The sequence below is a fragment of the Cysteiniphilum halobium genome (assembly GCF_003574425.1).
Classification (GTDB): Bacteria; Pseudomonadota; Gammaproteobacteria; order Francisellales; family Francisellaceae; genus Caedibacter; species Caedibacter halobius.
The window spans coordinates 1-56,709 of the sequence record NZ_KZ984542.1 but is presented as its reverse complement, the minus strand read 5'-3'; the positions used below and the strand labels follow the sequence as shown (position 1 = coordinate 56,709).

Here is a 56,709-nt window from a genome sequence, read left to right as displayed (position 1 = left end):
CTAATGCTGCTGCATAAACTTGCATTTTATCTGTGTATTTTACTTTGCCTCTACGTGCCTTATATTCTATCAAATACAACTGACCATCTATCTCATATAGATAATCAGGTTTGGCTGCAATTTTATACTTGTAGCTTTTGAATGATTTATCATATTTACCACCTTTATCACAATATAGCTGTTTAAACGATTTTGCATTTTGAAAAATTTTTAAACATTTTTCAGGGTGCGTCCTATCCTTACCGCCCTTATATCCTTGGCTCTTTGGATAAACAAATAAAGCGTAAAGGATAAAACCGACAATAACAACAAACCAAAACATCTATATCCCTCTCTTAACAATATACTTAACAAACCAATCGACTAAGTGCTTGCTTGCAATGCGAAATACTTTAGAACGACCAAAATATTTAATCAGCAATGGGCTTGCTTTGTAATATAAGTTAACAAAAGCACTCCCTATGCTCGTCTCTAATAGCTTAGTATCTCTATAATCTCTCAGTAAATTTGTTATTTCATGATCAGCACCATACAAATAAGTTGCTATGTAACAATTACTGTTTCTCTGCCCACTGTATCGAACATTATCAGAAGCTGCCAGCTTATGCATCTGCGTTCCTTGAGCAAGTCTATCGTTGGCTTATCTTGATCTCTCAAAACCTTGTTTAGCCAAATAAAGACTCATTGGGCAAAAGGCTACTTCTCCTATTTCTGAGGCTGATACCCATACATCTTCAGGTGAAGCGATAGATTCAGTGTATCTACATTTTGGAAAATTTGAACAACCAAGAAAAAACTCACCTTTGCGTGATTTTCTTTCTTTCAATACTCCATTACATTTTTTGCAATTCAAAACAATCAATCCTTAATTAACTATATTACCATTTCCCAATATAACTTCCCAAAATCTCAGGTCGTGAATGACCCAACTCTTGCGATACAATCTCTTTTGCCGTCAAATCTGCACTTTGCTTTTCTTCATCTATTATCACCTTTTCATCGCTAATAATTGGACTTGGCAAGCCACTTAACTCACTATAACGCCTTTGTGCATAAGCATGACGCAAACCATGCAAGTTTGACCAACCTTGCTTTTCTACCTCGCGATCGTATTTGTCGCGCTGCTGCTTATATGTCTTATGCACTGGAATCAGTGAGCCAGTTTTCGCAATCTCTTTTGCCTTGTCTAACCAATAACGCTGATCTTCTGTCTTAATCGGAATATAACGCTCAACATTGCCTTTTGTCCATGATGATTTAAGCCATAGACGCTTGCCTTTGTCTGCTTGCCTTGGTTTTATTTTAAGGCATTCCTCTCTTCGCAAACCAAAATGCCGTTGAAGCTCCATCGAGCAACGTAAATATTCATCGCTGACCACACTTAAATCAATTTCATCAATCGCTTTGTTTTCCTCTAACACATAGCTACGGTTAGCAATACCCAGTGTATCATTATCTGGCAAATCTTTCTCATTGAACAACCGATAGATAAAACGCAAATCACTCATGAAGTTTTTAATCCGTCCTGCGCTTAATTCTCTAGCTTGCCAGTGCGCCACTAATTTATAGACGTGCCTTGGCTCTATACATGCGATATTTTGGACTTTATAGCCTATCTCGTGCAAATCTATACCTATTCGCATTAAACGCGATAGGCGCTCGTATTTAGTCGCATACGATAGATTATTGCCATACTTGTTCATCACTTGATGAATGGTATGCTTTAAATGTCGATATGCCATTGTCATAATAATCCCTGCTCCATCATTTGATTGGTCTTATAGCCTAATTCTTCTCTCAATATTCGCTTTGATGTCCGTTGATCTTTGGTTTTCATTAATTGCGCTAATCTATTCGCTGCATAGAATTGCCTAAAAGGATGGGTGTGGTCAATGTCACAATCGTAAAGCTCGGCATGGTACAAACTGGCAATCAATGTCTCAGGCATTTTTTCAATCAATGATCGATGCTTGCCTAATATGTCATAACGATAAGCAATAACCTCGCGTTGCTGCTTGGTTTTAATCGGGATAAAACGGTCTTTGCCATTTGACGCTATCGCACGTGATACCACTAAATCATCGTCTTGTATTGCGGTTGGCAAAATAATACGCATTGACTCGCCTTTGGTTAAGCCAAAATATAACTGAAACGCTAAAACGGTCTTTGTAATTGGATGATGGACATAGTTTAGAACATCGTCACCTTGTGATTTTTGGATTTTCTTGTTTTTTTTGCTTTCTTTTTCTTCATAGCCTAAGCCTAATTCCTGATTAGACGGTACCTCAACATTAAAAGCATTCTTTAAAAAGTGGCGCAATATACCCACACGACTAACTATCGTATTTTTAGATAGGTTGGCTTGCTGCCAACGCTGAATTAAACACTCAACTTGATTGAGTTTTATGTGTGAAAATGATTGCGGCAATATGCCTAAAGAGGATAATTCTGAAATAATAAGATTTAAAACGCTCTTGCGCTTTACTTTGGAAACAGGCGATCCTGTCCGATAACTGTTTAAAAAAACATTGATTTCTTTGGTTAAATTTATACGTGTCATGTTCAATCAAACCTTGATCGTTAAGTGTTAATACATTGACCTCTATATAAGAGCGTCTCCATTATTCGGATAATAATGCATTAAATTGTGGTTGTGATTTTACGCTAATTTCTCAATAAGCCGTGACACTAAATTATCGACACTTTCATCTGACAACGCTTCGTTGACGAGACGCTTAAAAGATGGCTTGAAGCCTGTGGCTTCTTCAATTTTTACCTGTGCCTTATTAATGCGCTTAAATGATTCATCGGTTAAGAGATACTCTTTCTCGACTTTGGGCTTATTGTTTTTGCTGTTTTTATTCTTAACAGCAGCTTTATTTGTTTTATTGGTTTGTTTCGCTGTATTGTCTTGGTTGGCAACGTATGGCTCAGACTTAACTGGCTCAACACTCACCGCACCAACTGCTTCTGATTCTTTTGAATCTTCTACATCTACAGCAACCGCTTCATGATTCATAACTTATATCTCCTTTAGGTTAAGTAGCCATCAATGACGGCTACTAAGTTATGCTAGGCTAAACGCAAAGTCGTCTAAGATAAGGCAATATTGAGATAATCCCGCTATTGTCTTGATGCTTAATGTGGCTTTGGTTTATTTCGGTATTGTTACTGCGCTTCATCGCTTCACGATCGCTTAAAACGATCTGTGTTGTACGTAACGCCAATACTTTACCAAGATATTTTTTATCCTTATGTAGTAATTCCTTTATAACGTTGTTATCGGTTACATCGGCATTGACTAGATCGTCTGAAATTCTATTAATTGTTGCTAAAGCATGTTTAAGTTGTTGAGTGATGCTAAGTGCTTGTTGTTCGCTCATTGTTATTCTCCGTTTCTTGAAATGAAAAAAGGGAATAACAATGCCCCTGTAGGGAGTAAAGTTACTCCCTGTTGGGGTTTGGTTAATTAAGCTGCATCTTCAATAAAAAGATGCACTCTATTTTGATAAAACTCTGTCATATTACCTGCTATATCAATGGCTGCTGCATAACGGTTCTCTTTGTAAAATTCACAAAGTTTCTTGATTTCACTATTATACTCTTCAGTATTTTCACACTGTATAGTAGTTTCGTCACCCTCTGCATAAGTAACAATAGTCATCGTTTTCTTATTGACCCATACTCCAAAGTACCAAGCGTCTTGATCTGTATCAAATTGCTCATAATCTCCATTGAAACACAGCTTGTCATCATAATAATAACGATCACCGTTTTCGACAAAATTTTCTGTTTTTTTCATTGTTATATCTCCTATTAATTCAAGGGAGACAAACAACGCCCCTAGCGGGAGATAGTTAGTCTCCCTGTTTAGGGTGAGTTATTTATTTGATAAAGTAACCGCAAAGGTCATCGAAAAAATGCTGAATCCGTAAAGATGAACAAATCACCTTTAAATCAAATTCTTTATGATGGCGTTCTAAAATCTGCCAACCTTGCATTAACTCGGTATACTTTACGTAAGCTTTTCTAATGGCTTTTTTACTTTGTTTGTTTAAGTTCATAATGTTTCTCCGTTTTTAGTTTTTTAGTTGTAATAACAAAAAAAGGGAAACACTACGACCCTGCAAGGGAGTAATATTTCCCTTGCGTTGGGTTGAGTTTTTTGAGCTAAATTGAGATAAAAGTTATTTAAGACCGAAATAGACAGCAATAGCTACAGATATAAAACCAACTAAAATAGTTGATCCCAATGTACCCGCAACTACCCACGCGTCTTTCTTATGTTTTCTTAAAACATCGTCAAACTCGCGCCTTTGTTCTTTACGAAAAGCTTCAAACTTAGCATCGCTTTTGTCAAAAACTTCTCTAACAGTCTCTGCCATCATTTTATCAATCTCCTTTACTGAATATACATTGTCATGTTCTTGGTTTGAAATCTGTTGAACTAACGTCTCCGCTACGTTCCTTTCTAAACCTTGATCAATCAATGCATTTACAGTCTCAATTGTAGCATAATTCAATTTAACAGTCATTTAGATTGCTTCCTTGTGGTTGATATACAAATCACACAGGAAACAATCCACCATACAGGGATTATTCCCTGCATGGGCTGTTGTTATTTCTTCTATTTGTTTTGATTACTCATGTTGGCGACAAATCCTAAAATCCCACCGACACACGTTAATAATGCACCAATGATGAATATAAGCTTCTTGCTGTTATTCTTTTCAGATATTTCAGCAAGCTGTTGCTCAAATCCACTAGGACTATTTGCCACTACATGACCGCCTACTTCTTGTTTTTTGCCTAACAAGCTATGTGCAAACTCTTTTTTGAAGTCTGGTAGCTGATAGGCTGAAAAATCAGGCACATCAAATTCTTTATGTACTCTTGGCACAATCATTAAGTATTGCTCCAATAAGCCAACCTTAAAGCCTTTACGTCTATAATGCGCTTTCACGTGGTTATAGACTTTATTAGCATAGGTTACGTTGCCGCAGTTAATGAACTCACCTTTAAGCGAGACTTTAACGTGCGATAAATCTTTTGGGTCAATATCTGTCACTGAATCAATGACATCAACTAGATCAAAAGTATTTATCACTGCAACATTATTAGCTTTGGTACTTTTACTATTTTTCTGATTTGACTTAACACCTTGCCCAGACTGAGCTGTTTTAGATGTGTTCGCCTTACCAAGAACTGTAAATTGATTTTTATTAAACGTAGTCATTCTATTTCTCCTTTTATTGATTTTAAAAAACAAAAAAGGGAAACAAAATGCACCCCTTACGGGAAGACAAATGCTTCCCTTGTTGGGATGGTTTAATTTATTTCTAGTGATCGCAATGCTCGGCTAATCTTTATCTGATCAACCGTAGGCAAGCAATCAAAGTCTTTGATGTCAAACGTCAAAACAGGTGACACATATTTCAAGTGCATAAGCAATGATAATATCGTGCCATCGTTAGCGTTTAACTCGTTCTTTATATATGCTTTTAATGAATTGTTAAGCATCTTTTCGGACAGACTTAAAAACGTGCCTTGCTGAATCTTTTTGACCTTTAAAGCAATTGCTTGTTCAAAAAAATCAGACTGATCGGCTCTGATCTGCCACGGTGTCATTTTCTTTTCTAAGTAAGCTGTTAAAACTTCATCGTCCGTCGACTTATTTTGATGAAAGTTTAGCTCATCAAAATTGAAATTTAACTTAAAGTTTAATCGTGGAAGATAGCGGATAATATCCGAATAGCTTTCACAAATTAAATCAATAAATTTAATCAGCATACTTTGAATTAAACGTGTATCACTTAATGATAATTCTTCACTTATTTTTGAAGCCTTAATCATCACAGCATAACGAATCATGCCTAGTGTTTTTTCGTCTAATTCTTTCGTTTTCATTGTCATTGTATTCTCCTTAATTATCGAAATAAAAAAGGGAATACAACCACCCCAATAGGGAGCTATACTCCCCTTTATGGGATGGGCTATCTTTAAAAGATAGTGACTAATTCGTTTTCTTCTTTTTTGTGATCAACCAAAATCTATCGTAACTATTTAACTTGTGTTTAACACAATGGCTATGTTAAATAATCATGATTAACAGCATATTAATCTTCGACCATATTACTTCTGCATTTTCATTTTCACCTGCTGTTACTAAATCAAATACATCACTAATAAAGCTTAGAGTTTTTAACTCCGTCAAAACCTTAACGCTCCCCGAATTTTCACCTGCTGTTACTGATCGAGTTTTCCGAATATTGCTTACATCTTTCACCTGCTGTTACTAAATGCTATCCGAAACATAAATCATAAATATTCTGCTCTTCTTTCACCTGCTGTTACTAAAAGATATTTATAATTTATGCCATAGATATTTAACCATTCATTTTCACCTGCTGTTACTGAGAATAGTAAATAACTATTTACGCTATTTGGTTTCAATTTCTTAGTTACATTTCCTATCGTTTCACTTGTTGTTACTCCTACAAAAACATAACTTGCACATGCCACATTCAGAAATATGCATGCTTCTTTTAACGTCACATGGACAAAGACGCTTTGTAAGCGTTTCGCTGCTTTACAGCTCGTCAGCTTGTCTTTGTGACGACTACTATTTTCAAAAATTAAATTTTTGTTGTAAAGCACTATTTACGGCAAAATATTTTATATAATCTTTTGAAAGAATATTATTTATAGATGTAATCTTTATTTTAAAGGATTTATAGAAAGCAAGACTTCTCCAGTCACTATTGTTCTTGGGTCTCGTCAGCAGATAAAAATTCACCACCATAATTTAGCGTTTTGCATAACTTATGATCTGTCATGCTTACAGTTACCAGTTGATAACAACACTAAATGGTGGATTATTTGAGAGTGAATTTAAAGAAAAAAAAGAGAATATTAGACAGAAAATATCGCTAAGATTTTGTGATTTTCATGTATGGGTCAATCGCATTTTTGCACTCAAATTCAAACGCATAAACACGATCTTTTTTATAAAAGTATTCGTTACTTTGAAGCACACTTTCTTTGATTAAATCAGTAATATCATCATCGTTTAGACTAAATAATTCTAATCCTTTTTGCGTTATAAAAGTCAACTCTTTATATTGAAATGGGTTATATAAGAAATACTTTTCATCTGAATTGGCAGGATTTTTTGATAAATATTTTATGAATTTATCTACTATATTATCCTGATTATCGGAAATGTTTTCACTGCCAATTTCTTCAAGTCTGTTAACCTTAGGATAACTCTCTTGATAAAATTTTATCGATTTTCTATAGCCATAAGCAACATGTTCCTCATTTACTAAAAACTTCGCTTTTAATAAAATATTACTACTCATTAAGTCATCTAATGAATACTTATTTTCACAATCAATAATCCATTCATTTAATGCCTTTTTAGTGATTAAAATAACGCGTTGCTTTTCCTCATCTTCAACATAAAACCACCCATCAACTGAGTTAGGTATATGCTCCAAAAGTTTAAGGTCAACCCACTCATCGAACTTGTCTTTATCAATTAAATTATCTGATTGACTTGATTCTACTGCTCCACTTGAATCGATAATTGCACCATCATTCCCAACATTAACTGGCTTGTCTGTTAATGGGAATGCCGTGATATTTGTATCAACATTGAGTATATCTGGGAATCGATAAACACGTTGATTTAAGATGTACTCTTCTTTCCATATATCCTTAAACTCTTCGTCAAGATTAAACTGCTCAGACTCAATTTTATAAGAGATCAATGCAGCTTCTGTGATGAATACGGTTCTTGGAAATTCCCCATTGGTAAAAAACCAACTATCTTTCTCATTGAATGTTGTAAAACGTCTTGCTTTCATCGCCCAGCTTCTAAAATTTTCACGCGAGTATTTGCTTGATACCACTTGCTCTAATTTTTCAATGCTAACCTCATCTTGATTGATATAGATGGGACGGTTATATATTAAATTAGGCAAGTCAAATAAGCGATAACTATTTGCTTGAAGAGTGTTAAATAGCTCAGGAATGTTGCACACTCTAAACATGAAGTCTTTAAACTTAGGTTGCCTTTTACCAAACACATCATCGGCTAACTCGTCCTCGATTGTTCGGTACAAAACGGTTAAAAATGACACCACCATAATGGCATGATCACGTTTCCAGTTTTCTAAACTGAGGTACATCTTCCCATAATCAAAGCTCTCTTGATGAAACACATACTTAATCTTTTTTGCCGACTTATTCGCCCATTGGTCGGCATAATCTTCACCTTGATATAACGACACATACTTGTACGCTCGATCTAGTGTTTTTGCGATAACCTCTTTTAACACTGGCGAAAAATCTGGGTGCATGAACTGCCTAATCTCGATAAAGTTTTTTGTTGGAAAAGCAAAAACTTCGGGATATGGTATCGTCAACCAGCGATATATTAGTGCGATTACCACGATAACATTAAGCATTATTGCAATACTAAAATTAGTAATCCAATTATTTAAATAATGCACTTGGTAACCTGTGAATATTCTTAACATTTGATAAGCTACCCAAGGAACAAGTAGCCCAAATATATAATAGACATACGCGTCCATTGCCTTATACATATTGTGCTGTATGACAACGCGATTAAATGATAGCTTGCGACTGACGTAGCTTGGTTCAATTATTTCTTCTGACATAGTGGTCAATCCCCCTCTCTAATTGATTAAAATTGGTTTCACCTTTAAAAACCATAACTGGTTTGTCTTTGCTAATATGACGATCATAGATAAGAAGTAAGGGTGTACCTGAATCATAATGATCTAACAAACTCTGACCATATTGCATTTGATTAAATATGGCTTTATTGTCCTTTGCGTTATTAATAATTTTATTTACCAAATCTTTTGAGAAATACTGCGATAAATAGCTATCGCTACTTCTACCATCAGCTAATAACGCTAAATGATAGCCTTGAAAAGCATTCGGATAATTAAGCGCTAATTCATACGCTACGGCTGCTTTTTCGATTGAGCTTGGCTTTAGGATTGCTACAGGCAGCACCTTAAAAGTGACTTGTTTAAACTCTCTCCGCACATCAAGCATTGTTAATTCTTGGTTATGGCAATGAATGCAGTTGTAGTCTAATACCTCAACAACGCTTACTGGTGATCTTCCTTGTTGCTCAATGATTGCTGCATTGACTTGTTGGGTCAAAAAGAAGAAACCAAGTAAAGCAAAGCATGACAATTTTTTTGTGATATGAATAACCATTTGACACACCTACCTTTTAAAATGGTAGATCATCATCTTCAAAACCACCTGTAGCCGTTGCCATATTCTCTGGCGTTGGCAAATTGCCTTGATGATTACCATTTGACGGTCTTTCACCTTTTGCTCTGGCATAATCATTGTTTGGTGTCGTTGTTTGCGCCAATGATTGACTTGATGGCGTTGCAATATGATTCTGCTCGTAGCTATCCACTGGTGGATTATGACTACCTTGCAAGCTTCCGCCCATTAATTGAATCTCATTGGCAACGATCTCAGTCGTATAACGATCTACGCCTGTTTGGTCAGTCCATTTATTCGTACGAATGCGACCCTCAACATAAAGCTGACTGCCTTTTTTACAATACTGCTGAACCACCTCTGCCATTTTGTTGAAAATGACAACACGGTGCCACTCGGTAACATCGATATATTGACCAGTTTGTTTGTCTTTGTAGCCATCATTAGTTGCAATATTGACGTTTGCTACTGCATTGCCACTGGGCATGTAGCGGACTTCTGGGTCAGCGCCTAATCTGCCCATAATGATTACTTTGTTTACTGTGCCTTTTGCCATTACTCTATGACTCCTATATGTTTAAAATATTGAGGCGTGATTGCCATTTTCTCCGTTTTTTAAACTCTTTTTTCGTCAGTCACTCACTGTCCATGATGCAATCTAAATCCTTTAGCAATTAGCTTATCTTTGACTTTCTCAATATAACCATCAATCTCAGCTATCTTACGATTATAAACGGCAGCTATTTCTTCCGAACATTGCGCCACTGGCGAATGCAAATCATGCAGATAACTGTTTTTATCCATGACTAACTCGTGGTAGCGTGACTTAAAATACTTAATCTCTTTTTCCTCAGGTGTAAGCTCAATTGGCTTTTTCTTAGTTGGCATTATCTAGCTCCTTGATCTCTTTTTGAATATCTACAATCTTTGCGTTGGTGATTTTAATCTCTTTTTGATACTGCTCACGCAAAGCCGAGCTATACTGACTTACTGGACTTGCTAGGTTGTCTTGTGCTTCTTTAAGAGTATCATTCAGTAGCTTTAACTCATTTTTTAAATCAGTTAGTCTAGTTTCATCTGGGTTGAAGTCGCCCCAGTCAACATCAATTGTTTTAGCTTGCTTCATGTCAGCGATGCTATAATCTTTGATGACTGCATTAATGAACCATGCCGTTGGGTTTTTTATCTCAGTCGTGGATTTTTTGTAGTGATAATAGTGGTACTTTTCCCAGAGTTTTTCTTTGCCGTGATCATCAATAAGCTTTAAAATGTCCTTATCTACCAAGCTAAATTCATTTTTAAGAATTATTTCAAGCTCTGTTTCATGTGAAGATGTTAAGTTATCAAGAATCATTGAGCTAAAGCTATCTCCATATTCATTTGATAGCTCATCCATATAATGCTTATTATCACTTTTTGAAACCACTTCATGATAGCTTGTATCCGAATTCTTAGCCATCTTTTCAAGAAAAGTATTATTGGTTTTTATTTTGAAATTTATAGCTGTAACTGACCTGCCTGTTTTTACTGGCTCATACGTGAAAATAATATCGCTTTTACCTTTTAATTCCGCCTGCGCATGATCAATAACTCGCTTTTTAAAATCATGCCACTTAGATAATTTGTCATCGGGAATGTACAAAATCTTGCGAAGATCTGATAAATCAAATTTTCTAGATTTAATTTTTTTATACTGCATTAATAGCTCATATAATCTAATTGAGTACATAGATTTTAATTGGATAGCACAAGCCAATTTATATTCTGTAAAGTGACCACTTAACTGAAGTATAAAAGGCTTGATTGCATCATTGAGTTTCAATCTCACAAAACCATCTTCATACTCTGCATAACTCATCCAGGGGGCTTGCCTTAAAGCCTTGCCATTTTTGGTAATTAGCTTAATAACACTGCCACTTAATTCTTCTGTTATTTTTCTGATATGAGAATAATGCTTGCCATCTAAATCTAATATTCTACAAAGCTCTGTTACCTTAATCTCAACTTCTCTAAATTCAGTATCATTTGGATTAACTAGCGAAGCTAATATCAGGATAATTTTTTTATGTGGTACACCCAAGCTGTAATGCGCTTCAACAATACTATTTGACTGAACTACAATTCTATCTTCCAGTTTTTCCTTTGTTATAGTAATAGCATTTCTCCTCATGCGAATTCTACCTTAGACATTACTATAAACGACATGAAAATAGAAGTGTCGTTTTTAACTTTCTTACAGGGATAAAAAAAGTCGTTTTTACTAATAGCAAGGATAAAAAAAGTCGTTTTAGGGATAGGAAAAGTCGTTTTAAGGTTAAGAATTGTCGTTATTGGGATAAAAAAAGTCGTTTTAAGGATAAGAAAAGTCGTTTTTATCATGCTACACCCCTTTACTAATAAAGATTTTAAGTGTGTCGAAAACATTTAAAACAATATAAAAAGAATTAAAACAACTACAACCGCACGCGAGAACACAACCACATGCAAATCTCTCACCACTCGATAAGCATATGTTGTCGTTGTTGTTGTTTTTTCTTTCGCTTCGCATTTTCTTTTTCCCTTTTGCCTATTGCTTCACTAAACAACGCCTACCAAGCTTCATCACAAAAACTTTCCAACCTCTAGCTAACGCAGCCTTAACTATTTGCCCTTGATGCCAGTAGATGTATTGCGGATTACGTTGTTTCGACTCTTTTGGTTTTCTGTAACGCATCAGACACCCGCCTTAATTTTTTCAAACTTCTTTTGTTGTCTTAATCGTTCATGAACCTCATTAACTGATCGGATTAAGTCCTCAAAGTCAGCATTAGCTTCATCTTCACCCTTTGGCTCAGGACACCTGCCCTTGTAAAGCTCATTACCATTGGTATCCATGAAGAATTGACCTTTAGGCAGATTGATTAAGTCGGCAGCCGATATTAATGGCAGCTTTTCTTTACCTAGAGAGGCACGCTGTGTTGATTTATAAAACACATCATCATCAGCATAAGGGGTATCATTTGACGAGCTATCTTGTGTCACACTATCAACATGTACTTCGCGCACTGTTGTTGTTAACAGTTCAGCCGTTTGTGTATTTCTAACCCGCATAAAAATCTTACTTTGCGTGTTTCCTATCGCGATATAGGCTTTAGTTTTAGAATCAAGCCCTGCTTCTAAATCATCACTGGTTTGCAACGCCCCTGTTACTTGAAATCCCGCACCACCCGCTTTGTTGAGTAGCCTGATTAAATCATCTTGAACAATCTCGCTGACCTCATCGATATAAATCGCACACGTGTTTTTTTCGCCTAAGTTGTAGGTTTTCCCCGCACATGACTGGATTAAGTCTGCCAATATCGCTTGACCCGCAGCTTGCGAGACTTCTTTGTTGACCATCGAATTTAAACCGATGTATAAAATGCCGTTAGATTTGATCAGGTGCGACAAAACCACCTCGCCTTGGGGTTGACTACCCATAAACGAAAAAATCTCAGCAGAGCGTCCTGTAGATAGCATCTCAAGTGTAGGTTTGGCAGATTGCGCTAACTTCTGATAGTTATCTAAATTCACAAGATCAATTAGATCGAATAAGAGACTATCTAAATGATCGTTGATTTTGTCTGCTTGCATCAAATTTTGCTGCAAAGCAGTTAACGCCTTAACCACGCCCCACTGCAAATCTTTCTTTTGCACGCTTGCCTTGGTTTTGTCATTTTCAAGTTGCTTTTTAAAATCCTCATCAATAATCCGATTAGCATCATCAATGACATCTGGGTGTTTTTTGACAACGTAACGCATCAGTAAGGCTTCTGGCTTAAGTAGAAAAAAGTTGATTAAGCGATAATTGATGGTCTCTCCAAGCTCATGTAAGGTTCTGGCGCAGATATTGATAAATCGCCATGCGAATTTGACAAAGGCATCACTGCCACCGTCTGTGCTTAAACTGGCGGTAATTCTCCCTGCTACATCGATCACCTCAACAAAGCTTGCTAAGGTATTCATCTTTGCTGACACATCAGGAAAACCTAAATGCACGACTTGCAAATCACCTAAGCGGTTACATGATTCACACACCGAATAGATACTACGCAAATAGTCAAGATCACCTTTGGGATCAATAATCACTACTGACTTTCCACGTAAAATATCCTGTGCCGTTAAAATGCAAAGCATGCGCGTTTTACCAGAGCGAGTAGAGCCAAAAATAAAGCAATGCCCTGTGCGTTCACTTTCTAAAATCCCTATCGGATATTCTTCACGCTCAATGCCGTGCATTGCGGGAACTCCACCTACTGGTGGCGGTGGCTGAAAGGGATTGAACTTATCCTGTGATAGATAGCGCATAAAGCGATTACTTTGTTTGCTTGGATCGGATTTGTAGGCTTGGACTTTTTGTGTGAGCTTAGAATCCTGCAAAAGATGTGCGTTATCAGTTAAATTCAAACGATACATCAAATCAGCATGTTTCACCGTCCATCGAAAGCCTAAGCCAGTAAACAACCTATCTTTAAGTTGTACCGTGTCCTTGATGTTCATGGTAAAGCGTTTTAATTTTCTAATCTGACGCTGATAACGACTTAAATTCAAACCCTGCTTTAATCGCAACAACGCCATCAAGCTTAAACCACCGACAAAGGTCGCTTGCAACATTGGCGAAAAAAACAAATACTTGCCCCCTGTGTAACCAACTAAAGCAATAGCTGATAACACCGCAACGCTTTTAAATTCATAGACTTTTCTAAATGGATTATGAATGTTGTAGCGTTTCTTTAATCCTAAATTTGATAACATGGTTTAACCTCCTCCCAATTTTAAATTTCTTGTTTTTTTATTTTTTAAATTAAAAACAGCACGCGAACGACAAGTGCCAAGATCAACAAAAAGATAACAAACCCCCACTTTTTATTTACCATCGCTTCAATTTTTTCAGGACTCCATCCTTTTTTAAGTCCTTGACTGCGTGTAATTAACGGATACCACCACAAAGACGACACGATAACAGCTAACTGAATCACTAATAACAACCACTGTTGATGCAGCAAAATCAGCAAATCGGCATAAATGATAGGGTTTTTCATAAGCAACACCCCAATCACCATCAAAAGCACGTAGAAAAGTGCAATAAATGCTAACCACTTAACGATCTTACGCGCCGTTGATACCGACAAGCCCTTTTCTTTTTTGACGCTCTCAGTGTCATTTATAGCGTTTCTGTTACTTCTTTTACTTTCATTTTCATTTTTGATATGATTATTTTGTGATATGGACATTTAAGGACTCCTAACTATGGCTAATTATGCAAGACAACGAATGAAACAAAGCCGATACATGGATCAAGCTGATCAAGCGGTCGACAACATCTATAAAAACGTCAAAATGGCGCATGCGTTCTTTCGTGAAGATGTGGCTAGCACTGCTCAAAAAAGCAAGAAGCGCAGATTTTTCAGCAGTCTGTTTAAAGTCGTGACTTTGGGTGTTTTTCATGTTTTGGCGGTGATGCTGAGTGCTATTGCTTATGCGGTGGCTGTTGGGAATGAAAATAAATCCAAAACCAAAAATACACGCAAAAAGCATAAATATTTGGTTTCTCCTACTGGGATGACGTATAGAGAAGATCAAAGACATTATAGTAGCGAAAGTCTTAGATACATTTGATTTTATATTACTTGATAGCATCTTGCATTCCATCCTCTAATCCATTGCTACTTGTTTCGCTATCACTACCACCTTTCATTAAACCTCCAGCCTTACTAAGTCCTTTTGACGCATAGCTCAACCCCTGACCTAATTGGGAGCCATCTGCTTCTATAGTTGATCCACCCTGAGCATTAAACTGCTCGCTAGAGCCTATTAATCTGCTAACAGCCCCACCAGCCATACCTCCACTTACATACCCCAACCCGCCAAACACACCCGATAACAAAAACGGTGTGGTATAAAACACATACGGCATAAAGTTCATAAAATTTGCCTTGGCTGCGGGAAATTGCCAGTCACTATCCATTGATGCACCAACCGTCATCATGAATGTATTAAGCATGTGAATAAACGCATCGGACATCATCAACCCAAAGATAATGCCACTAAGCGTTAAAAAGCTTTGAAATGAATAACCTGTGCCGACCATAAACAATGGAAATAGTGTTAAGGCAATAAACAGCGACACCGCAATAATAATTGGCAGTATCGTTTGTGCTTTTTCTTCGTCTGCCTGTTGACCACCAAACCAATTTCTAAAGACGGATTTAACGCCCTGAACGGCACCTGTAACTTGCTGTGCTGCGCGATCTAAATCACTACTGACACCGTTGCCATATTCACCACCGATAATCTGGTGCTGATTGTAAAAGCTATCAGGATTATAAAGCGCTTCTTTGATAATGATGTCTTTAGATAAAGACGCATCTTGATAGCCGATTTTTTCCTTAACCCAGTTGCTAAAGCTCGTTAAAGGGTCAATGCCGTTACCGATATGCTTATTGCCTTTTGGTGCATAGCTTTCAACGTCATTATAGATTTGTTCTTTTAAACCATATTTTGAGTCACTCCACCACTGGGCACACGTTGGGAAGCCGTACTGTGGCTTTTGGTCAATTGAGCCACTTTTGTAATTGTCGTCAACGGTTTTGCTCGGGAATTTGTTATAAGGAAATGGCTTGATAGATTCACGCATGACAATGTTTGGATAGATATTATCAAGCAAATAATGTGAGCCTAACCAGTGCAGATCACCGTCACCATATTTTTGGGTATAAGTCGCCAGATCATCTTTAGATGGCGGGGTTTCTGTGGCTTGCGTTGCTGCGGGGTAATAGCACATTTCTCTGAATTTTCCGACTTCAACCGCAGTTTGTGGTTGTATGCGTGAAGTTACCACCGTTTCAATCGCATCATTGATATTGGTAATGCAAGGCGTTGATTTTTGAATCGCATAGCTTATCCCTGATGCAAAACTCATTATTGCATCAAGCATGATGGGAATTTTGACGTTCTGAATATCGAATGACTGAAAGGCATTATCATAGGTCGTGCCAGTGTCGCCATAATGCGATGTATTATTAACTTGCTGACCACTGGCAGTGCAAGTCTCAGGATAATCAATTTCACTGACCTTTAACTTCTGAAAAGGAATAAAGCAAAAGGTAATCGTAAACAGCATTGCAATAATACGAAAGCTTGTGTACCGAAAAGACGCATCCCATAGATTACCAAAGGAAATCGTAGACACGCGATGAAACGCCTCAATCATCAATCCCACAAAAGGAATTAAGCCTAAGAAGCTCACCATCAAGATCGTATAAATTAACTCGGCATATTTTAAGCCAATCACCAATGCGTATAGTGATAAGGCACTTTGTACCATCATGTTTCAATCTCCCGCTTATTGACCGCTTGAGCTATCAGTGTAAACTGCGCCATTTTGAACATTTGGTGTTCTTGGCGTTAATTGATTTTGGAATTGCCCGACTGTGCTGTCTCTGCTTTGAACAACATTATTTAAACTCAACATCACATTCGAGCTTAGGTTTTGTCGCGCCTGTTGCTCGAACAATAAATCTTTCATTGAGTCGTTTAAGTTATTGATTGCCTGACCACTTGCTTCCGTGGCGGGCTTGTAGTTATGAACGGCTTGTGTTTGTGACCCTGCTCTTAATACACGTTTTAACATTAGTGCTTCATCAATTAAATTTTGTATAGCGATGGCTTGCGCAATGCGATTGACATAATAGGCTTGCAACTGTGGATTGCCTTTCAAACTTCTTAACTGATCAATGATGGTAGGTGTCACCGCATAATTAGACGCTGAAATGGCTAATAATTCTTTATTGGTTGGTGTACCGGTTTCTTGAACTAATGCGGATAACTTATCTCTGACCATGCTAATACACGTTAAATCAGACGTGCCTTTCGGGCAGTTGGTTGCAATTGGCAATAAACCCATGCCCGCAACTGTTTTGGTTTGTGTGTCATTGGTGCTAATGGTGATGTCACCCAATACCAGATTTGAAAAAGTTTGTGCGTCTTTTGGTGACTTCCAATAACGCGACAAACCTGTCGTATCATCACTGCCAAAACTTGGACTGCTTAGGTCATCTAAAGGACGCGCGCTATCGGCAATAACATTGTAACCTGCTAAAGTGACATCACTTATCGCATGAATTGGTTGTTGATTGCCAACAGAGCCACCTGATTTTTGCCCTTGATGAATCCAGTACACCCCATTTTTAGCATCGGTTTGCACGACCTGATCACTGGCTGCATTAATATCTACATCTCCACCTTGCGCTGCTGCTTTTGCTTGATCCGACCAGATACCTGATTTTGAGAACTGAAACCAATCATTGTAAGGTGATTGTCCGTGAGATATTTCGCTCATCGCTTGAGTACAATCTTTGGTTTTTAAAGCAAACTTCTGCTGGGCACCAAAAATCCCATTTTGCACAAGGTTGTAAAGCTTAGGATCGCTCTTTTGCAATTCGTAAAGCGGAAGCGAGCTAATTGCTGAGGTTGCCGAATTAATCACATTTTTCTGCATACCCATCACCGAGTTTTTCATATTATTCATCGTGCCGTTGACTGAAACGGCAGGATTAAATGAATCACATGGTGAAAAACCTGTATCAATGCCAGTACCTATGCCAATCTCAGTATCTCGTTTAACAGGTGGCATCGAATAATTAGCCCCTCCATTTAATGCGTAGTATTGATTATTACCAACAGGCACATAGCTATCGGCAAAGGATTGCTGCCATAAGCATAAAAGACTAAGTACACTTATAATTTTTATTTGTTTTGTGGCATTTAAGCTTTTCATTTTTTCTCCCTCTTCCCCTTTTCTTACTTACCTTTTTTATTTTTTTCTTTTCTTTTTTTTCTTTTTTCTTTGCTACTCACCGTGTAGCCGTTGGTGGCACCATCACCATTGCAAATAAAAACTCACCTGCGGTTTGCACACAGCCCTTGTAGTGTCGCCAAACCACATAGACATAATTACCATGACCTTTGGCATCATCTGCTTTACCCAATCTGTTTGCTGTACCCTCGGACTTATCTTTTTCACCAATGCGAATCACTTTGTTATTGGGATACACTTCTTGCCATATTTCGTGTGTTTGTTTTGAGTCTGGGTCTTGTTCGATGACATTGGTCACCGCGCAATTAATCCCACAGGAATTGCTAACGGATTGATAAATATGCAAAGGTGATGAATTGGTCGTGATGTCAACAGCGCGCTGTGCCGCCATTGCCGAAGCCATATAGGTGTTATCGATTTGCACACTCATGCTCCTAGGAAACTCATAGCCCCATTTATTGGTAAAAGATGCGCCAATGTAATTACTAAAAGGGTTATAGGTTTGATACTTTAATTTTTCAGCTAATCCATAACGATTTGGCAAATCCATAAAACTGTTGTAATACGGTGTCATTGCACTGGTGGCATTGTTTAACTGATATAATCCATAACTAAAGCTTGGGATTCCATAGACATCAACCACACGATCTATCATGTTAATTCCTTGGTTCTGTGAGGGTGTGCTGCCTGTAATCTGCCCCTCGGACAACTTAGTTTTTACCGTTTGGAATGTTCCTGCCCCTGCGTTGGCTGCCTGATACATTGCCTTATCTGCAAGATTGGCAACGACCCATGGGTTTGTACCCAACGTATTAAAGCTTGAGACAACTAAGTCAGGTTTCCAGTATTCCATTTCATTGGTCGTTACCACCCAGTAGCCTTGCTGCCAGTAGCACAACCCTAAGTAACGCCATTGTGACAGACTGGGAATCTTCATCACGGCATCTAACATAATCTGCCACGTCATGATTTTAGTTTGTGGCTTAATCTCACTTGTTGCATTTTCTGCATTTTTTGCATTTCCTGAATTACAAAACCCAGTAAGTGGCGCAACCAATCCACCCATCACAGACAAGAACATAGCTGACTTGATGGCAAGCTTTGTCAAATCAATCAAACATCGCATCATAATTCTCCACTTGTGCTTTAATTGCCTTTAAGTCATTGGCAATCTTGCCTACCGCTTCTAAAGTTGTATACCCAAACTCTTCTGACAGTGACTTACGCAATGCTTTCTCATTTGGATCAGTCATAGCCAGTGCTAACGGCAGACGAGGGGGGATGTTTTTAAAGATTCCCTGCCAGTTCTCATGCATCAATACCGCTTCTGAATAGAACGGCTTGCACTTTCTGGCACGATCCAACATCGCCATCACTTCATCGGGCAATTGCTTATTTTGTTGAAACATCTCGCGCTCTTTCTTATCCATATACAGCCCGATAATCGTATCCATCATTGAGAGCATTTTTTGCATGCCACCTGTTTCGCTCATATCCGACAAATTCTGTGTTGCGGGTAAAATATTTAAATTTATTTTGCGTGAGATTTTTGACATCAAAATCAAAAAATCAGCCAGTAATTTGTACTTAAACAAAATGTGTGCTTCATCGATAATAAAAATGGTCGGTATGCCGTCATTGGCGGTTGCCTGACAAAGGCTTAAAACACGAGATAACACGGAAATTGACACAATATTCAAATTGGCTTCGTTACCGTGATTGGCTAAAAAACCTAAATCAATATGGTAATAGTCAAAATCTGAATTAATGTAGGTTGGTTTGTTAAAATAGCCTGACAATTTACCTGTAATGACTGATTCCATTGCATAGTGAAACGCCTCTAAACGCTTGCGATCTTCTTTATCTTGAACAGCTTTACTTTCACTTAAAAAGCCTTGTGATACATGCGATGGCATCACTTGCAAAACGCCTTGTGCTTTGCAGTCACGGACTGTTTTTTCAAGTACGGTCATAATTAACCCTGTATCGTGTCCAGTAATCCGCTCCTGTGTATCGCCACCTTGAATAAACATCTTGGTAATCGTGACAAGCTCGGTTACTAAATCACGTTCGTGGTCTTTGGATTTATCCGCCTTGATCTGGTCGATATTGTCTAACTGGTCATACAGCTTTTGCATGGCTTCTGCATTGATCTTTTTAATCAACTCGACATCATCTTCACCAAACGATTTACCTGATAAAGCGTCCTCAGCTTGCGCTTTTAATCTGGCTTGCTCTCTTTCTAACTGCTCAAGCATCAAGTACGCATCAGCATACGGATTAAAAGGCACCTCATGTTCTTGGTCAAATTTAAGGTACTGGACTTTTTTGCCTTGGCTTTTCATGTACAAAGTCATTAAGTCAAAACTTCCGCCCTGCTCAAACACGACAACGCGACACTTCATCGTTGCCATCATGCACAGAATCATATAATTAAGCATCACCGACTTACCCGCCCCTGAGCTGCCAAAGAGTGCCAAATGAAAGTTTGCCTGTTTGTATTTCTCCGACAAATAATCAAAAGAAAAAGATTCGCCCGACCCTGTGAAGAAATTAAAACGTGGCTCTATGCCTTTTTTGTTATCACTTAACACGCCAGTGCTTCTGCCATAAATTGGCATGAGTGCTGCAATCTCACTGGCAAAGTGAAGATTGGCAATATACATCTGCGTTTTTTGATAATGATGATCCCAGTTGCAAGGCAAAAGGCGAATAACATCATCAACAGGAAAGGTGCGAAACGCATCATCATACGTATTTACAATGCTGTGACACGCTCTTAATACTTGGGTAATCTGCGCCTTAGCGGTTTCAATCGGCATACTCAAATCGTTATAGATAATCGCTTGCGTACACCACAACAATGGATTGCCATCGTGCTTAATGGCATCATAAGCATGTGCAACTCTAGCGCGAACATTCTGTGGCTCGCTACCTTTGCCCATTGCGCGCTTTTCGATAACACTTAAATGCTTAATAATCTGATCATCATCGGCAAAGGCAATTTGCAACGTGTAAATACAGCCCTCTGGCAAACGGTCAAACAATGAACCATACTTGCCACCCATCCAGATAGAATCACCTGTCATCATGCCATAGCGTGGCTCTCCTTTGAGTTCTGATAGAAACAAACAACGATGTTTAACCCCATCTAAAATCAAGTTTTTGTCATCCGTCTCAGGCGCATTAAAAAACACCCGTGACATCAAATTAAAACGAAAGTTACGCATTTCATCGCCATACTCAATGTCTGGCGTATCAATAGCATCAATTTCTGGGCGCAATGGATTTTCTTTAACAAGTTTGTAATTGTCGCCTTGGGTTAAAAATGGCTTTGGGTTAAAAATCTTCGCTAACCATTCATACAGTCTTTCTTCGTTTAAATCGGTAACAATGCAGCCTGTATCGCGTAAGCTTGACATAAAGGCATGTGCCACACCTTGCGTAATTTCGATTGCTTCGGTGCGGTCATAATTGGCTATCGCATGTTGTGGGTACTTGCGATATAACGCAATGCGACATCTGATTTGATGACCTCTAAAAATCGCCCCTGAATGCTTATCTTTAAATAATCCACCGTCTTGGCATACCAGATCAATATGCTCATTCATCATCTCAAGATAGCTTTTCGTCAGTTGTGTCTCTAACAAATCAGGATCAATGTAATCATGAATACGCTGCTTTAATGGCTCTAAATTCATTTCTTTATAGAAATAGACTTGCATATGCCAGTAATGCTTTTCTTCTCTTGGTATACTGGCTAATGCCCCGACAATCGCTTTATACGAGTTAGCAAGCTCATTTCTTCCTTTTAGCTCTTTGGCAAAGGGCTTAACATCAATAAATTTCACTAATGTTTTACTATCATCTAATACGCCTAAGCGCAATTCATCATTAAAATCAACCAGTGCCATTTCATCTAAAAATGATGGCAATGTGGCATAGCGTTTTTCCATGTCACTAAACTTTTTTAATTTCTCAAACATGATCAATAATCCTCTTGTGGCATCGCATAGTGATTTTCGCGATATAAATAAAAACTGGTGGTATAGGCGGGAATTGGGCTTTCAGTGCCATCGATAAAAGCTAAATGTGGATAGATATAAATTGGAATGTTCGGATTTGGATATTGCTTAAAGAGATCATTAATATTGTTTTGTGCCGTGGCGGTGTACGCTGCATAATGCACACTTTGCGCTACCGCTTTGTCGCTTTGAATATTACTGCCGTTGCTACCATTATTTATTGCGTTCAAACTATCTTCGCCATTGTCACTATTCACCGACTGATAAATCGCTTGCATGGACATGCTCGATGGCGGCATATCATTGGGATTGATTTGCGTGGAACAACCGCCTAGTAATAACATTCCAAAACTGAAAGTGATTGCTAAAATGTTAGTTTTCTTAATCGTCTTAATCCAATGCATGACTGATTACTCCCGAATTGATGTTATGCGGATAAATAATGCGTTGTGTTGTGTCTTTGTTGATGACAATGTCTTTATTGATTAGTAAGGAAACCGTAGCGATCTTTTTGCCCTTGGCAGCAGGAATATAGACAATATCGTAAATATGACCAATACGGCTTTTGTACCAGTCATTGGTTTGCGAAGCACCGCCTGACACCAATCCTCCTGCTATGCTACTTGCTAAGTTCTTAGTGATTTCAATCGTGCCCGCCCCATTAACAAGTTGTGATTGGCTGGCGCTGGATACGGCATCGCCTCCCTTACTTAATGCCCCCATTAACGCAAGATTTGTAATCACAGGTGCGGGATTGTTGACGACTGTTCCATGAATGCACACATCACCATTAGCCGTAGATAAAGTTGCTAAAACATCATCGTTAAAATCAAAGCGCTTGTTACTGGTCATTGATTTACCGACATAGGTATAAGTGCCATCTGCCCAGTTGAATAACATGCCTGTGACGTATCCTCTGGCGCAGCTTAACTGAGCATTGCCCCATGTGTAACCCTCAACGATAATACCGCGCAAATCAGGTGGCAGTGTCACACCACGAGACGCTAAAATTGCTTTGCGTCCTATCACCGCTTTAAAAGAAAAAGGTTGCTCGACAAGCTGACCATTAACTGGCACCTCAGCTTGAATGCTCGTCATTAACTTTACATCGGGAACAGTTGCCCCCTCGGGGATGCGATAGTAAGGAATGCCTTTGTTTTTTGCGTTTTTTGCGTCCTTTGCGCTTTTACTGTCACTTGTGCCGTTGTTATAGCTGCCGACCGTATTTTTGGCTAATGGATTGTTACGATCACTGCTGTTGTCATTATTGGTGCGGTGACTGCTTTTTGTATTACTATCATTGCTTATACTGACTAACGCTAAATCAGGCACATTGCTTAAAACATGTGGTGATGATGTGGTTGTCGCTAGATGAGCAGTATTGTCATTATTGCTATTGTCCTCTGCATTAACTGGATAGCTGCCTGTCTGGTTATTTTGATTGGTACTGTCTTGAATCCTACCTGTCGCCTTTAATTGCGCCAGTTGTGATTGCAGTGCCTGCATCTGATCATTTAAGCTGCTGTTTTGCTGTGCGAGACTTTCAAGCTTCTGACTGTTTGCACCGCTGGTATTATTTCCATTATCTTCTTTGGCTTTTTTAAGTGACTGCTGCATCTGGAGCAGTTGTGCTTGCAATGCTGTTAATTGCTTACTTGCAATCTTGTAATTGGCAGCTAATTGCTTAATACCCACCCCTGCTTTGGCATTATAGGCATTCAAATCCCCACCTTGATAGCTACCGTTATTACTGCCACCACCTGACGTGCTGCCGATATAACTTAAAATAAGTACAACAGCTAAAGCACCACCAATCCCGATAAGTGCTTTTTTGCCCATGCTCATTTTAGGCTTGGTTTGATTTTTATTACTCATTGAACACCTCCCGCATCTGCTGCATCTCTGGCAAACGGATTAAACGTGTGAATAGCTTGATGAAATGGAAGATTAGAAACCACAATAAGCCATGTTTGATTGCTACTGCCTTTACTATTTAACGGACTTAACACGTTTGTGGGATAAAAACTTGCCGATAAGAAATAACCATGCACCAATCGTGGATCAAGCACCTGTTTAATAGGACTCATGTTGACCAATAAAACCGTCGTGACGTATAAATTACCTGATTGCCACTGCACTTTAGGTAACGACTCAATCGTAGTAATTGGGTAAAGATCAATAATCTTTTGCGACTGCATCGGTGTGCGATAAATATTACTTACCCGCTCCCTTAAACGAGGATTGCCTAACTGCTGAATGGCAAAGCGGGTTAAGCTAATAGGGCTTGGAATGATTTGTCTTGCTTGGTTGTTTGTACCATCAAAGCTGGTACTGAGTTCACTTGCTGCTGCTATTGAATTTGTATTGCTCATTAAGGGCGCATTTGCGCTGCCTGTGTTCTCTCCCGCTTTTTGTGTGTGCGTCACAATCGTATAGCACAACGGTGTCAAAGGGGTCAAAGGGGTCAAAGATGCGTTGTTACTTGATGAATCAGTTGATGTAGTTGTCTCTACCCCTTTAAACTGCAACATCACGGTCGTTTTAGTGTCCGTCAAATTTACTGGATACAGTGTCGGCTGAAAGGCTTTTTTAGCCGTAACATATAGTGAGCCGCCATTATTGACGAGATCGACTTCATCACTGGTTAAAGTCGTCTTAACATGCTCAGTATAAAGCGGGTGATTAAAATGGATAACGACTTGGTTGTTGACAGGTAGGTTTAAAGTAATCGGCATATCTGACCACTGAATTACCTGACAATTACTTGAATTGCTAAAATCATCAGCAAAAGCTATTTTTACTAAGCCACTTATCGCAACAATCAAAGTCATCAGCGTCAAAAACACCTTGCAACAAGTAGGTAAGTAATGAAATCTAGGAAAATTAAGACAATAGCGCATTGACTTCCTCCTGCGAGAGTTCTTTGACAGATACCACGCCATCAAGCTGCAATCCAAACACGTTATACTGAACATTTGGTGCCACCATCGACACTTGCAGCGTGTATTCTTTATAGGTGCTTGAGATGCTTAAATTTGAGGTGGTAATCTGCTCTTTTAAAATAAAGCTAACATCCCAAATATGCGGTCTGACTTCTGTTACATGCTGATTGATATACGTATCACTAAAAATATTATTCATGAGTGTATAAGTATGTGACGCGGTATTGTTCACCAGATCGTTAACCTGAATGTTCATATCTTCAATAACTGACTTGCGATAATTGGCTGAGAGGTAATACTGAAAATGCTTGATATTCTCAGGATAGTTTTTAGCAACAGAATCAGGAAAAGTATTAAGAGACACAAATATCTGATAGCCAAAGTTAAAGACATCACTTTTGGTGACTGTGTTAGGTGTCACTTGACCACCGACTTGCGCCAAAGCAGGGGATATATGAAACCGCTCTAAGGTTGGCGCATTTGACCAGCCGCGATATAAAAGATAAATCACAAAAACCAGTATAAAAATAACCACCCATAATATTTTAATCACGGTTTTTAAGAACTGGTCATAACGCCACACACTAAACACATCAACCTGTGTCTTGCGCGATAACCCTGCCAATATTGACCTGATAAATTCCATCATATTAATCCCACCTACTCTTTTTAATTCTTTTGCTTCTTTTACTTCTTTTGCTTTTCTTTAACTTTTTTTAGTTTTTTTGCTCTTCTTGATACTTGCATCATCATTAATCATTAGCCGTGTATCCCAGAAACCAGTACGCCTTAATTGCAACCCTGAATTAAATTTCTTAGCTAATCCTAAACGCCAAAAGTTATTCGGTTTGCCTTTCTTTTTGCTTGCAAACCAAGGAATAGCAACAAATCGCAATGCCAACACAGCAATCACAACCACAGCAATTAAGCCAAAACGAAAATAATTCCATGCAATATGTGTGCTAAAGGCTAATACCAATGTGATCAACACATGAATCCCTAATACAATCACAATACATACCAATAACAGCATGCCAATCTCTTCAATTGAGCAACCTTTAAACATTGGATAAGCGTGTGTTAATCCTGTGGAACTTGGTGTTTTCATGCGACTATCCCCTTAAAACATTAACTGATCGACGCTTGCCATTTCGTTAATATCTGACCACCAAAAGCAAATAGAATGACCGCAATCGTAATCATCAATACCCCGCCAACTAAGGAATTTTTAAACTCGCCAAAGTCTTGCGATTGTTGATATTTTTTGTAACCGCCATACATCCCCCAACAAGAACTGGCTAATAAGAAAATCGAGCCACCATATAAAACAATCGGTGCTGCATAGTTAGCCATATAGTAATTAAAGGTATACATCCAACTTTTACCTTGCTGTCCAGTATCGACCGTTGGAATAATCGAATCATCAGCAAAGCTCAATCGTGACAACAGCGCAACGAATATTGCAATCGCAGCGACAATGCTTTTTTTAATGTTTTTTACAGTTCTCATTCTTCACCTCTTTCTTATGTTGTTTGATTTTTTTGTTATTACTAATAAGCTGCCCAAAGCGTTACCATAAACACGCTAACAATGACGACAATTAAGGTGCCACGTGATGCCAACTCCCATCCATCGACCTGTTCGTCTTTAATCAAGGCGCTAATCACCCAACCCGCCCATACAATACATAAAATGGACGCAGTGCCTTTGACCAACATCTCAATGCTGCCAACATTGACCCCAGCCCCTTGCTCAAAGAACTTAATAATGCTTGCTGTATCTGGAATGCTAAACGCCATTGCTTTAACCCTCGTTGTCTTGCTTGATTGCAGTGTTTTTTGATGCTGCTTTTTGTATATGCGTGTAATCACCATGTAATGCCTTAATCTGAACAATCGGCATCACTTCTGGCTTTAAATAGGCTTGAATACCCTGTTTAATCGACTGCAAATCATCAATTAAGCCTTGATGTAAAATTCCCTGACTATCACGCCATGCGCTGAAATGGAAAACGTCTCGAACAACCCCATTTTCAATTTGCTTTTTCTGTGCTTTGTCAGCTTCACGTGCGACATAAATGGCAGCATTTATCTGGCTTATCTCATTAACCAACATCATGCGCGTTAGATTACTTTTAACTCCACTTTGCGCGAAACATAAACCGTTTGCCGACAGTATAAGTAAAAGAACCCCAACCCACCGCATGGGCATCTTTTGAATGACTGACATATTTCCTCCTGTCGTAACCTTAAAGCTTCTGTTTGAATCTCTGGGCTGCAAATCCAGAGTAGTAAAAGGCAATGAACATTAACACCAAGCACAAGAGTGCGGGTGCGACCTCAAAAGGCAGCACTAAATGCAAGGTCAAAACACCCGATAACACCAACGGCAAAAACAAAATAAATTTGTGAAACCTAAAGGCAGATTCTGAATCGTGTTCAGCTTTGCGAATATTGCGCCCCACTATCCAACCGTCAAAAAAGCCCGCAATCATCGATAAAATAATCACTGGAATAAAAAAGATGCTCTCGGCTAATTTCAGTAAAACGTAAAGTAAATTTTGCCAAGCCAAGATAAAAAACGCTTTTATATATCGCCACCATGTGCTTAAAAATGGGAAAGACGATAGCACGCTACGGCTTAAAAAATTATCTGACCAATCTGTCTTGTGTAATTGATCAACGGCTGTCTGATAGCTTTGTGTTTGCTCAACATGGTTTTTGACATCACGCCAACTGTCCATGCCCTTTAAGTATCCCCAACTCCAGATAAAATGCGCGTTGCCTAATAAAAATATGCGCTGAACAAGCACCTTTTCTTGGGCGTTAATCAAGGCTGAGTTAAAGCCATTGCTTGACCATGTGTAACAACTAACGATCATGCAAATAACCCACGCAAAAGTAATGCTCTGCGGAATGGTCGTAGATAGCTTGCGCTTAAATGATTTGCGAATCGGTGCATTGTTGTTGCTGCTTTGATTGCTCTTTGCCATCGCTAAATATCCCCTGCTACCTTATTGAAAAATGCCTTTAGCCGTCACTAAAAACGGATAATGTGTGACATTAAATGATTGCGCCAACCCTTGTGTACTTGCATTGACTAAATGAATGCCTAACTGTTCATTTAAGGTCTTTAGCTGATTTGCACTAACATTCAATGCAAACCCTGTGGCATTGAGTTTGTTTAAAACCGCTTTGTTGGCTTGATACCAATGTAAAGACACTTTATCCGCACCCATGAAATACAAAGGACGACTTATTTTTTGTGGCTTGTCTATATTCGGTTGCACACCAACGGTTAATGGGCTGTTATTACTGACAAATTGAAAGGCTTTAGTCGTTGTATGTTGGTATTTTGCTTTGAAATTATCCGCTGTTGCTGTTTCCAGTAATTGATGATTGGCTTTTTGAATCTCTTGTGTGCTATTAGTAAGCTGTGCGTTTTGCTTTTTATCAAACGCATTCATCACTGCACTTTGAAAAGCCTGACTATGCACATCGGCATCTGGATTAATCCGTAGCTTAACCTCTGCATATACGCTGGTTGTAAACAATAGCATCAAGCTCAATGCCAAGGTCTTTTGGCAGTAAAACATCTTAAAAACTCCCCAGATTAACAACTTCACTAATGCGCTGACCTTTATCGTTACGTGTCACTTTAAACGCATACGGCAATGACTTAAACTGAACAAACAACGGACTTTGGTTATTTAACGTGATCTTGCCACTGGCTACATCAGCAAAGGGGATATTTTGATCATGCGCCCATTGCTGAACCTCAGTTGCTGTCGCATTTTTGATGTAAACATTTAAGGTAAAATTTGGATTATCACCCATGCGTCTTAACAGGTACGTCATCACATAAGACATTGAATCTGATAAGGTGAAAAATAGGTTAAAGCTATCACCTTGCTTTAAAGTAACAGGCTGACGGTTGTAAGGCGAAAAAGGTTTATAATCAAAGGCTTTCACCATCGGCATATTTGAATATAGCTTGCGCTTTGCATCAAATGCTGCATGACTCCATGCCAGTTCTCTACCCACTTTGTCATTATCAAGCTTGGCATATTGTTCGGCATATTGGTTGCGTTCTTTATCGCTGTTAGCTGCCATCCCTAAAATCTCAACAGGTGATAAATCGGTTTGATTCGCTCTGTAATAAAAGCCCATCTTGCCACGCATTAAAGCGACATAACGCTGCTCTTGTTGCTCAGATAATCCCCAAACAACTGCTTGATGCTTTTGGGCAACCGTGAGCTTAATGCCATTAATATCAATGTCACTTGGCACAAGGTTGTCAACTTTGGTTAAACCAACAGCGACAAGCTGCTTATTGTTTTCAAGCATCTTAGCACTGGGTGCGTTGTTTGCACTATCGTTGTTTTCATTGGTATTGTTACCTAATACCACATCACCGAAACTTGCACTACATAACAAGGTAGCAACACTTAACATTGAAATATAACGTAAATAACGCAAAAAAATCATTGCACACCTCCAACCACAACTTGTTTTGAACCTTGGGTGAATACCGCAATATGATTATTGCAATTGCTACTTTTTAACGCCCATCCCATCAGTGAATCACCGATTAAAACACCTTGATAAACGCCATCATGACTGGTCATTACCTGACAAGAACCACTATCCACTAACGTGGTAAAACCTGTTACCTCAAATGGTAAATCAGCACTAGAGGCTAGTCCTTTATGAGCGAATCCCTTTTGGATTAATTGAGCAATGCCATCAAGTGCGTGAGTATTTGCCTTGGCATAGTTCACAAAATCAGCATGTGAAACAAAAGACTGCTGATTGTCACTGACAGATTTAACCGCCTCATTGACTGATCCAATTTGCGCCCGATTAGTCGCAATCGCTTGCTGTAAATTCTGGTTATCGGTTTGTAAGTTTTGAATCAATTTAGCTTGTGCTTGAATCTCAGTTTTAAGTGATTCAATCGCTTTTAATAACACCTTAGTGTTTTCATGATACAGAGTTGAAATTTGCGTTAAATTCTTGTCTGTCACACCAATACTCATGCTTGGTGTCGCATGTGCTTCGGCACTATTTCCTGTGGTACTCGTATCTTCTGACGAAGTTGGCAAGATAGCTGCCTGAGATGGCTGTTTTATACTAGCTGCCATTGTCTTTTTAATGTGATCTGTGGCAGCAGATTTATTCACCGTTGGCATAGATTCCATCGATGGCGCAGTTTGTGAAGATGTGCCACCACTAAATGATGTCGCCCATACAATGATAATGACTACCGCAAAAACAACAATAAATAGGTAAAATGGCTTTTTACTTTTTGTTTTATTTGTTTTATTTGTGCTTTTTGCGCTGCCTTTTACTTTACTATCTTTTGTAGATTGTTTGCTTGGTTCGTCTTGGCAATTTTTAGCATTATCTACAACATTATTTTTAGTTGATTTGACTGTGCTTTTTTGTGTTTCACTGTTATATGGATTTTTATCCGTTTTTTTGGTGTTGCTCGATCTACGACTACCAAAGCCAAACAAACCCAAAACAGCTTGCATAAGTGATGGGTGATGATATGCGCCATTATTCTTTTGAGCTGAGCCAGAAGCAGTATCATCACCATTCATCAGTGAATCATCTGAAACATCCCCGACACGCTCTTTGTTTTCTTTTATCTCTTGGTTGCTGTTGTTTTCTTGGCTCATCACCACACCTCTATGCCTTTATTTACCTGTATTCTTTCACTTCAATTATTTACTGTTTTTACTTCTTCTCGTAGTATTCAGTAATCGCAATAATTTTCTCTGTTTGAGCGTCCTTAAATGGATTATCAATTCGATCAATTTTGCAATGCCCAGTCTTATTCAACACATCGCTTTCTTCTAATTCACATGTCATATACTTGTCATAAACGCCAATTGCTTTGGCAAAAATCCCTAACTTAAAAATCATCTTTTCAGAATTTAAAAAGTGATCTTTGATTTCTTTCGTCACTCCACTGCTATCTTCAAGCAATAGCGTTACTGTCGTCATTTCCTCGCCTTTTTGTGAGTAAGTCTCATCCCATGCGATGACTTTGAAGCCTACTTTGCCGTTAGCAATTACTTTGTGGATTTCTTTTGGTTTGTATTTCATTCTTTTCTCCTATTTTTTTCTTTTTTTGTTGGTTATTTCTATTGTCAAATCTTCAATATGGAATATATGACCAACCTAAATATTGTGGGTCTCTATTACCCCCACCATCATCAGCGACTGCAAACCCTGTGTATGTGGTGTTAATTGCACCCTTAAAGTCATACTGAAACATAGGGTTAGCAATGGCATAGGTTCCCTCATGCTCATTCATTGTGATTCCATACTGCTTTAGTACCGTTCCATTGTGCTTTAACCTAAGCAATATATAGGCACCGCCATAAACACTTCGTGAGCCACCATAAATAGTAAGCTGTGCATGTCCTGTTCTTCCTGTGGTGACTGAAAATGGGAGGTTAACGCATTTATTGCTGCAATAACCATCGTGAGGTTCTATTCCTATATTTTTTATTAAATCACTTAACTTCTGATCTTGTTTACCATTGATATTGGCATGAATCGTCATATCATTAACGGTGACATTTGAATCACCCGCAACTCCTGACTGATTTCCTAAATACACCTGACCATTATTGCGATTAATATTGGTAATGCTTGAGTTGAGATTAGTTGTTGTGCTGTTGTCATCAAAATCCACCCCTGTAAAGGTGATTTTACTTGGGTCAATCGTGATCTGATTGCTGCCGCTGGCAACATCAGCCTGAGCATCACCGACCAACTTGGCAACATTGCCACCAATATACGCCTGTTGTCCTGCCGTGACTTGGTAATTATTCGTGGCTTTCTGCATAAGCTCGGCTGCCACCTGATTCATTTGACCAATACTTTGTATTGTCAAATTCCCATTGCCATTAATCTGGGCATCGGCATTGTTTATATTGATATTAGATACATTATCAATTTGTCGATGATTAACAGGCTGTGTTGGATCAAAGTGCAAATCAGCCAACATCATATTGCCACCATCGGTTCTCAACCACACGCTATTGGTGCCAACCACATTAACATCAACGCTAATGACTGCCGTTGCACGATCAAAATGCCATGTGGCAGCACCGTTATAAACAGCATGCTGATCCGCCCCTAAATGCGCCTTAGCAGCACTTAAAACAATTGCTGCTAAATAAGGGGAGATTACACGCGCATTGCCGTCTAATTTGCTAATGGCTGACAAGGTAATTGTCGCTGTTTTGCGTGGGTTTGTGATATTTGTTACCTGTGTCACTGGATTATTCGCCATTAAATCATGCTGAAACATCGTAAAAGCAAAATCACACGGCACATAATCATTCGGTGAAGTACCACCATGACAGGTAGCACTTTTCAAAAAGTTCAAATCCGCATAGTTGCCAACCGCAAACGTGGTATCACCTGAGAGCCTTGCTTCAACCGCAGAGACATATTCAGCTAGTTGGTTTCCTAATATTTTAGCTTTAGTGGCGCGCTCTTCTTCGGCTTGATGCCAGTAATAAGTTACAACCATCATTGAGACAATCATTAATACAAAAACCAAAGACAACAGCATAAAGCCTTGCTCTTTGCTTTGTTTTCTTTGTTTATTCGCTTTCAAAGCCTTTGATCTGTTTGGTTGTATAGATTGCTGTGCCATGTCAATTACCTTTTGTCTTTTAATACTTTGCAATGATCAATTAAACGTCAGCGCTAAATCAGAATTGCCTCCTGCACCCGCTGCACATTGTGTTGCCAAAGCATGCGGATTCGCAGCAACTACTGCATTAGCTGAAATTGATGCAGCCACATTAAAAAATGCCCCGCCAATCTTGGTGCAATCATCATTCGGGATTTGATTCAATGTCACGATAAACTGACTATTGGTTGGTGTCGGTTCAAGAGTGATGGTTGAGGCATTATTGCCACCATACCAAGGTGTACCCATCACTTGAGCAGCTCCTGCCCCATGCAAAATATTCTTAGGTGCCAAGGGAATTGCATCTGCTGTCACTAAACCTGTGTAATTCCCCGTTGAAGCATACATCTCATTAATGCCTTTCGAGATGAATTCAACAGTATCTGTAATGTTTTGATCTTTAGCCTTACTGGTTGCTTTGGTGCCTAATGCAATCACTAACACCACTAAGATGGAAATAATCGCTAGCACAATAATAATTTCAATTAAGCCCCAGCCACCTTGTCGATGTTGTTTGTATTGCTTATATTGCTTATGTTGCTTACCTTTATTTTTTAAGCTGCCTGAATTAATCACTTTATACTCTCCTCTTTGATCCATTGAATTAACCTGAAAACGCACTCTGCAAGCTGAAAATCAGCATCGCATACCATGCCATAAATGCCCCTAATCCCACTAAAAATAGGTAGTTGATCACCTGAAAGGTAGACTCCATCTTTTCAATCTGCTTATCTAAATAATCGTGCCCTAGCGCATAAATCCCCCGCTCTAACTGATTGGACTTGCTGTACATCTCAATCATGGCGACAGTGTCTTTTGCGAATAATCCGCTTTGTGTTAAAACCTCGCCTGAGCTTTTACCTTGAGTAATAAGCTGTTGTTGACGATGAATAAAAAAACACAAATAGCGATTACTAAAACGCACCATGCTTTTAATCGATTCAGGAATCGGTAAACGACTTGTCCTGTTTTTATCATTACCTTTGAGCATCAAGGCTAAGGTAATCAGAAAACGGATCATCATGACTTTTTTGTAAATTGAAAAAACAGGTAACTTATCAAGAATCACAATACGCCATTGCGCGGTCACTTGCGGTAAAGTAATGATTACGGCAATCGATAAAATAATGACTGCCAATACCAGAACAATGTATTGATTTACGATTAAATCACTCAAACCAAACAATACTTTGGTACTAGCCGCTAAACTTGCCATTTTACCTGTGCTTTCAACGACAGGCTTTAAGGTGAAATGCACCATCATTAACAAGCCAATCATCGCAGCAAAATTCACCATTGGTGACACAAGGCTTTTGCTAATGCGTTTTTTCATGCTGCTTAATTTGCGTGTAACAGATAAAGTGTTCTCAATGGCTGTTTTGTCAATTTCCTTAGCACTGGCAAGCATCATTAGCTCAGTCTTTGGCAAATAAGGACGCATCGCGTCAAATGAGCTGAAACCTAAACTGTTATGGCGATATTGAATGTCTTTTAAAACCTCAATCATGACTTGTCTGTTATCAAAATACTTACGTGCATGTTTGCTGTAAGTCTCTAACATCTGAGCAATAGCATTCGAAAAGCTGCCAACCTCCAACAACATCATTAGCGTTTCATAAAAAGCAGTGCGTTGCTTTGTGTTAAACTGAAAGGCTATAAAGCGTTGTTTTAGCGGGCTATAGAGACTGTTACTTACTCTATGTTGCGCTGAATGCGCGAACGCATTTCTGCTTTCTTTACTTGTCACCTGTTTGATGCTATTAAACCATTGCATGATGTGTCTCACTTGTTTTTTCAATAGATGATTTCTCTAAAAATGGACATAAAATCTCTTTGAAAAATACATCCCCTAAAGAGTCGAGCATATCAACTTCATTAATAGCACCCAATTCTGCTTCTAATGAGCTTGGGCACACTTCGCCTTGGATGACTTTTAAAATGGCAGATTCCTTTACGGTTAACGCGCCCTGACCACGCCAGTATAAATAAGCATCAATGTGCTTATTTTGGCTGAGTAAAGTTAACAGCTCGCCAGTTGGCTTGACCATTTCAGCAACTACTGTTAAGCCGTTAATACCACCAGTGCAATGACTACACCCTTGCTTATTTCTAAACCGAATAGCAGAAAGATAATCGGTGAGAACATATGTTTTAAGCATACTATGTAATCTTAACAACATCGCTTGAGTATCTTCATCTTCACTAGTAGTCGCATCAATACCTAAAGCGCAATGTGGACATAGCGTCTGTATTAAGGCTTGATTGACTAATAACTGAATAAACTTAGGTGAGCAGACAATGTCGCGCTCAATGCCAAACGACTGTAGGCGATTGACAATACCTAATGCGCTTTGTGCATGAACGGTCGATAAAAATAAATGCCCTGCTTCAACCACCCATTTGGCAAATCCTGCGGTATCTTCATTTCTAATCTCATTAATAAAACCAATATTCATATCCGATCTGGCACAGGCATTCATCGCACGTTTGTAAGCTTGTGACATCTCTTGATCACTCATATCAACAGAGGTATGCACTGGGTGTTGCATCACGCCATCAATAATATACTCAGGCGGTGATTCAACTGACACAACGCGCTTACTCGGATATTTGAATCGAATTATTTTAAGCAATGAGCCAAGTGTCGTTGATTTACCCGAATTCAATTGCCCTGAAAAAATCACAACGCCTGAATCAGCTAAAATTGTATGCGTTAACAAAGCAAGCTGATCTTGACGATAGCCTAATTCAGCTAAGGGTTTAATTGCACTCATATCTGTTGGTAAAATACGTAGTGGCGCATAGTAAGCTGAAAGTAAGTGCTTATTTGCTCCTGCGTTACTTGAATCAATATTCATTGATGAAAAACGAATACGGTATTTCTTTTGATCAATAAAGCGTTCAATCACTGTCTGTTGAATCTTTGATGGGTTAAATTCACCATCTTTGGACTGCTCTTCACCTTGGTCATTATAGATCGCTGCTATCAGTGAGTTGATATATTGCACATCATATTCTTTATACAGCACCAGTTCTCTGAATTGTCTAAATTCAATACGTGCGCCTAATGGCTGCACAATGACATGAATATCAGTGACTTTACGATTGATCGCTATTTGCAATAACTGATCAAAATCAGCCAGTAGTTTTTTGCCATCATAAAATGTGCCATCGTCAACCTTACTTCTAGCTTCGGCAAGCACACTGGGCTTTACAAAGTAGGTTTTACTGTCATTTAGCTGATATTCCGACTTTGCCTGTAAGCGATAATTGGCAATGCGATTAAGTAAGGTTTGATCATGGCATTTATTAATATCAATCAATGCGACAAAATGCGTGCCATTGGCTTCGCCTAGTGCAAAATCTGCTTTATCCTCTTTACATAATTGTGATTCAAACAATAGACGGTTAGGTCGATAGCTTAAATCGCTTAACTGTTGATATTCCATTATTTCACCCCTTAATTAAACGGATTAAATCCGTTGTTGTCTGATTTTTTAGAAGATATCTGTGGCGCTGCTGCAATATATAATTGCTGTGTTATTTTGTTTTTCTGGTTCATGAGTAAAACATAAGCCGAGGTGATTTTTTGAACCGTCCAGATATCCGCAATTACATCACCCTTTTTAACTTGCGCCACACTGCCTTGATATTGAATAAAAGCCGTTGGATTTTTAGCATTACCTGATACCTGAATCAGCTTGAATCCTTGGTCATAGTCTGTCATCTGCGGTTTTGTTGCACTACTAACATTCGCTGTCTGTGCCGAAGAAGTAGGAGAAGCAGAAGATGTAGGAGAAACATCCACTTGCATTGAAAGGGCTGGATCACCATTTGTTTGAAGATGATCCAGATCAGCTTTTAACTTCGCAGACTTTACCTGTTCACTTAACAGCGCATTATGCGCTTGTTCTAACTGCATCTGCTGCGTTAATTGATCAATCTGCATCGTTGGATTGCTTTCAGTGGTTTTGGTTTTTTTGATGTTTGTTGCATTTGAAGCATCTGCTGCATATATATTTAACGCAAAACAACTGATACCAAGGCTCGCTAAATACTTTACTCTCTTATTCATAAATAACCCCTTTAAATTGAAACTGATTAATGACACTGATCGCCTTGTCATTAAATGAAAGATGCAAGCTGTTAATGATGACAAACTGCTTTGCTTTAACTGCGTCAATTAATGCTAAAAGCCCTAATGATGTCGTGCCTGTAACAAGAATGTCCTGCACCTGTTTGTTGTTTTTAATTTGACTGCTTTGTAGTTGATATTTCAGTGTTGTGCCAATGAGCTGTGTTGATGACTGCAACGCTGAAATAAACGCGCTCATCTGCATCACTCTGGATGAAGCATTGTCAAACGCACTGGCATTGATGAGATGATCTTGGTCAGAAACACTTAGTGTTTTAATCTGAAGATACATCTTGGCATTGTTGGCACCTTGATCGATGTCCATTTTTGGTGAGCCTAACGTCTCATTAAGCTTAAGGACACCATTTAAATTGCCATAGCCTAAGCGATGATAGTTCAACACGAGTGTATCTCTTTGATCTTGCGTGTAATCTATGCTATTAAGCACCCATCCTTGGCTTAAATAAGTAAGCGCTTTCAGTTGATCATCAATGACCGTTAAGACACGGTGAGCATTGACTTTATTTAACATTTGAATAAAGTTTGACTTCAACATCGCTAAATTGGCTTGACGCGCTCTAATACTCCTCTGAATTTGAGCATCACGTGCGCTTTGTAAAGATTGTACTTGCTGTTGGTGTCGATAATAGCTAAAGCCACCAATAATCAACCCAACCACGATGATAAGCACCAATAACTTACTACCTGACACACTTGGTTTAATCGGCTTTAAAGTTAAGGAAGATAGTTGTTTTTTAGGCAGTAATTCAAAGGTCGCTAAAAGAGGTTCAATATCCTCTAGTTCAACCAACAATACAGATAACAACATCTCAATTTGGCTTCTAATAATGTCATCATTTACTGCTAAAATCACTTTAATCGCACTATCCTGACTTAGCTGCTCTTTTAATTGTGATACCAAAAGAGGTAGCATTTCAAAAAGCTTAGATTCACTGAAAAAGTAATCACTGGAATAAGCGACATCATCACCTGTCGGATTCGGTAAAGTTGATCCTGTCGGAATTAAGTTGCCATTAATAACACAGCCAAACCAATAGCTTTTATTTAATGCGCTTGACTCATTCTGCCTATCTTGCTCATTTTTCGCATTTTGCGGATTTTGCGCATCGTTTGAATCCTTAAAAATCTGATCACTAATCACAATGGCATTTTGATAAACATGCGCTAAAGCACCAACAAAAGACACCTTACCTTTTGCACCCAGTTTGCCATCATCGGCATACGTCAAACTTAACTGACCTGAGGCAAGGTAAACACCTAGTTTTGCCTTAATCCCTTTAAATTCCTTAAGCCACTGCCGCCTGCTTTGACTGGTGATTCGGGCATTAAAGCCATAATGTCGATATTGTTCACTGATTAACATATTGCGCACCTGTCTGGCTAGTTATTACTGATAATGTAAGGTGTGACGACAACAACCGTCATATCATGCACTTTAGAAGTGGCTTTATTGCCGCCTAATGCCCAGTGCTTACCATCAATTGAGTTTTCACCGACACTGGCACCGTCATCATGAAAGGCTGCCAAAATAAATGATTGCCCTGATTCAAGCGGCAAGGCTTGCATAAAGTTTTTTGATTCAGTCGTTGGCAGCTCAACGTAACTCTCGTTGTCACCTGAGCCTGTTTTTGATTCACGCATGCTTTTAAGTGACGACATGCCAACAGATAAATTTAAAAGCACCTCATTACCTTTGATGATGCGTGGCATGAATTTAAGTAAAAAGCCTGTGTTGATCGTACCAGGTGTCGTGCTTGCCTGAACACTACCAGTATCGCCACCTGTAACAGTGACATCACGTTCCTTAACATAAGCAATTGATGTGCTGATATTCAAAGCCGTAGGATGTCCATTGACCGTATAAGCCGTATCTCCCTTAACATACGTTGTCTTACCAACACTTTGTAAAGCACTAAAAATAAACTGACTGCCTGATAATATCCCTGAATTGATTGCCGCCTTTGCAATCGCTGTTTGAATGGTTGATGAAAAAGGATTCGGCAACGCATTAGGCATCCCTGTCGTATCCCAATTCAAAGCAGCACTTGTGGTTTTATAGATGGCATTCCAATTTAAGCCATAGTTTGAACCGTTAGTCGCCTCAACATCATAAATATCTACCTTAATCGCAATACGCTTTCTTGCCGCTTTATTGAGTCTATCAATATAGCTGGCTGCTTGTGCCATTAAATCAGGTGTTGTGGTGACAGTGATATAACCTGACTCGGGTGATGCGCCAATACTACCACTACCACCAATAATATTATTTAGTACATCAACCGCCGCCTGCCATTGGTTGGTTTGCCCAGAGTCATAGTCAACACTGCTTAGTTGCGGTGTTAATGTATCATTCGAGCTGCTGTTTTTAATGGTGTCTTTGACTTGTGTTTTACCCTGCAATAAATCAATTTCAAATGTCTTGGTTTCATAATGGAAAATTTGCACAATCCCTGTAGTGTGATCATATTGCCAATACAAGCCATTGTTAGAGGTGATTTGATTTAATAACCCTTTTAGCGTACCTGTAAAATGCAATTGCATTGTTGGTTCTTTGTTATCTTCTTTACCATCTTGATGACCAGTTAATGGCGGTTGATTATTGACGACATTGCTTTGATTGCTTCCATTTTTACCTGTTGATTTGTCGGTATTTTCTATATAGGCTTTAGCATCATTTGAAACACGAATCATCACCCCTGTTTCCTCGGAAATGGTATTAGAAACCTGTGTTAAAGTGAGCTTTTGATTACTGTTAAAATAAAATCCCTCATCAAACACTTGAGGCAAAGGCTGTGGTTTTTCCTTAACCTTAAATGCCTTATCCGCAACAAAGATTCCTTTGTCAAACTGAATCAATGCGCTACTTGGCTTCATCTGCGCTTGATTAACGAGATGGTCTGTTGCCTTAATATTATGATTTGCCTGATCTTCCGTTGCTTTCATATTTAACGCGCAACCCGATAAACCCAGTATAGAAAATGATAAAATAGCCATTATATTTAGCCGTAAAAAGCCATGTATATTTGCGTTATTTTTAGTCAAAAATAGCTGTTTTGACGTTTTTTGGGTGCAATTATGACTTTTGTATGTGTTGTTTTGCATGAAATTTCCCCTAAGCGGCTGGCGTCAATAAGGTTGGTGAATATTGATCACTTTGAATGAGTAAAACGTGATTTGATTTGGCAACTGCTTTTAATGGATTTGTGGTGCCTTGAAGTGATGCCAATAGTTGTGCCAATACAGAACCACCATCTTCACTTAAAAACTGCCCATAAAGCGTTGTCGTTTGTGTAATTGGGAAATCAACATCGGTCTGATAAACTACCGTATAGTTATTAAATTTTGCCCATCGATTAATGGTTTCTCTAACACTTTCCCCTGCGATGAGTTGATAAACATTGCGATCTTTGTCTGATAAGGCGCGCGCAACTTTGTCGGTCAAAGCATACGCCATCACCCCACTGCTTTGATTAAAATAAAATACAGGTTGAAGTTTTTGATTATCACCATTCTTTAACGCATCCTTTAACAACGTGGAAAAGCGCAGATCAATGTGATTTGTTTTAAATGTTTGATTGATTGAAACCTTAGGTGACATTGCTCCGTTGGCTGCTACTGCCATATCATCGGCAAAACTTGCCGAGGTTGACAATAGCGCACATAAACCGAATGTTACACCCATTGTTGAATTGAACATACGCTTAACCATGTTGTTTTTCCCCTCTCTCCCACGCAATGGTTTGAAATAGATTGTCGATAGCGTTATCCACGGAATCACTATTCGACAAGCTGCCTTTAAAAATTTGATTTTGCGTTAATTTGGCATGAAGCACTGAATCGGGTACATCCGATACATCAATCTTAACCTTAGTTTGCGCTTGCCAGTGTGTTAGAACATCACTGATACTTTGTCCTTTGAAACCGTAAAAGACAGTATTATGACTAAATAATTGTGCATTTGCTTTGCTCGCTGCAACACAAACGTGTTGTGTTTTATCATTGCGGTAAGCCACTAAATGTTGTGACTTAACCGCCTTGATAAAGCCCATTGAAAAACCTAGTTGATCATACGCACTTTGAATGAGATGAGCTTGTACGTCTGATAAAAACGGAGAAACAACTAGGATGTAATGGGCTAACCCTTGAATCTCATTTTGCTTATTTTCTGCATCTTGTTTGTCATTGTTTGCAAGATTTGAATCATCACCAGAAAATGAAAGTGGTTGCGTTATCTCATTATCACCACTTAAAACCAGCCATTGATCATGAAGATCGTTTGATGATTTTTTATTTTTGTTTTTTAAGACGGTTAAATCAACAAGCCTATTAACTTTATTCGCTGATTGCCCTGTTTGTGCAATATAGCGCTCAGATAGGCTCAATCTAACCGCCTTTGTAATAGGATTAGCAGATACTAAAACATCATTACCCAACAAGGTTTGAATCGCACTTATGGCAGTTAATGCATGCAGATTATATTGATTCACTGCCAATGGAGACGACAATAATGGTAGTACACCTTGGGATTGTTGATCGTCAAGGTGATAACCACTGGCTGTCAAAATCTGTGTGACTGCTGATTCCACATTGCTTGTCTTTTGTGAAAATTGATAATCACTAACCAATTGCAATGGATTCATCTGCTTTGAACTGATAGCCGTTGAAGTCGTCACATAGCGTGATAACTGCACATTGCTGTCACCTGTTGCTAAGCTCTTGTTAGAAACAACACAAAAACCATCTGGGCATACAGGTTTAATAACCTTAGCACTAGCCGTTGGTTTGATGGTTTGCGTTGACACTGGCTCTTTGGCATTTGTTGCACAGGCAGACAATAGCGTGCTTGCCAACAAAAGACTTAAGGGACTTCGTAAAAAATGTAAAAAGTATCTGCTAAACATTTCTCTTTCTTCTCTTTCTTCTCTTTCTTTTTTCTCTTAATCCACGTCACCCGTGACCGTCAACATCACACCCTGAGCAATCGCTAAAACTTTACTCTGTGCGGGCTTGCCTAAGCTTACCCAAGCATTACTGCCTGAGGCTTTTTCATAAACGCTATCACCCGCTGCTGCAAATAAATTGCCTGCACTATCCGCGTATAATCCATTGACCTCAGTTGTAGCGTCTACAACATTGCCATCGCCATTTGACCATGTATTGGTATAGCTATAGGTGTTGCCTTGATTCGCTAAAGAAGTATAAATCTTGCCATCAGGCGCAACAGAAAAACCAAGAACTGCATTCGTAAGCCCTTGTGGCATACTAATATTCTGTGATTGAATCCACGTCTTATTGGCAGCTCTAATATAGAATGATGGTGTTGAAGGTAGCTTTCCTTGAATTACCATCGTGTCATTTTGATCAAATCCAATATGTTTAATTGAAGTGATAACAGCGTCTGGTGTGCCAATACTTGACCACGTGCCGTTACCCAATGTGTAAATATCATGTGAGCCATCGCCACCGATATAAGGGGTATCATCCTTGTCAAAAGCAATTGTATTGACCTTGGTTATGCTAGGCGCTTTCCCCCAGTTCTGAAATGCGCCACTGTTTGGATTATCAGCTTGTGAAGAAATCTGATTTCTTACGCTGTCTGCGAAAAAAGGAATACCAAAATTATTAATACCTAATGCTGATACAGTGATGTAATTATCATTACTATCAACAATTTTGCCTAATTGTGCTGACCATTCCGTCTTGTCTTTTTCTTTAATGAAAAGGCTGCTATATCCTGCATAATCATATTGTGGTAGCGCGTATAAAATACCATTTAACACTAAATTGAGATTATACACTTTGCCATTATTTGTAATACTAATAATATTTTTTAATGTCACAGGTGCTGAACCATAAGGAACCACATTCTTAGCGGCAATATAAATAAAGCATGAATCACTTGGTTTAATATACTGACCGCTCACACAAGATTTGTAGCAAATTGTTGGCGTACAGAACGAATTACTGCTTTTACCATCATATACCGTGTAATCATCATTTTGAAAAGCATCTATGTATATCTTCCCTGAGTTATCCATCCCACTGACATTATTAACTTCAAGTGCCATAACAGAAGCCGCAGTACGCTCTGTTGGAAATATCTTGATTTCGCCAGTGCTTGGCGTGTTATGCGCGCCACTTTTACTGCCACCACCGCCACCGCAAGCTGATAGCCCAACTGCCATAGCGCCTGTCAACGACAAAGCCATTAATTTTGTTAGTTGTTTCTTCACTGTTTTATTTCCTTGAGTTTTCATCCATTTTTCTCCGTTTTGTTTTACTTACTTTGGTTACTCGCCTTGAGTCTTAGGCTCAACGCAAATCTTGTTAATTTCTGTTTTCAATAATTCGATATCGTCAAATGGGTCAAACGCAATTGACGCAGCATTGTTGTTTTTCTCTAATAATGCTCGAAGCTGTTCGTGCGACATCACTTTGCTTCCCATTATTGCCACTCCCTACTTAGTGCATTTACTCGGTTAATTTCTTTAGTTCTCAACATATCAATCACACTGGAATGTTTTGTTGTAATCTCTTTCTTAACACTTTCAACCGATGACTTAACATGCGCCAATTTTACATTGCAATAATCAGCCCACTTGCGAACAGTGCTGTATTTAAAGCCTGTCAGTGTGCATACATCGTTATACGTAAAGCCTTTCTGCACAAACTCTTTAAAAATCAGCTCTAAAGATTTATTGTGCTTTGCTTCTAGTATCAGCTTTAAACTGCCGCTGTATTGGTTAGCCATTTTATCAACTCAAACCACAAACTCATTTTCACCTTGAATAAGAATATAATTACTCCCATTCAATTGCTCACTGCTAATCGATTTTACATCGTGTTGAATGTCTTGCACTCGACCTTGTAGGTAAAAATCAACATCACCGTGGGTGGCTTTTAAATCTTCTAACTTTGCGATTGCTTCGCTGATATTCATATTTTCACCTCTCTCATCTATCTTCAAAGACACCGCTGCCAACTTAGTCAGCGGCTATGTCTGCCCCAGCCCCCACTACGTCAATTTAACAGCAAATCCAACGCCTTTTTCACCCATTGGCGTTGGCTGCTGCCCCCTTGCAGATTATAATTCACAAGACTCAATGATCTTTCTTATCATTAGCTGTACTGCTAATATTCTTGCTACATCCAATGCTTGAGGTATCAGTAGGAATTTCAAAAACCTCACCTGTCATCTTGTTTCTAACAAGAATTACTAATTTTTCATCGCCTAATATTTTTATATCTTTATATGTGTCCATGCGCATCTCTATGGTTTGGCTACGTTTTTGTTGTAGCTTTTATATTTTGTTATGTGTGTTCATGTGCTAATGAAAACATACTTTTTTTGGAATCCCTTGCGTAAAACGCAAGATTGAAAAAAAACATGAAAATATTTGAAAATGTAATTTTTATGAAGCTAAATCAATGATATTTTCTAGGTTGATTTTATCAAAATTTGCCCATATAAGAGACTTGTCATGATTTCTAGAGGATAAGGTTTTTTGGGTGTCTATAGTGAGCTGGTCGTATATGACAAGATAAATATGCTTGAATTCAACAAGAACATTACTGTATTTGTTGATTAAAGAAATATATAAACTGTCATCTACAATAGCTACTATGTTTTTATGGGGTTTGTTTTGTTTAAATAAGTCATATTCATTTAAATCAGTAAAATAAAACTTATTATTATCAATATTTACTAATAGCTTTTGCAATTTTACTATCATCTCAACATTATGAGAGATGACAATAAATGTTGATAAGTCTTCATATAATATTGTTTCAGTCAAAAACACAGGAATCTCATGCTTTTGAATCTTCACTTCAATAGTTGTCCCACAATTTTCTTGTGAAGAAATGTTCAAACGGCCATTCAATTTCTGAAAATATTTTATTGCTGAAGTTAAGCCAATTCCATTACCCGTAGGTTTTAAGCTTTTACCTGACATCACATTATTTAACTCATTCATTGGGATGCCGCACCCCGTATCTATAATTTCTATTTTCAAGATTGATGTCAAATCATGTAATTTGACATGTATATTTTTGACACTTCTTCCATTCAAACTCTCGTAGGCATTATTTAATAAATTTAGAATAGAGTCTTGAAATTCAATGGGAGATATATAAATCCAACTTATAGAATTATGCTCTATTTTATATTGGCATTTTGGATGTTGTATTTGATAGTCATTAATTATCCTATCTATAAAATACTCGGCAATTACAAATCTTGAATCACTAATATCATCATATTCTTGGCTTTTTGTGCTAACTCTAAAGTTATTAAGTATATCTTTGGTTAGTCCATGTATTGTTTTTATGTACTTTTCCAAAAGATCAAGCTCTGCTTTTGCCTTACACTCAGACATGATTTTTGGCATTATAGCGACAATACCATTTAGCGGATTATTCAACTTATGAGCTATATCTTCTGATAATGTTTCTATTTTAGAGTTTATCGTTCGTGAATTATATTCATTGATAACATGTATCAACTCATTAAACTCCAATAAAAAATGTGGTTGCTCCTTGAGATTTGAATTAGCTTTGTTATATCCGTCATAAAGATATTTTAAAGGGTTTATGAGGTAATTATTTATGATTCTATTTAAGGCTCGATGGCTAAAAATAAATCCAAGTATAAAAAATAGCACAAGAAAATATATGGAACCTATAAGCATGGGCTGGTCATTATGTTTCAGATATAGTGTGATGTTATTTTTCCTTGAATAGTTTTGAGTATGAAATACACCAAATGTATTTGAAAATGGCTGAAAGCTATAATTATAATCACCATTATTGGTGGTGAAGTCTACTGGTGATATTTTTTTCAATTCATTTATATAAGCATCTTTATTAAGATATATAGTTATAAAATCACTACAGTTACCCAGCGTCTCATTAAGCACGTCTCCAAGATAACATAGCTTTAAAGTAGTGAAAAATTTATTTTTTTCACCGTCATAATATAAAATTTCATATGAATTAAAGATCTCAACACCTTTGATTAAATCCCTGTTTAACTTTGCAAATGCCCATTTCATTTGTAAGTGATTTTTGTTTCTGGTTATAGTTCCAGATCTGAGATATCTAATAAAATCCATATTATTAACAAAGATAGAGAGCTGCAATGATAACTGTTTTTGAAGTATTGAGTTTGTTTTATTTATTGCTTGTTGATTTGATATTGTGTCATTATGGCGATTCATATAAAAAATAAAAGCTAAATAGCTTAAAGATATAAGCAAAAAGGCTATCAATGATAGAGAAATAATACGCTTAGTATGAGTTTTAAATATATTTATATTTCTTGAACGGAAGCTACTATGCATTTTCTTCATATAGCTTTAGCTTTATGTTTTCCCAATTTTTATTGTAATAATTTTCAAAGTCGTATACAGGCTCAATCATTGTATAGTTAGTTAAGTTAGCTTTAGCCTGATTATATACCTGAGTATATATTGGGTCTTTGATATTATTTTTAAAATATGGGGAAAAATAGTAGGAATCCTTTTCAAAATACTTTAATAACTCCGGTGATGCCAGTGCGTCAGCCACGCATTTTGCTTGAGGAGTATCTTTCATTTGGACAACTAGATCTGTGCAAATAGATGTTGCATGTGTTGGCATGAAAAATTTATAAGGCTTATGAGACTTTTTAAGATAAAGTAAAGCGTCACCAGACCAGATATATGCAAAAGCAAATTTTGGGTTATCATATATTTTATTAAATTCAGAAGTTACATAAACATGGGTGTTCTGGGTTAATTCTTTTAGATTTTTATACGTTAACTTAGTTTGACTGTTCTTGTTGTACTTTTCTTTATATGCTTGAGTAACCAAATTACCAATTTCACCCGAATCATCTACTAATATAACGTCATTGTTTTTTGCTTTTTTAAATAAATCAAAAATAGTATCATCTGGAGAGACTTTGATTAACTTTGGATTATATAAGAAACCAACCATTGCATGAGTAAAAAACGCCGTATTTTGTGTGTATCCATGAGTTTTAAAATAATCCTTAAAATATGGGTAGTAATTATTAGATACGCTCGATAAATTACTTTTAAAGTTTGGCAATCTATCTTTGATGCTACCATATATCAAGTTAGAAAATATCATTACATCATAATCATCTGCATTGGTGTTAAATGTATGTAAAAATTCTGCATTAGACGGGTAGTTGTCGTGCGAGAAATTAACATTACATTTTTTATCAATAATTTCAGTTATTTTAGGGTCATCAAGAAATCCAAAGAACGCAATAGCATTTACATTTGGCTTTTCAGACGCATCTGCCGAATGAGCCTGAGCCATATTAAAAGAGATGACAATCATGCTTGAGAATAAGGTTATAATTAATTTTAGTTTATTCATTAGTAGATAATTCCATTATTTGATAGATGTTAATTCACCAGTGTTAAGTACACGAGCAAATCCAAAAGAAATATTTTTTATCGCAGCTTCGTGAAGCTCACTATTTATAGTACCTGTAGCATCATTGATAAAAAACACATTGTACCCTCTCATAAAGGCATCTCTCGTAGTGGTTTCACAACAACAGTTAGTCATAACTCCGCAAACGATGAGATCTGTAATTTTGTTTTCCTTTAAAATATCTTCTAAATTGGTTTGATAAAAGGCGCTATATTGACTTTTATCTACAATAATATCATTACTAGCATCAAATTCATCCATGATTTCCCACTCTTTGCTTCCTTTGATTATTTGATCTCCGCCCCACCAAGCAATCATATTGTTAGATGTATCTGAACTATCATTATGACGAACAAATATTTTTTTCATTTTTTTATCTTCTGCAAATTTAATCAGTTTTTTAACATTAGATATTTGCTTTCCAGATATAATTTCACCCTTAAATACATTTTGCATTTCTATGATTAATAAAGCAGCAGAGGCTGTGTTTATTGTATTTTCACTCGAGTTATATTCATTTGCAACACACAAATCAACATCATAATTCATACTATGCTCCTATGGGTTTATTCTTGTCATCTATTTCTGTTAAATTAAAATAATATTTATCAAATTTAATCGCGGTATAAAAGTAATCGTCTACATTTACACCAATATTATTTGGTATTTTAAAGTTTGGAATAATCTCACGTGCTTGAATTTTGTCAATAATTTTATTTTGTAAAAAATTATGCATATCACAAAAAACATCTAAATCCTTATCCGTAGCTGAGTTAAAGATATAAGACCTCTCTTTGTTCTTCATGATAAAACTCCCAGTGCTATTAACTAGATAATATTCAATAATATTATGTTTTTCCTTTATTTTGTTAAATAGCTCTTGGTATTTTTTGTCAAAAAGAAATGAAAATCTATCATCCAATATTCTTGAATAGTTTTTTGTGATGTCAATAAAATATTTATATTGTAGCTCATTAATTATTACAGTCAGATTCTTGATTGTATCTACATTTCCTTTAGCAATGTAGTGCTGAGCCTTTCCTTCATTAATAGCCATTAAAGCTTCAATTGGTTTGAGTTCTCCAGTTAGCAGAATTTTAATTATATCAATTTGTTCATTTATCCTGTCACAAACCTCAATTCCATCCATTAATGGCATTTTGCAGTCAATGACTGCAATTCCATAAACATCATGTGTATAATCAAATAAATTTAACAGGCTATCAAATGAGAATTTGAATACAGACTCATCATTTGAATTGGCTGTATCTAATTCCATGGCATCGGTTATATCTGTGAATACATCTATTTTATTTACACTCTTAGAAATGATTTTTTCTATTGCAATAAATGGATTACTTTCAGTTTCAATTTCATTTGGAATTTCTATATGAGAGTATGACTGTAATAAATCAACATCATCGTCTATAAACATAATTTTTAGTGGAAAATAAAACATTGGAATTAATGGCTTCACTTCTTTACTCCTTGAAGAATTGTAAAGTTATGTTGATTATCAAATATTATAATATCTTTAATATATTTACCCACAGCCTTTAAATCTTTTTGTAGAATTCGACTTTCTTGACCACTAGATTTTGTGATTATAAATTTTGTGCTTGTACTTATAACGTCAAACTCTACTAATTTATGTTTATAATTAGCGAGATACAAACCATCTATTAAAATGCTGTCACAATTAGCATAAAGCTTATATAGTGATGCATTTATACTTTCAATCCTGTTTTCTTTAACTGCAAAGAGTTTTGGATACAGATTTGATTTATAATCAGCTAATGAAATCCTTATGTCAGCATATGATGTTTTTCCCGCATCAAGCAGTATGTTTTTATCATCATATAATAATGCATTAACTTCGATTTTATCATCAATTAACTGTTCAATAGAACAGCCTAAACAATCTGAAATCATTGCAAGCGATGATACTTTAGGCAAGGCTTCACCTTTCATTAATCTATGTACTGGTTGATATTCAAAACCAAATTTTGAAGTTAAACCATATAAGCTAAGATTGTTTATATCCATATATGCCTGTAGCTTATCGCTGACATTTTTAATCAAATTAAGCTCTTTATCTGTTAGTGCTTTTTTTCCCATCAAGTCATCTCTAAGTAAAAAACTTATTTACAAATACTTATTTATCGTAGACAATAAATAATGTTTTACGCTATTAGTTTTATAAAATGTGCTGATATCGTAACACAAACAAATTAACTAGATAAGAAGTTTTATATTGTCAGCGTTTTAGTAGGTAAATAAATATGGAACATGATATTACCCCAATTGAATCATTATTCGTCTGTGGATTAAAAAAATCACAAATTGCAGACAAGCTAAAAATTCCTCTTAGAAGCGTCCAATTTGAAATTCAGAAACTAAAGGAGGTTCATAATTGTGATACTGATGTTCAATTAGCCCTGAAAATTTTTACATCACGTTTTGATTGCCTACCAACGATAAAAATGGATAATGAAATAAAGAAACCTGATAATGTATTAAATATCGATGAAAGTATAACAGAAAATATTGAACGAACCAGCCGCAAGGCTAAGACATACTCTCAAAGAGTCGCCAAACTTAGTTGAGAGATACAGCTATCAGCTGGTAAGCACCATTATACTATAAATTTGGTGTTTATCAAATGGTATAGGCTATTTTTTACCTATAAGTCTTTTTAGCTTCATGTCTTAGCCTTAATTTGAATGAAAATTAAGGAACAAGAAAATGAGCACAATTTTCCACGAAGGACACCAAGTCCTAGTGCAACACATCGGAAATAACAATCAAGCTACCATTGCAGACCTTTTGTATTTCCGCATCACTGGCAGTAGCTATCAAGAAAACGGAGAAGCGTTTTTCTTGATGCCCAACATTAATCACCTTGTGAAATACACTAATCTCAGCAAGCGAGTATGCCAAAGAGCATTAATTGCATTAGAGAAAAACGACTGGATCAAGCGCATCAAAACTAGATGCCTTGATGGTGCCGTAAGAACCAAGGTTTTTATCACCGACAAGCTCAAAAAAGCCATGCTTGCGATTGATAATTTGAAAACATCAAAGGTCGTTGCAAATTCACCAAAAACATCCGTCAAACCCAGTTTTTATGCTGATTGTGCCAAAATGGCATTATCTGATAGTGCCAAATTGGCGAAGTCATATATAAAAGAAAAAAAAGGAAAAGAAATAAATAACACTCAAGATAGTTTACTAGAAGATTATAGTTTTGCAGCGCACGAAAACTATTTGACTGTTAAGACTGTTATTTTTAATTTTTCAAAGTATGACCTAGGAGATTTCACCTGTGAGTCTGCTATCAACAATGAGCTAACAGCAAGGCAAAAAGAAGCTGTATACATCATCATACTTAACAACACCAACACGATTGACCTTAATGTTTTCAGAGAAGCTATTACCAACAAGGAAAACAAAGCCCATGCAAGCGACTTCAAGCACTTGGTGAGCCTCGCCTACCGTGAAGCTAAGAACGCCAAGAGAATCAAGCTAGAAACGGAAATGATTGCATCTGATTTGAGTGTTGATGAGTGTTACTCTATCGATTATTCAGCGTCTGTATGTGAGTATGACTATTTGGAAGATCAATCAAACGCTGAAGCCTTGGCGGTTGGTGCCGAAAGGAACATTAACAACACCAACACGGAGAATAACAACGATAGCAAAACATCTAGCGCTGTTATCCCTGATATTGACGAAGTAAGAGCAATAATTCAAGCGAAACATAGCCTAGTTGCCCAAGATGGCGCAATTGAAGCAATTGAAACTGTCACCTTGGACGATGGTGCAATAAACGAAACTAACCACATCGACACTGTGGTAGAAACCGAAAATAGTGTTGATGCATTGGAATTTCAAGAAGAAAATCACGTTATCCCAGAAAGGATAGAAAATGTTGTTGAAGCCATGCAAGCCGCAGGATATATTGACACAGATAAAGTAGTAAAAACCGCACAAGAAGTCTTGATTAATGAGCCTGAGATCGGTTTTAGAGACTTGTTCGATGCTGTCCACTACTTGCTTGTTAAAGTGCCGTTAAAGTCTGCTAATGGCGGTAAAAACAAACTGTTAAGTGCGTTATGGGCAGATAGGGAAAATCCCGAGGTAAATTTAACCCAGAGCTTCAAGCAACAAGGTTCAGTACCAACCTTAGCAGATATTGAGATGCCAAAAGTTAGCGATACACGGTTACGCCATGATTTGGCTAGTGAAGCTGAACAAGTATTTTTCTCAAGCAAACTACCTTACTCGCAAACGGTGGCGTTGGTTGGCATCATCGACTACGTTAAGCGACAAGGCGTTGTGATTGGTAGTGACAAAGAAGTCTATCAGTGGTTGTATCACATGGCGAGCAACAAGGATTATTACTATAGCAATGCCTTAAACTTCAAGCATTGGTGTAATATTGCGATGAGTCAGTTAAGGCAAAGACGACTACACCGCCCTACCGGATTTGGTAAGTGGTTGGCGATGGTTGAGAAGCAGGAAGTGGCGACTGTCGCTTAATGTAACCGTTGCATGTAACGCATGATTGAGCTATACTTGTTACATGAAACAAGTTTGACGGAGAGTAAAATGGCAAGAACAATCCAAGAGCGAGTTAAAAAACATCGTGAAGAATTAAAAGCCCAAGGTTTAAGACCTTTGCAAATTTGGGTTCCAGATACGCGTAAAGTGGGATTTAAAAAAGAGTGTTTAAGGCAGTCGAAACTTTTGCTAAATGATGAGCATGAGCATGATACAATAAACTGGATTGGTGATGCTTCTGATAATAAGGATTGGACGTGATAAAGCGTGGTGATTTAGTGACTGTTTCCTTGCGTGGAGACTATGGGAAACCGCGACCTGCGTTAGTTATTCAGTCAGATTTGTTTTCAGGACATCCGTCAGTTACTGTGTTGCCAGTAACCAGTGAAATAAGAGAGACGCCGTTGTTTCGCTATACGATCAAGGCAAGTGAAACCAACGGTTTAATGAAAACGTCACAAATTATGATTGATAAATTGCATACCGTAGCGAGAGAGCAAGTTGGCATACCGTTTGGCAAGTTAAATAGGAGTAACATGCTAGAAATTGAGAGATTGTTATCAGTGTTTATAGGTATTGCATGAAATTCAACGAACCAAAAAGCAAAGCAGGCAAATCAATGCTAGGTATTGAGGTTGGCTACAAGGATATCTTAAAGATATTGTGCTGACGGTTGAGAAATGGGAGCCTGTTAGATAAATAATTAATAAAGTATAAAAGATAAATATAGTATATACTATTTTCTACCCTTTTTTATCTTCTCAACTTTATTTATAGCTGCCAGAAACTCATCATTACTCAGTTCATCTAAGCATTTAAGACCTGCTCTAACAATTTCTGATTTATTGATTATTGTTTTAAGATTTATAGCCTTACCAATGCATTTTTCAATTAATTCATAATCTTGAATGGGGAATGAAAAAATATCTTTTTTAACAACATCTGTTTGAGGTGTTGATTTTTCTGAATCATCGAAAAATGTCTCTGCTTTTTTAAAACGGTCACTTTTATCGCTAAATGATTTTAGCTTATCGTTCACAGTGTGAGATTCGTTTTCAACAGATTTTTTTAGAAGATCTTTCATACTTTTAGACATATTAAAGTCCTTAATTAAATCATTAATACGGTATTAAAATTATATATGATATAAAAAGTATATAATATTTATAATAAACTTTCTATTTCTTTTTTAAGCTTATTGATTTCACGTATAGCCTTATCATCGCTGCTTCCTGCTATTTTTTTCATATCATTTACAGTGCAACCAAAAGCAGCGGACTGCCGGTAAGCTGTACGTAAAACTAACGAAGTAGATGTTTTAGCAATACCAAACTCTTCTACTATTGAAATAATGTCTCTAGCTATAGTCGTATTTGATTGACACATGTTAATAACAAGTCTGGTTTTTAATGAGTCATTAAAGTCATTCATTCGCTCAATTAATTCCTTAATTGCTATTCCCGCCCATAAATCTGGAGGTGAAGGAATTATCGGTATTAATGCAAGATCAGATACCATTAATGCAGACTGTGGTACTGGACTGTCAACAGCGGGCGGAGTATCTATAAAAATGTAGTCATAGTCATCAAGGTATTTCTTAACTTCTCTGTGAACTTTTCCCCCTGCGGCACCAAGTCCACATATTGTTGCGGGAAATGGATGATCATCTGGAGATGATGAAGCCCATCTAGTTGCTGTTGCTTGTGGGTCAGCATCAATAACCATAACCTTGTTATTCAAGGCAAATGTGCCTGCTAGCTGCATAGTTAAAGTACTTTTGCCTGCACCGCCTTTTTGATTGGTAACTGTTATAACCTTTGCAGTCATATATAAAGCTCCTTAGATATGTAATGACATAAATAGTATATACTATAGTAAAAGTAAGTAAAATATTTATAATATAAAAAGTATATACTATTAATAAATTACTGCAAAACCCTATAAGCCGCCCGCAAAACCTTTTCCTCATCCTCCGACAAACCCGCACCTTTACCATACAAGCCCACAAGAAATCTCGCAATTTCGGCTATATGTGAAAGGTAGGCTTGCTCGTCAGCGATCATGCCGTCAAAAGCTAAAGCTGCGTTGGCGATGAATTCTAGTTCGAGGTCGGAGAGGTCAATTTTAGTCTTTGGCATTGCTGCCAGTCTCAAACTCCGCCACAAACTTCTCCGCAGCGTAAATCCTCGCCTTGCACACTTGATAGCTTTTGGACGCACTTTCAAGCATAGGCGCAAGCTCATCGATGATATTCGGATTATTTTGCCCGCTTTGAAGCTTGGCGTTGATTTGTTCTAGTGTTTGATAGTTTTGGGCGTAGGTGGTTGATGTTTCAGCCATGTTTGACCTCCGTAATTAATTCGCCATCGTGATACGTCACCGTCAACGTCTGGTACTGTTTCGCATCCGCAATCGATGTCACATACTTCCCATCCGATTTTGTCACTGCAAACCCACGTTGTAAAGTAGATTCAATGGACATTGACAGGATTCCTCGGTAATTACTTTCAATGCTGTTTTTAGCGTTGATAAGCGTATTTTTCGCATTCACTGCAATATTGCTATGCCAAGTGCTTAATTGTTTGCTGTGGCTTTGGATTAAGCTTTTAGCTGTCGTCATCGCTGTTTGGCTAAGGTGGTCAATCTTAGTCCGTGACAGCTCAAGTGATTTTTTCGCTGATTGCATGATGTTGCTTTGCCAACTATCAATAATTTGTCGCTGATACGCAAGCTGCTGTTTCGCATTGGCGTGAACAAGCTTGTAATAGTCGTCAGTGACTTTTCTCTGTGACTTGACCACTTGCTTTGCAAAGTGCGTGATGTATTGATGGTGCTTATCTATATCAGACTTGGCTTTGGTTGTGCTATTAAGTGCGATTGACTTAATCGAATCAAAGCTCGTTTGCGCTTTTACTGCGTTATTGGTGATCGTATTCGCGATATAGTTGATCACCTTTGATGGTGTATCAAAAGATCGCGCAGCCAGATCATCTAAGATGGTTTTGTCTCTTTCGTGCCCAATACCAACAAATACTGGCACTGGCATGTGACAGATTGCGTTAGCAGGCTCAAAGTAGTTAAACCAGTCAAGGTCGGCTTGGGAGCCACCGCCTCGGATAAGCACAACGCAGTCGTAGGCTTTTTCATGGGAGCCAATGGCTTTGTAAATTTCACGGAATTGTTTAGCAACAGTCGCAGCACAGTCTTTACCTTGCATCGATGCGTGATAAATGTCGAATTGGCATAATCCGTACTTTTGAAGCAAGTCGGCTTCGGCAAAGAAGTCGCCTAGTCCGGCAGCGTTTTCACTGGAGATAACAGCGACGTTGGTAAATTCAGTCGGAATAGCTAAGTTATGGTTATTATTGATGACACCGGACTGAGCTAAGTCTGCAATCACTTTCTTTTTGCGGGCTTCGCGGTCGCCAAGAGTGAAACTGGGATCGATGTCTATGACGTTAAGCGAAAGTCCAAAGTTCTGGTGAAAGTTCACGTCAACCATGAGCAAAACTTTCATGCCGTTTTTAAGGTATTCGCCAGTAGCATGGTGAAACTTTGGCATGACCTTGTGCGCCACGTTCGCCCACATATTGATTTTGACCTTGGCGATTGACTGGTGGGTATTTTCGTCAAACTCGATTAGCTCACCGTAGTAGTGTGCGCCATTCTTTCTCCAGTCAGATAACTCACCACGTACCCAGTAGCCACCTCCTTTAAATTTGCGGTCGATGGTTTGCTTTATTTCGGTGAGGAATTGGGAGAGGGTGAAAGAGGTGGTGTCGGTTTGGGTGGCAGGTTCGATCATGACAAAATCACTTTTGATATTTTCAAAACTTGCTCAAGGCATGCTTTTGGGCATATTTCTATTTTCTCTGCATTGCGCGATTGGAAGTCCATTGATCTTATTTGAAAGGTTAGTACACTGCCCTTGGTTTTGCATTTATCGGGGAGTATTACTTCAAATCTATTCCCTCGCTCAGTGCTTGTTATTGGAGCAACAAAGGCAAAGCCAGTACGCTCATTGAAAACAGCTTTTGTTAGCACTAGAGCAGGTCTGCGCTTCATTATTTCGCGTCCAGAGCTTGGATCAAAGTCAAGCCAGATAATATCACCTTGATTTGGAATGTATTTTTTCAAAACTCTTTTCCTTTAGGCTTGTCGTGCATCCATTCTTTGTCCTCATCTATAAGTTTAAAACTTGATTTTGGACTTTCAGCAAGCATTTGCTCTAAGCTTAACTCCTCAACTCGGGGAGTTAAAATTATTTTACTATCTTCAACGTGAATATCTAGTTTATCTCCAGTGTGAAGATTTAGCATTTGAAGTATCTTCTTGGGGATACTTACAATATTGGCACCGCCTGACTGTCTGAGTGATAGTGATGACATTTGGATACTCCTGCTTTTAAGTTATATAAAAGTATAACACATAATGGATTATTTACTATTAATAATCTATGTTGTCTGTATGTATATCCAAGTGTTTAAAAATGGATTTAACCTCTGTACACGATGATTTTTTCATTTGAGTAGCTCCTGTAATGGTCGATTTAAAATCTTAAGGCAGAGCTTAAAATCTCTTATGCTAAAAGCTGCTCTTTGATAAGCATTAGCAATCATATCCAAGCCATACCGGAAATAGCTAGACTGTAACCGACCATGTTTTTTACGTTTGATTGGCTTTAACTTGGCATCTTTGTATTCGCCGACCTTTTTTGCCATGCCTACGCCAACGGTAATC

At 37.8% G+C, this 56,709-nt stretch carries 70 protein-coding genes and 1 pseudogene (1 of these 71 only partly in view); 5 read left to right on the top strand and 66 right to left on the bottom strand.

Translation table 11 applies throughout. From position 1 onward, the window contains the following. The 22 genes from DNK85_RS01355 to DNK85_RS01250 all read right to left on the bottom strand — a co-directional run. Positions 1-322, bottom strand: the 5' portion of a protein-coding gene (locus DNK85_RS01355; protein WP_119327794.1) for a CRISPR-associated protein Cas4. Its footprint begins 215 nt before the window's first position; 322 of the gene's 537 nt are visible here — the first part of the coding sequence; it begins with the start codon at positions 320-322; its stop codon lies off the left edge, out of view. Then, positions 323-610 carry a CFI-box-CTERM domain-containing protein gene (locus DNK85_RS01350; protein ID WP_119327793.1) on the bottom strand — a complete coding sequence of 96 codons (288 nt, stop codon included), beginning with the start codon at positions 608-610 and terminating at the stop codon, positions 323-325. It lies immediately after the preceding gene. A 30-nt stretch (positions 611-640) separates the two neighbouring features. Continuing rightward, on the bottom strand, positions 641-853 hold the full coding sequence (locus DNK85_RS01345) for a topoisomerase DNA-binding C4 zinc finger domain-containing protein (protein WP_268876817.1): 213 nt from the start codon (positions 851-853) through the stop codon (positions 641-643). Positions 854-878: 25 nt separating this feature from the next. Next, complete coding sequence (locus DNK85_RS01340) at positions 879-1,742, bottom strand: phage integrase N-terminal domain-containing protein (protein WP_162896455.1); 864 nt, start codon at positions 1,740-1,742, stop codon at positions 879-881. 2 nt (positions 1,743-1,744) lie between these two features. Further along, complete coding sequence (locus DNK85_RS12610; RefSeq protein ID WP_119327790.1) at positions 1,745-2,560, bottom strand: phage integrase N-terminal domain-containing protein; 816 nt, start codon at positions 2,558-2,560, stop codon at positions 1,745-1,747. A 99-nt stretch (positions 2,561-2,659) separates the two neighbouring features. Then, on the bottom strand, positions 2,660-3,019 hold the full coding sequence (locus DNK85_RS01330; RefSeq protein ID WP_119327789.1) for a hypothetical protein: 360 nt from the start codon (positions 3,017-3,019) through the stop codon (positions 2,660-2,662). 58 nt (positions 3,020-3,077) lie between these two features. Continuing rightward, positions 3,078-3,383: a hypothetical protein gene (locus DNK85_RS01325; RefSeq protein WP_119327788.1), complete on the bottom strand. Its 306-nt coding sequence runs from the start codon at positions 3,381-3,383 to the stop codon at positions 3,078-3,080. Between the two features lie 86 nt (positions 3,384-3,469). Then, entirely contained in the window at positions 3,470-3,802 is a 333-nt protein-coding gene (locus DNK85_RS01320) for a hypothetical protein (protein ID WP_119327787.1), read from the bottom strand. Between the two features lie 82 nt (positions 3,803-3,884). Further along, complete coding sequence (locus DNK85_RS01315) at positions 3,885-4,064, bottom strand: hypothetical protein (RefSeq protein WP_119327786.1); 180 nt, start codon at positions 4,062-4,064, stop codon at positions 3,885-3,887. Between the two features lie 123 nt (positions 4,065-4,187). Beyond that, entirely contained in the window at positions 4,188-4,535 is a 348-nt protein-coding gene (locus tag DNK85_RS01310) for a hypothetical protein (protein ID WP_119327785.1), read from the bottom strand. A gap of 92 nt (positions 4,536-4,627) precedes the next feature. After that, positions 4,628-5,236: a hypothetical protein gene (locus DNK85_RS01305; RefSeq protein ID WP_119327784.1), complete on the bottom strand. Its 609-nt coding sequence runs from the start codon at positions 5,234-5,236 to the stop codon at positions 4,628-4,630. A gap of 92 nt (positions 5,237-5,328) precedes the next feature. Continuing rightward, complete coding sequence (locus DNK85_RS01300) at positions 5,329-5,913, bottom strand: hypothetical protein (protein ID WP_119327783.1); 585 nt, start codon at positions 5,911-5,913, stop codon at positions 5,329-5,331. Positions 5,914-6,091: 178 nt separating this feature from the next. After that, entirely contained in the window at positions 6,092-6,214 is a 123-nt protein-coding gene (locus DNK85_RS11870) for a hypothetical protein (protein ID WP_268876816.1), read from the bottom strand. A 104-nt stretch (positions 6,215-6,318) separates the two neighbouring features. Further along, positions 6,319-6,657 (bottom strand): hypothetical protein, encoded by a 339-nt coding sequence (locus DNK85_RS01290; protein ID WP_119327781.1) that lies wholly within the window; start codon positions 6,655-6,657, stop codon positions 6,319-6,321. A gap of 272 nt (positions 6,658-6,929) precedes the next feature. Next, a complete protein-coding gene (locus tag DNK85_RS01285; RefSeq protein WP_119327780.1) occupies positions 6,930-8,687 on the bottom strand; it encodes a hypothetical protein in 1,758 nt (585 codons plus the stop codon). Then, positions 8,668-9,261: a DsbA family protein gene (locus tag DNK85_RS01280; protein ID WP_119327779.1), complete on the bottom strand. Its 594-nt coding sequence runs from the start codon at positions 9,259-9,261 to the stop codon at positions 8,668-8,670. Before DNK85_RS01280 ends, DNK85_RS01285 begins: the two co-directional genes overlap by 20 nt. Before the next feature lie 16 nt (positions 9,262-9,277). Continuing rightward, a complete protein-coding gene (gene ssb / locus DNK85_RS01275; RefSeq protein WP_119327778.1) occupies positions 9,278-9,835 on the bottom strand; it encodes a single-stranded DNA-binding protein in 558 nt (185 codons plus the stop codon). A gap of 83 nt (positions 9,836-9,918) precedes the next feature. Next, on the bottom strand, positions 9,919-10,167 hold the full coding sequence (locus DNK85_RS01270; RefSeq protein ID WP_119327777.1) for a hypothetical protein: 249 nt from the start codon (positions 10,165-10,167) through the stop codon (positions 9,919-9,921). Further along, entirely contained in the window at positions 10,157-11,449 is a 1,293-nt protein-coding gene (locus DNK85_RS01265) for a replication initiation protein (RefSeq protein ID WP_119327776.1), read from the bottom strand. The genes DNK85_RS01270 and DNK85_RS01265 overlap by 11 nt, the downstream gene beginning before the upstream one ends. Before the next feature lie 396 nt (positions 11,450-11,845). Then, positions 11,846-11,992, bottom strand: coding sequence for a hypothetical protein (locus DNK85_RS11455; protein WP_162896454.1), 147 nt, complete (start codon positions 11,990-11,992; stop codon positions 11,846-11,848). Beyond that, positions 11,992-14,052 carry a conjugative transfer system coupling protein TraD gene (gene traD, locus DNK85_RS01255; RefSeq protein WP_119327774.1) on the bottom strand — a complete coding sequence of 687 codons (2,061 nt, stop codon included), beginning with the start codon at positions 14,050-14,052 and terminating at the stop codon, positions 11,992-11,994. The genes DNK85_RS11455 and traD overlap by 1 nt, the downstream gene beginning before the upstream one ends. A gap of 44 nt (positions 14,053-14,096) precedes the next feature. Next, positions 14,097-14,531: a hypothetical protein gene (locus DNK85_RS01250; protein ID WP_119327773.1), complete on the bottom strand. Its 435-nt coding sequence runs from the start codon at positions 14,529-14,531 to the stop codon at positions 14,097-14,099. 16 nt (positions 14,532-14,547) lie between these two features. On the opposite strand from DNK85_RS01250, the gene DNK85_RS01245 reads away from it, so the two are divergent. Next, on the top strand, positions 14,548-14,916 hold the full coding sequence (locus tag DNK85_RS01245) for a hypothetical protein (RefSeq protein WP_119327772.1): 369 nt from the start codon (positions 14,548-14,550) through the stop codon (positions 14,914-14,916). A 7-nt stretch (positions 14,917-14,923) separates the two neighbouring features. On the opposite strand, the gene DNK85_RS01240 is transcribed toward DNK85_RS01245, so the two are convergent. The 36 genes from DNK85_RS01240 to DNK85_RS01075 form a co-directional block, all read right to left on the bottom strand. Beyond that, on the bottom strand, positions 14,924-16,627 hold the full coding sequence (locus tag DNK85_RS01240) for a conjugal transfer protein TraG N-terminal domain-containing protein (RefSeq protein ID WP_119327771.1): 1,704 nt from the start codon (positions 16,625-16,627) through the stop codon (positions 14,924-14,926). Between the two features lie 15 nt (positions 16,628-16,642). Further along, positions 16,643-18,076: an integrating conjugative element protein gene (locus DNK85_RS01235; protein WP_119327770.1), complete on the bottom strand. Its 1,434-nt coding sequence runs from the start codon at positions 18,074-18,076 to the stop codon at positions 16,643-16,645. A gap of 76 nt (positions 18,077-18,152) precedes the next feature. Then, positions 18,153-19,244, bottom strand: a complete 1,092-nt coding sequence (locus tag DNK85_RS01230; RefSeq protein ID WP_119327769.1) for a TraU family protein — start codon at positions 19,242-19,244, stop codon at positions 18,153-18,155. Next, on the bottom strand, positions 19,225-22,101 hold the full coding sequence (locus DNK85_RS01225) for a conjugative transfer ATPase (RefSeq protein ID WP_119327768.1): 2,877 nt from the start codon (positions 22,099-22,101) through the stop codon (positions 19,225-19,227). Before DNK85_RS01225 ends, DNK85_RS01230 begins: the two co-directional genes overlap by 20 nt. 2 nt (positions 22,102-22,103) lie before the next feature. Then, positions 22,104-22,544 (bottom strand): TIGR03751 family conjugal transfer lipoprotein, encoded by a 441-nt coding sequence (locus DNK85_RS01220; protein ID WP_119327767.1) that lies wholly within the window; start codon positions 22,542-22,544, stop codon positions 22,104-22,106. Continuing rightward, positions 22,531-24,015: a hypothetical protein gene (locus DNK85_RS01215; protein WP_119327766.1), complete on the bottom strand. Its 1,485-nt coding sequence runs from the start codon at positions 24,013-24,015 to the stop codon at positions 22,531-22,533. The genes DNK85_RS01220 and DNK85_RS01215 overlap by 14 nt, the downstream gene beginning before the upstream one ends. Then, the gene (locus DNK85_RS01210; protein WP_162896453.1) at positions 24,012-24,971 is read right to left on the bottom strand and encodes a DUF3438 family protein; all 960 of its coding nucleotides are present in this window, start codon (positions 24,969-24,971) and stop codon (positions 24,012-24,014) included. The genes DNK85_RS01215 and DNK85_RS01210 overlap by 4 nt, the downstream gene beginning before the upstream one ends. A gap of 52 nt (positions 24,972-25,023) precedes the next feature. Then, positions 25,024-25,731, bottom strand: coding sequence for a DUF2895 family protein (locus tag DNK85_RS01205; protein ID WP_119327764.1), 708 nt, complete (start codon positions 25,729-25,731; stop codon positions 25,024-25,026). 57 nt (positions 25,732-25,788) lie between these two features. Beyond that, positions 25,789-26,190: a DUF3487 family protein gene (locus DNK85_RS01200; RefSeq protein ID WP_119327763.1), complete on the bottom strand. Its 402-nt coding sequence runs from the start codon at positions 26,188-26,190 to the stop codon at positions 25,789-25,791. A gap of 20 nt (positions 26,191-26,210) precedes the next feature. Continuing rightward, complete coding sequence (locus DNK85_RS01195) at positions 26,211-26,591, bottom strand: hypothetical protein (RefSeq protein WP_119327762.1); 381 nt, start codon at positions 26,589-26,591, stop codon at positions 26,211-26,213. 41 nt (positions 26,592-26,632) lie between these two features. Further along, positions 26,633-26,881 (bottom strand): hypothetical protein, encoded by a 249-nt coding sequence (locus DNK85_RS01190; protein ID WP_119327761.1) that lies wholly within the window; start codon positions 26,879-26,881, stop codon positions 26,633-26,635. Between the two features lie 4 nt (positions 26,882-26,885). Further along, positions 26,886-27,311 carry an RAQPRD family integrative conjugative element protein gene (locus DNK85_RS01185; RefSeq protein ID WP_119327760.1) on the bottom strand — a complete coding sequence of 142 codons (426 nt, stop codon included), beginning with the start codon at positions 27,309-27,311 and terminating at the stop codon, positions 26,886-26,888. A 19-nt stretch (positions 27,312-27,330) separates the two neighbouring features. Next, the gene (locus tag DNK85_RS01180) at positions 27,331-28,074 is read right to left on the bottom strand and encodes an IncC plasmid conjugative DNA transfer DtrJ family protein (RefSeq protein ID WP_119327759.1); all 744 of its coding nucleotides are present in this window, start codon (positions 28,072-28,074) and stop codon (positions 27,331-27,333) included. A 21-nt stretch (positions 28,075-28,095) separates the two neighbouring features. Next, positions 28,096-28,677 (bottom strand): PFL_4695 family integrating conjugative element protein, encoded by a 582-nt coding sequence (locus tag DNK85_RS01175; protein ID WP_119327758.1) that lies wholly within the window; start codon positions 28,675-28,677, stop codon positions 28,096-28,098. 1 nt (position 28,678) lies between these two features. Continuing rightward, on the bottom strand, positions 28,679-29,569 hold the full coding sequence (locus DNK85_RS01170) for a TIGR03759 family integrating conjugative element protein (RefSeq protein ID WP_119327757.1): 891 nt from the start codon (positions 29,567-29,569) through the stop codon (positions 28,679-28,681). After that, the gene (locus tag DNK85_RS01165; RefSeq protein WP_119327756.1) at positions 29,566-30,765 is read right to left on the bottom strand and encodes a hypothetical protein; all 1,200 of its coding nucleotides are present in this window, start codon (positions 30,763-30,765) and stop codon (positions 29,566-29,568) included. The genes DNK85_RS01170 and DNK85_RS01165 overlap by 4 nt, the downstream gene beginning before the upstream one ends. Positions 30,766-30,823: 58 nt before the next feature. After that, entirely contained in the window at positions 30,824-31,195 is a 372-nt protein-coding gene (locus DNK85_RS01160; protein ID WP_119327755.1) for a hypothetical protein, read from the bottom strand. Positions 31,196-31,247: 52 nt separating this feature from the next. Beyond that, positions 31,248-32,762: a hypothetical protein gene (locus tag DNK85_RS01155; RefSeq protein WP_119327754.1), complete on the bottom strand. Its 1,515-nt coding sequence runs from the start codon at positions 32,760-32,762 to the stop codon at positions 31,248-31,250. A 36-nt stretch (positions 32,763-32,798) separates the two neighbouring features. Next, complete coding sequence (locus tag DNK85_RS01150; protein WP_119327753.1) at positions 32,799-33,401, bottom strand: type 4 pilus major pilin; 603 nt, start codon at positions 33,399-33,401, stop codon at positions 32,799-32,801. A 4-nt stretch (positions 33,402-33,405) separates the two neighbouring features. Further along, positions 33,406-34,575 (bottom strand): type II secretion system F family protein, encoded by a 1,170-nt coding sequence (locus tag DNK85_RS01145; RefSeq protein WP_119327752.1) that lies wholly within the window; start codon positions 34,573-34,575, stop codon positions 33,406-33,408. Beyond that, complete coding sequence (locus DNK85_RS01140; protein ID WP_119327751.1) at positions 34,562-36,250, bottom strand: GspE/PulE family protein; 1,689 nt, start codon at positions 36,248-36,250, stop codon at positions 34,562-34,564. Before DNK85_RS01140 ends, DNK85_RS01145 begins: the two co-directional genes overlap by 14 nt. 11 nt (positions 36,251-36,261) lie before the next feature. Further along, positions 36,262-36,876: a type IV pilus biogenesis protein PilP gene (gene pilP, locus DNK85_RS01135; protein ID WP_162896452.1), complete on the bottom strand. Its 615-nt coding sequence runs from the start codon at positions 36,874-36,876 to the stop codon at positions 36,262-36,264. Continuing rightward, positions 36,869-38,320 (bottom strand): type 4b pilus protein PilO2, encoded by a 1,452-nt coding sequence (locus tag DNK85_RS01130; RefSeq protein ID WP_119327749.1) that lies wholly within the window; start codon positions 38,318-38,320, stop codon positions 36,869-36,871. The genes pilP and DNK85_RS01130 overlap by 8 nt, the downstream gene beginning before the upstream one ends. A gap of 17 nt (positions 38,321-38,337) precedes the next feature. After that, entirely contained in the window at positions 38,338-39,951 is a 1,614-nt protein-coding gene (locus tag DNK85_RS01125; protein WP_162896451.1) for a hypothetical protein, read from the bottom strand. A gap of 118 nt (positions 39,952-40,069) precedes the next feature. Further along, positions 40,070-40,666: a TcpQ domain-containing protein gene (locus tag DNK85_RS01120; RefSeq protein ID WP_119327747.1), complete on the bottom strand. Its 597-nt coding sequence runs from the start codon at positions 40,664-40,666 to the stop codon at positions 40,070-40,072. Beyond that, positions 40,659-41,858, bottom strand: a complete 1,200-nt coding sequence (locus DNK85_RS01115; RefSeq protein ID WP_119327746.1) for a hypothetical protein — start codon at positions 41,856-41,858, stop codon at positions 40,659-40,661. Before DNK85_RS01115 ends, DNK85_RS01120 begins: the two co-directional genes overlap by 8 nt. 36 nt (positions 41,859-41,894) lie before the next feature. Next, positions 41,895-43,214, bottom strand: a complete 1,320-nt coding sequence (locus tag DNK85_RS01110; RefSeq protein ID WP_119327745.1) for a hypothetical protein — start codon at positions 43,212-43,214, stop codon at positions 41,895-41,897. A gap of 33 nt (positions 43,215-43,247) precedes the next feature. Beyond that, positions 43,248-43,403 (bottom strand): hypothetical protein, encoded by a 156-nt coding sequence (locus DNK85_RS11450; protein WP_162896450.1) that lies wholly within the window; start codon positions 43,401-43,403, stop codon positions 43,248-43,250. Beyond that, a complete protein-coding gene (locus DNK85_RS01105; protein WP_119327744.1) occupies positions 43,403-43,708 on the bottom strand; it encodes a hypothetical protein in 306 nt (101 codons plus the stop codon). Before DNK85_RS01105 ends, DNK85_RS11450 begins: the two co-directional genes overlap by 1 nt. A 9-nt stretch (positions 43,709-43,717) precedes the next feature. After that, positions 43,718-43,897: a hypothetical protein gene (locus DNK85_RS01100; RefSeq protein WP_119327743.1), complete on the bottom strand. Its 180-nt coding sequence runs from the start codon at positions 43,895-43,897 to the stop codon at positions 43,718-43,720. Between the two features lie 160 nt (positions 43,898-44,057). Further along, positions 44,058-44,219 (bottom strand): hypothetical protein, encoded by a 162-nt coding sequence (locus DNK85_RS11445; RefSeq protein WP_162896449.1) that lies wholly within the window; start codon positions 44,217-44,219, stop codon positions 44,058-44,060. Positions 44,220-44,369: 150 nt separating this feature from the next. Next, positions 44,370-46,307 carry a sensor histidine kinase gene (locus tag DNK85_RS01095; RefSeq protein ID WP_119327742.1) on the bottom strand — a complete coding sequence of 646 codons (1,938 nt, stop codon included), beginning with the start codon at positions 46,305-46,307 and terminating at the stop codon, positions 44,370-44,372. Next, positions 46,291-47,346 (bottom strand): hypothetical protein, encoded by a 1,056-nt coding sequence (locus DNK85_RS01090; protein WP_119327741.1) that lies wholly within the window; start codon positions 47,344-47,346, stop codon positions 46,291-46,293. Before DNK85_RS01090 ends, DNK85_RS01095 begins: the two co-directional genes overlap by 17 nt. A 15-nt stretch (positions 47,347-47,361) precedes the next feature. After that, entirely contained in the window at positions 47,362-47,955 is a 594-nt protein-coding gene (locus DNK85_RS01085; RefSeq protein ID WP_119327740.1) for an isochorismatase family protein, read from the bottom strand. Position 47,956: 1 nt separating this feature from the next. Then, positions 47,957-48,883, bottom strand: coding sequence for a response regulator (locus DNK85_RS01080; RefSeq protein WP_119327739.1), 927 nt, complete (start codon positions 48,881-48,883; stop codon positions 47,957-47,959). Next, positions 48,880-49,524 carry a helix-turn-helix domain-containing protein gene (locus tag DNK85_RS01075; protein WP_119327738.1) on the bottom strand — a complete coding sequence of 215 codons (645 nt, stop codon included), beginning with the start codon at positions 49,522-49,524 and terminating at the stop codon, positions 48,880-48,882. Before DNK85_RS01075 ends, DNK85_RS01080 begins: the two co-directional genes overlap by 4 nt. Before the next feature lie 164 nt (positions 49,525-49,688). On the opposite strand from DNK85_RS01075, the gene DNK85_RS01070 reads away from it, so the two are divergent. The 4 genes from DNK85_RS01070 to DNK85_RS01055 all read left to right on the top strand — a co-directional run bounded on the left by DNK85_RS01070 (position 49,689) and on the right by DNK85_RS01055 (position 52,553). Beyond that, positions 49,689-50,012, top strand: a complete 324-nt coding sequence (locus tag DNK85_RS01070; RefSeq protein WP_119327737.1) for a hypothetical protein — start codon at positions 49,689-49,691, stop codon at positions 50,010-50,012. A 139-nt stretch (positions 50,013-50,151) separates the two neighbouring features. After that, entirely contained in the window at positions 50,152-51,948 is a 1,797-nt protein-coding gene (locus tag DNK85_RS01065) for a hypothetical protein (protein WP_119327736.1), read from the top strand. A 69-nt stretch (positions 51,949-52,017) separates the two neighbouring features. Then, positions 52,018-52,230, top strand: coding sequence for an antitoxin MazE family protein (locus DNK85_RS01060; RefSeq protein ID WP_119327812.1), 213 nt, complete (start codon positions 52,018-52,020; stop codon positions 52,228-52,230). Then, positions 52,227-52,553, top strand: a complete 327-nt coding sequence (locus tag DNK85_RS01055) for a type II toxin-antitoxin system PemK/MazF family toxin (protein ID WP_235842339.1) — start codon at positions 52,227-52,229, stop codon at positions 52,551-52,553. Before DNK85_RS01060 ends, DNK85_RS01055 begins: the two co-directional genes overlap by 4 nt. Positions 52,554-52,705: 152 nt before the next feature. On the opposite strand, the gene DNK85_RS11735 is transcribed toward DNK85_RS01055, so the two are convergent. The 8 genes and pseudogenes from DNK85_RS11735 to DNK85_RS01015 all read right to left on the bottom strand — a co-directional run. Further along, positions 52,706-53,065: a hypothetical protein gene (locus tag DNK85_RS11735; protein WP_208123112.1), complete on the bottom strand. Its 360-nt coding sequence runs from the start codon at positions 53,063-53,065 to the stop codon at positions 52,706-52,708. A 68-nt stretch (positions 53,066-53,133) separates the two neighbouring features. Continuing rightward, entirely contained in the window at positions 53,134-53,796 is a 663-nt protein-coding gene (gene parA / locus DNK85_RS01045; protein WP_119327735.1) for a ParA family partition ATPase, read from the bottom strand. 98 nt (positions 53,797-53,894) lie between these two features. Further along, a complete protein-coding gene (locus DNK85_RS01040) occupies positions 53,895-54,107 on the bottom strand; it encodes a hypothetical protein (protein ID WP_119327734.1) in 213 nt (70 codons plus the stop codon). Continuing rightward, positions 54,094-54,309: an exodeoxyribonuclease VII small subunit gene (xseB, locus tag DNK85_RS01035; protein ID WP_119327733.1), complete on the bottom strand. Its 216-nt coding sequence runs from the start codon at positions 54,307-54,309 to the stop codon at positions 54,094-54,096. The genes DNK85_RS01040 and xseB overlap by 14 nt, the downstream gene beginning before the upstream one ends. Further along, the gene (gene xseA / locus DNK85_RS01030) at positions 54,302-55,774 is read right to left on the bottom strand and encodes an exodeoxyribonuclease VII large subunit (protein WP_119327732.1); all 1,473 of its coding nucleotides are present in this window, start codon (positions 55,772-55,774) and stop codon (positions 54,302-54,304) included. Before xseA ends, xseB begins: the two co-directional genes overlap by 8 nt. Continuing rightward, positions 55,771-56,106: a type II toxin-antitoxin system PemK/MazF family toxin gene (locus tag DNK85_RS01025; RefSeq protein WP_119327731.1), complete on the bottom strand. Its 336-nt coding sequence runs from the start codon at positions 56,104-56,106 to the stop codon at positions 55,771-55,773. The genes xseA and DNK85_RS01025 overlap by 4 nt, the downstream gene beginning before the upstream one ends. Next, positions 56,103-56,357: an AbrB/MazE/SpoVT family DNA-binding domain-containing protein gene (locus DNK85_RS01020; protein WP_119327730.1), complete on the bottom strand. Its 255-nt coding sequence runs from the start codon at positions 56,355-56,357 to the stop codon at positions 56,103-56,105. Before DNK85_RS01020 ends, DNK85_RS01025 begins: the two co-directional genes overlap by 4 nt. Positions 56,358-56,489: 132 nt before the next feature. Continuing rightward, positions 56,490-56,709, bottom strand: a pseudogene (locus tag DNK85_RS01015) (IS4-like element ISAba33 family transposase); the annotation flags it as partial.

Excerpts from the sequence above, each read along its gene's own strand:
- traD (WP_119327774.1), bottom strand. The coding sequence starts at position 14,052 with ATGTTATCAAATTTAGGATTAAAGAAACGCTACAACATTCATAATCCA.
- DNK85_RS01075 (WP_119327738.1), bottom strand. The coding sequence starts at position 49,524 with ATGGGAAAAAAAGCACTAACAGATAAAGAGCTTAATTTGATTAAAAAT.
- DNK85_RS01250 (WP_119327773.1), bottom strand. The coding sequence starts at position 14,531 with ATGTCCATATCACAAAATAATCATATCAAAAATGAAAATGAAAGTAAA.
- DNK85_RS01285 (WP_119327780.1), bottom strand. The coding sequence starts at position 8,687 with ATGTCAGAAGAAATAATTGAACCAAGCTACGTCAGTCGCAAGCTATCA.
- DNK85_RS01065 (WP_119327736.1), top strand. The coding sequence starts at position 50,152 with ATGAGCACAATTTTCCACGAAGGACACCAAGTCCTAGTGCAACACATC.
- DNK85_RS01090 (WP_119327741.1), bottom strand. The coding sequence starts at position 47,346 with ATGAATAAACTAAAATTAATTATAACCTTATTCTCAAGCATGATTGTC.
- DNK85_RS01020 (WP_119327730.1), bottom strand. The coding sequence starts at position 56,357 with ATGTCATCACTATCACTCAGACAGTCAGGCGGTGCCAATATTGTAAGT.
- xseB (WP_119327733.1), bottom strand. The coding sequence starts at position 54,309 with ATGGCTGAAACATCAACCACCTACGCCCAAAACTATCAAACACTAGAA.
- DNK85_RS01240 (WP_119327771.1), bottom strand. The coding sequence starts at position 16,627 with ATGATGGTACAAAGTGCCTTATCACTATACGCATTGGTGATTGGCTTA.
- DNK85_RS01310 (WP_119327785.1), bottom strand. The coding sequence starts at position 4,535 with ATGACTGTTAAATTGAATTATGCTACAATTGAGACTGTAAATGCATTG.
- DNK85_RS01230 (WP_119327769.1), bottom strand. The coding sequence starts at position 19,244 with ATGATGCGATGTTTGATTGATTTGACAAAGCTTGCCATCAAGTCAGCT.
- DNK85_RS01105 (WP_119327744.1), bottom strand. The coding sequence starts at position 43,708 with ATGGCTAACCAATACAGCGGCAGTTTAAAGCTGATACTAGAAGCAAAG.
- DNK85_RS01085 (WP_119327740.1), bottom strand. The coding sequence starts at position 47,955 with ATGAATTATGATGTTGATTTGTGTGTTGCAAATGAATATAACTCGAGT.
- DNK85_RS01270 (WP_119327777.1), bottom strand. The coding sequence starts at position 10,167 with ATGCCAACTAAGAAAAAGCCAATTGAGCTTACACCTGAGGAAAAAGAG.
- DNK85_RS01060 (WP_119327812.1), top strand. The coding sequence starts at position 52,018 with ATGGCAAGAACAATCCAAGAGCGAGTTAAAAAACATCGTGAAGAATTA.
- DNK85_RS01300 (WP_119327783.1), bottom strand. The coding sequence starts at position 5,913 with ATGACAATGAAAACGAAAGAATTAGACGAAAAAACACTAGGCATGATT.
- DNK85_RS01125 (WP_162896451.1), bottom strand. The coding sequence starts at position 39,951 with ATGGCTATTTTATCATTTTCTATACTGGGTTTATCGGGTTGCGCGTTA.
- DNK85_RS01200 (WP_119327763.1), bottom strand. The coding sequence starts at position 26,190 with ATGAAAACACCAAGTTCCACAGGATTAACACACGCTTATCCAATGTTT.
- DNK85_RS01210 (WP_162896453.1), bottom strand. The coding sequence starts at position 24,971 with ATGACTTTGATTGTTGCGATAAGTGGCTTAGTAAAAATAGCTTTTGCT.
- DNK85_RS01245 (WP_119327772.1), top strand. The coding sequence starts at position 14,548 with ATGGCTAATTATGCAAGACAACGAATGAAACAAAGCCGATACATGGAT.
- DNK85_RS01150 (WP_119327753.1), bottom strand. The coding sequence starts at position 33,401 with ATGGATCAAAGAGGAGAGTATAAAGTGATTAATTCAGGCAGCTTAAAA.
- DNK85_RS01195 (WP_119327762.1), bottom strand. The coding sequence starts at position 26,591 with ATGAGAACTGTAAAAAACATTAAAAAAAGCATTGTCGCTGCGATTGCA.
- DNK85_RS12610 (WP_119327790.1), bottom strand. The coding sequence starts at position 2,560 with ATGACACGTATAAATTTAACCAAAGAAATCAATGTTTTTTTAAACAGT.
- DNK85_RS01145 (WP_119327752.1), bottom strand. The coding sequence starts at position 34,575 with ATGCAATGGTTTAATAGCATCAAACAGGTGACAAGTAAAGAAAGCAGA.
- DNK85_RS01100 (WP_119327743.1), bottom strand. The coding sequence starts at position 43,897 with ATGAATATCAGCGAAGCAATCGCAAAGTTAGAAGATTTAAAAGCCACC.
- DNK85_RS01180 (WP_119327759.1), bottom strand. The coding sequence starts at position 28,074 with ATGGCAAAGAGCAATCAAAGCAGCAACAACAATGCACCGATTCGCAAA.
- DNK85_RS01305 (WP_119327784.1), bottom strand. The coding sequence starts at position 5,236 with ATGACTACGTTTAATAAAAATCAATTTACAGTTCTTGGTAAGGCGAAC.
- DNK85_RS01160 (WP_119327755.1), bottom strand. The coding sequence starts at position 31,195 with ATGAAATACAAACCAAAAGAAATCCACAAAGTAATTGCTAACGGCAAA.
- DNK85_RS01265 (WP_119327776.1), bottom strand. The coding sequence starts at position 11,449 with ATGAGGAGAAATGCTATTACTATAACAAAGGAAAAACTGGAAGATAGA.
- pilP (WP_162896452.1), bottom strand. The coding sequence starts at position 36,876 with ATGAATAAGAGAGTAAAGTATTTAGCGAGCCTTGGTATCAGTTGTTTT.
- DNK85_RS01350 (WP_119327793.1), bottom strand. The coding sequence starts at position 610 with ATGCATAAGCTGGCAGCTTCTGATAATGTTCGATACAGTGGGCAGAGA.
- DNK85_RS01095 (WP_119327742.1), bottom strand. The coding sequence starts at position 46,307 with ATGAAGAAAATGCATAGTAGCTTCCGTTCAAGAAATATAAATATATTT.
- DNK85_RS01140 (WP_119327751.1), bottom strand. The coding sequence starts at position 36,250 with ATGGAATATCAACAGTTAAGCGATTTAAGCTATCGACCTAACCGTCTA.
- DNK85_RS01315 (WP_119327786.1), bottom strand. The coding sequence starts at position 4,064 with ATGAACTTAAACAAACAAAGTAAAAAAGCCATTAGAAAAGCTTACGTA.
- DNK85_RS01190 (WP_119327761.1), bottom strand. The coding sequence starts at position 26,881 with ATGGCGTTTAGCATTCCAGATACAGCAAGCATTATTAAGTTCTTTGAG.
- DNK85_RS11455 (WP_162896454.1), bottom strand. The coding sequence starts at position 11,992 with ATGCGTTACAGAAAACCAAAAGAGTCGAAACAACGTAATCCGCAATAC.
- DNK85_RS01225 (WP_119327768.1), bottom strand. The coding sequence starts at position 22,101 with ATGTTTGAGAAATTAAAAAAGTTTAGTGACATGGAAAAACGCTATGCC.
- ssb (WP_119327778.1), bottom strand. The coding sequence starts at position 9,835 with ATGGCAAAAGGCACAGTAAACAAAGTAATCATTATGGGCAGATTAGGC.
- DNK85_RS11735 (WP_208123112.1), bottom strand. The coding sequence starts at position 53,065 with ATGTCTAAAAGTATGAAAGATCTTCTAAAAAAATCTGTTGAAAACGAA.
- DNK85_RS01110 (WP_119327745.1), bottom strand. The coding sequence starts at position 43,214 with ATGAAAACTCAAGGAAATAAAACAGTGAAGAAACAACTAACAAAATTA.
- DNK85_RS01330 (WP_119327789.1), bottom strand. The coding sequence starts at position 3,019 with ATGAATCATGAAGCGGTTGCTGTAGATGTAGAAGATTCAAAAGAATCA.
- DNK85_RS01215 (WP_119327766.1), bottom strand. The coding sequence starts at position 24,015 with ATGAGTAATAAAAATCAAACCAAGCCTAAAATGAGCATGGGCAAAAAA.
- DNK85_RS01170 (WP_119327757.1), bottom strand. The coding sequence starts at position 29,569 with ATGATTTTTTTGCGTTATTTACGTTATATTTCAATGTTAAGTGTTGCT.
- DNK85_RS01340 (WP_162896455.1), bottom strand. The coding sequence starts at position 1,742 with ATGGCATATCGACATTTAAAGCATACCATTCATCAAGTGATGAACAAG.
- DNK85_RS01070 (WP_119327737.1), top strand. The coding sequence starts at position 49,689 with ATGGAACATGATATTACCCCAATTGAATCATTATTCGTCTGTGGATTA.
- DNK85_RS01120 (WP_119327747.1), bottom strand. The coding sequence starts at position 40,666 with ATGGTTAAGCGTATGTTCAATTCAACAATGGGTGTAACATTCGGTTTA.
- DNK85_RS01325 (WP_119327788.1), bottom strand. The coding sequence starts at position 3,383 with ATGAGCGAACAACAAGCACTTAGCATCACTCAACAACTTAAACATGCT.
- DNK85_RS11450 (WP_162896450.1), bottom strand. The coding sequence starts at position 43,403 with ATGGGAAGCAAAGTGATGTCGCACGAACAGCTTCGAGCATTATTAGAG.
- DNK85_RS01040 (WP_119327734.1), bottom strand. The coding sequence starts at position 54,107 with ATGCCAAAGACTAAAATTGACCTCTCCGACCTCGAACTAGAATTCATC.
- DNK85_RS11445 (WP_162896449.1), bottom strand. The coding sequence starts at position 44,219 with ATGGACACATATAAAGATATAAAAATATTAGGCGATGAAAAATTAGTA.
- DNK85_RS01175 (WP_119327758.1), bottom strand. The coding sequence starts at position 28,677 with ATGTTTTACTGCCAAAAGACCTTGGCATTGAGCTTGATGCTATTGTTT.
- DNK85_RS01320 (WP_119327787.1), bottom strand. The coding sequence starts at position 3,802 with ATGAAAAAAACAGAAAATTTTGTCGAAAACGGTGATCGTTATTATTAT.
- xseA (WP_119327732.1), bottom strand. The coding sequence starts at position 55,774 with ATGATCGAACCTGCCACCCAAACCGACACCACCTCTTTCACCCTCTCC.
- parA (WP_119327735.1), bottom strand. The coding sequence starts at position 53,796 with ATGACTGCAAAGGTTATAACAGTTACCAATCAAAAAGGCGGTGCAGGC.
- DNK85_RS01220 (WP_119327767.1), bottom strand. The coding sequence starts at position 22,544 with ATGCATTGGATTAAGACGATTAAGAAAACTAACATTTTAGCAATCACT.
- DNK85_RS01205 (WP_119327764.1), bottom strand. The coding sequence starts at position 25,731 with ATGATGGAATTTATCAGGTCAATATTGGCAGGGTTATCGCGCAAGACA.
- DNK85_RS01115 (WP_119327746.1), bottom strand. The coding sequence starts at position 41,858 with ATGTTTAGCAGATACTTTTTACATTTTTTACGAAGTCCCTTAAGTCTT.
- DNK85_RS01130 (WP_119327749.1), bottom strand. The coding sequence starts at position 38,320 with ATGTTAATCAGTGAACAATATCGACATTATGGCTTTAATGCCCGAATC.
- DNK85_RS01185 (WP_119327760.1), bottom strand. The coding sequence starts at position 27,311 with ATGTCAGTCATTCAAAAGATGCCCATGCGGTGGGTTGGGGTTCTTTTA.
- DNK85_RS01235 (WP_119327770.1), bottom strand. The coding sequence starts at position 18,076 with ATGAAAAGCTTAAATGCCACAAAACAAATAAAAATTATAAGTGTACTT.
- DNK85_RS01165 (WP_119327756.1), bottom strand. The coding sequence starts at position 30,765 with ATGAGCCAAGAAAACAACAGCAACCAAGAGATAAAAGAAAACAAAGAG.
- DNK85_RS01155 (WP_119327754.1), bottom strand. The coding sequence starts at position 32,762 with ATGGCACAGCAATCTATACAACCAAACAGATCAAAGGCTTTGAAAGCG.
- DNK85_RS01280 (WP_119327779.1), bottom strand. The coding sequence starts at position 9,261 with ATGGTTATTCATATCACAAAAAAATTGTCATGCTTTGCTTTACTTGGT.